The 57,145-nt window shown below is 66.7% G+C and carries 46 protein-coding genes and 6 pseudogenes (1 of these 52 cut by a window edge); 27 read left to right on the top strand and 25 right to left on the bottom strand.

The window, feature by feature from the left end; all coding sequences use genetic code 11:
- Both OR16_RS15335 and OR16_RS15330 read left to right on the top strand, forming a co-directional pair.
- Positions 1–349, top strand: partial view of a tripartite tricarboxylate transporter substrate binding protein gene (locus tag OR16_RS15335; protein ID WP_043419854.1) — the 3' portion only. The gene continues 650 nt to the left of window position 1, outside the view; only the last 349 of its 999 coding nucleotides appear in the window; its start codon lies beyond the left edge, outside the window; its stop codon occupies positions 347–349.
- Positions 350–422: 73 nt separating this feature from the next.
- Entirely contained in the window at positions 423–1,250 is an 828-nt protein-coding gene (locus OR16_RS15330) for an AraC family transcriptional regulator (protein WP_043419851.1), read from the top strand.
- A gap of 187 nt (positions 1,251–1,437) precedes the next feature.
- On the opposite strand, the gene OR16_RS15325 is transcribed toward OR16_RS15330, so the two are convergent.
- From OR16_RS15325 to OR16_RS15295, 7 genes are all read right to left on the bottom strand, one after another.
- Positions 1,438–2,466 carry a Bug family tripartite tricarboxylate transporter substrate binding protein gene (locus OR16_RS15325; protein WP_237717075.1) on the bottom strand — a complete coding sequence of 343 codons (1,029 nt, stop codon included), beginning with the start codon at positions 2,464–2,466 and terminating at the stop codon, positions 1,438–1,440.
- A 147-nt stretch (positions 2,467–2,613) separates the two neighbouring features.
- Positions 2,614–3,030 carry a MaoC family dehydratase gene (locus OR16_RS15320; RefSeq protein ID WP_006158863.1) on the bottom strand — a complete coding sequence of 139 codons (417 nt, stop codon included), beginning with the start codon at positions 3,028–3,030 and terminating at the stop codon, positions 2,614–2,616.
- A 16-nt stretch (positions 3,031–3,046) separates the two neighbouring features.
- Positions 3,047–3,487, bottom strand: coding sequence for a MaoC family dehydratase N-terminal domain-containing protein (locus tag OR16_RS15315; protein ID WP_006158862.1), 441 nt, complete (start codon positions 3,485–3,487; stop codon positions 3,047–3,049).
- 35 nt (positions 3,488–3,522) lie between these two features.
- Complete coding sequence (locus OR16_RS15310; RefSeq protein ID WP_006158861.1) at positions 3,523–4,707, bottom strand: lipid-transfer protein; 1,185 nt, start codon at positions 4,705–4,707, stop codon at positions 3,523–3,525.
- A 76-nt stretch (positions 4,708–4,783) separates the two neighbouring features.
- Positions 4,784–5,920, bottom strand: a complete 1,137-nt coding sequence (locus OR16_RS15305; protein WP_006158860.1) for an acyl-CoA dehydrogenase family protein — start codon at positions 5,918–5,920, stop codon at positions 4,784–4,786.
- Positions 5,921–6,016: 96 nt separating this feature from the next.
- A complete protein-coding gene (locus OR16_RS15300; protein WP_006158859.1) occupies positions 6,017–6,211 on the bottom strand; it encodes a hypothetical protein in 195 nt (64 codons plus the stop codon).
- 61 nt (positions 6,212–6,272) lie between these two features.
- On the bottom strand, positions 6,273–7,103 hold the full coding sequence (locus tag OR16_RS15295) for an SDR family NAD(P)-dependent oxidoreductase (RefSeq protein ID WP_006158858.1): 831 nt from the start codon (positions 7,101–7,103) through the stop codon (positions 6,273–6,275).
- 368 nt (positions 7,104–7,471) lie between these two features.
- Between OR16_RS15295 and OR16_RS15290 the strand changes: the two genes are divergently transcribed.
- The gene (locus OR16_RS15290; RefSeq protein ID WP_043419848.1) at positions 7,472–8,572 is read left to right on the top strand and encodes a CaiB/BaiF CoA transferase family protein; all 1,101 of its coding nucleotides are present in this window, start codon (positions 7,472–7,474) and stop codon (positions 8,570–8,572) included.
- Between the two features lie 66 nt (positions 8,573–8,638).
- Here the strand turns inward: OR16_RS15290 and OR16_RS15285 are convergent.
- Positions 8,639–9,815 (bottom strand): annotated as a pseudogene (locus OR16_RS15285) (CaiB/BaiF CoA transferase family protein).
- A gap of 130 nt (positions 9,816–9,945) precedes the next feature.
- Between OR16_RS15285 and OR16_RS15280 the strand changes: the two are divergent.
- The 4 genes from OR16_RS15280 to OR16_RS15265 all read left to right on the top strand — a co-directional run bounded on the left by OR16_RS15280 (position 9,946) and on the right by OR16_RS15265 (position 14,100).
- On the top strand, positions 9,946–10,779 hold the full coding sequence (locus OR16_RS15280) for an IclR family transcriptional regulator (RefSeq protein ID WP_006158854.1): 834 nt from the start codon (positions 9,946–9,948) through the stop codon (positions 10,777–10,779).
- Between the two features lie 61 nt (positions 10,780–10,840).
- Entirely contained in the window at positions 10,841–11,842 is a 1,002-nt protein-coding gene (locus OR16_RS15275; RefSeq protein WP_006158853.1) for a tripartite tricarboxylate transporter substrate binding protein, read from the top strand.
- A 24-nt stretch (positions 11,843–11,866) separates the two neighbouring features.
- The gene (locus tag OR16_RS15270; protein WP_006158852.1) at positions 11,867–13,048 is read left to right on the top strand and encodes an acyl-CoA dehydrogenase family protein; all 1,182 of its coding nucleotides are present in this window, start codon (positions 11,867–11,869) and stop codon (positions 13,046–13,048) included.
- The gene (locus tag OR16_RS15265) at positions 13,045–14,100 is read left to right on the top strand and encodes a CaiB/BaiF CoA transferase family protein (RefSeq protein WP_006158851.1); all 1,056 of its coding nucleotides are present in this window, start codon (positions 13,045–13,047) and stop codon (positions 14,098–14,100) included. The genes OR16_RS15270 and OR16_RS15265 overlap by 4 nt, the downstream gene beginning before the upstream one ends.
- 1 nt (position 14,101) lies before the next feature.
- Here OR16_RS15265 and OR16_RS15260 read toward each other — a convergent pair whose 3' ends face one another.
- From OR16_RS15260 to OR16_RS15245, 4 genes and pseudogenes are all read right to left on the bottom strand, one after another.
- A complete protein-coding gene (locus OR16_RS15260) occupies positions 14,102–14,932 on the bottom strand; it encodes an SDR family NAD(P)-dependent oxidoreductase (protein WP_006158850.1) in 831 nt (276 codons plus the stop codon).
- 67 nt (positions 14,933–14,999) lie between these two features.
- Positions 15,000–16,186, bottom strand: a pseudogene (locus OR16_RS15255) (lipid-transfer protein).
- A gap of 106 nt (positions 16,187–16,292) precedes the next feature.
- A complete protein-coding gene (locus tag OR16_RS15250; protein WP_006158849.1) occupies positions 16,293–17,432 on the bottom strand; it encodes an acyl-CoA dehydrogenase family protein in 1,140 nt (379 codons plus the stop codon).
- A gap of 198 nt (positions 17,433–17,630) precedes the next feature.
- The gene (locus tag OR16_RS15245) at positions 17,631–20,414 is read right to left on the bottom strand and encodes a LuxR C-terminal-related transcriptional regulator (RefSeq protein WP_050982986.1); all 2,784 of its coding nucleotides are present in this window, start codon (positions 20,412–20,414) and stop codon (positions 17,631–17,633) included.
- A gap of 265 nt (positions 20,415–20,679) precedes the next feature.
- Here OR16_RS15245 and OR16_RS15240 point away from each other — a divergent pair, with 265 nt between their 5' ends.
- The 6 genes and pseudogenes from OR16_RS15240 (at position 20,680) to OR16_RS48265 (ending at position 28,696) form a co-directional block, all read left to right on the top strand.
- Positions 20,680–21,885 carry a CaiB/BaiF CoA transferase family protein gene (locus tag OR16_RS15240; RefSeq protein ID WP_423739659.1) on the top strand — a complete coding sequence of 402 codons (1,206 nt, stop codon included), beginning with the start codon at positions 20,680–20,682 and terminating at the stop codon, positions 21,883–21,885.
- A gap of 9 nt (positions 21,886–21,894) precedes the next feature.
- A pseudogene (locus tag OR16_RS15235) lies at positions 21,895–22,512 on the top strand (acyl-CoA dehydrogenase family protein); the annotation flags it as partial.
- 514 nt (positions 22,513–23,026) lie between these two features.
- Positions 23,027–23,938: a translesion DNA synthesis-associated protein ImuA gene (imuA, locus tag OR16_RS15230; RefSeq protein ID WP_006158845.1), complete on the top strand. Its 912-nt coding sequence runs from the start codon at positions 23,027–23,029 to the stop codon at positions 23,936–23,938.
- Positions 23,871–25,448, top strand: coding sequence for a Y-family DNA polymerase (locus OR16_RS15225; protein WP_006158844.1), 1,578 nt, complete (start codon positions 23,871–23,873; stop codon positions 25,446–25,448). Before imuA ends, OR16_RS15225 begins: the two co-directional genes overlap by 68 nt.
- Positions 25,449–25,475: 27 nt before the next feature.
- A complete protein-coding gene (locus OR16_RS15220; RefSeq protein ID WP_423739658.1) occupies positions 25,476–27,890 on the top strand; it encodes a PHP domain-containing protein in 2,415 nt (804 codons plus the stop codon).
- Positions 27,815–28,696 (top strand): OB-fold nucleic acid binding domain-containing protein, encoded by an 882-nt coding sequence (locus tag OR16_RS48265; RefSeq protein ID WP_423739657.1) that lies wholly within the window; start codon positions 27,815–27,817, stop codon positions 28,694–28,696. The genes OR16_RS15220 and OR16_RS48265 overlap by 76 nt, the downstream gene beginning before the upstream one ends.
- A 40-nt stretch (positions 28,697–28,736) precedes the next feature.
- Here OR16_RS48265 and OR16_RS15215 read toward each other — a convergent pair whose 3' ends face one another.
- Positions 28,737–28,973, bottom strand: coding sequence for a hypothetical protein (locus OR16_RS15215; protein ID WP_006158843.1), 237 nt, complete (start codon positions 28,971–28,973; stop codon positions 28,737–28,739).
- 399 nt (positions 28,974–29,372) lie between these two features.
- On the opposite strand from OR16_RS15215, the pseudogene OR16_RS45810 reads away from it, so the two are divergent.
- Positions 29,373–31,122, top strand: a pseudogene (locus OR16_RS45810) (methyl-accepting chemotaxis protein).
- A gap of 16 nt (positions 31,123–31,138) precedes the next feature.
- Here the strand turns inward: OR16_RS45810 and OR16_RS15205 are convergent.
- Positions 31,139–32,047, bottom strand: a complete 909-nt coding sequence (locus tag OR16_RS15205) for a DMT family transporter (protein ID WP_006158840.1) — start codon at positions 32,045–32,047, stop codon at positions 31,139–31,141.
- 238 nt (positions 32,048–32,285) lie between these two features.
- Between OR16_RS15205 and OR16_RS15200 the strand changes: the two genes are divergently transcribed.
- From OR16_RS15200 to OR16_RS15190, 3 genes are all read left to right on the top strand, one after another.
- Positions 32,286–32,483, top strand: coding sequence for a hypothetical protein (locus OR16_RS15200; protein ID WP_006158839.1), 198 nt, complete (start codon positions 32,286–32,288; stop codon positions 32,481–32,483).
- 60 nt (positions 32,484–32,543) lie between these two features.
- On the top strand, positions 32,544–32,792 hold the full coding sequence (locus OR16_RS15195; protein ID WP_006158838.1) for a GlsB/YeaQ/YmgE family stress response membrane protein: 249 nt from the start codon (positions 32,544–32,546) through the stop codon (positions 32,790–32,792).
- A gap of 86 nt (positions 32,793–32,878) precedes the next feature.
- Positions 32,879–33,373: a hypothetical protein gene (locus tag OR16_RS15190; RefSeq protein ID WP_006158837.1), complete on the top strand. Its 495-nt coding sequence runs from the start codon at positions 32,879–32,881 to the stop codon at positions 33,371–33,373.
- A gap of 41 nt (positions 33,374–33,414) precedes the next feature.
- Here the strand turns inward: OR16_RS15190 and OR16_RS15185 are convergent, their stop codons facing one another.
- From OR16_RS15185 to OR16_RS15170, 4 genes and pseudogenes are all read right to left on the bottom strand, one after another.
- Positions 33,415–34,116, bottom strand: a complete 702-nt coding sequence (locus tag OR16_RS15185) for a DUF3053 domain-containing protein (RefSeq protein ID WP_006158836.1) — start codon at positions 34,114–34,116, stop codon at positions 33,415–33,417.
- A 108-nt stretch (positions 34,117–34,224) separates the two neighbouring features.
- Positions 34,225–35,367 (bottom strand): tetratricopeptide repeat protein, encoded by a 1,143-nt coding sequence (locus tag OR16_RS15180; protein WP_006158835.1) that lies wholly within the window; start codon positions 35,365–35,367, stop codon positions 34,225–34,227.
- A 56-nt stretch (positions 35,368–35,423) separates the two neighbouring features.
- Positions 35,424–35,624 (bottom strand): annotated as a pseudogene (locus OR16_RS15175) (site-2 protease family protein); the annotation flags it as partial.
- A 28-nt stretch (positions 35,625–35,652) separates the two neighbouring features.
- Entirely contained in the window at positions 35,653–36,522 is an 870-nt protein-coding gene (locus OR16_RS15170) for a DUF2167 domain-containing protein (RefSeq protein WP_237717074.1), read from the bottom strand.
- Between the two features lie 36 nt (positions 36,523–36,558).
- On the opposite strand from OR16_RS15170, the gene OR16_RS15165 reads away from it, so the two are divergent.
- On the top strand, positions 36,559–36,816 hold the full coding sequence (locus OR16_RS15165) for a hypothetical protein (RefSeq protein ID WP_043419842.1): 258 nt from the start codon (positions 36,559–36,561) through the stop codon (positions 36,814–36,816).
- A 362-nt stretch (positions 36,817–37,178) separates the two neighbouring features.
- On the opposite strand, the gene OR16_RS15160 is transcribed toward OR16_RS15165, so the two are convergent.
- Entirely contained in the window at positions 37,179–37,946 is a 768-nt protein-coding gene (locus OR16_RS15160) for a helix-turn-helix domain-containing protein (protein WP_050982984.1), read from the bottom strand.
- Between the two features lie 127 nt (positions 37,947–38,073).
- Between OR16_RS15160 and OR16_RS15155 the strand changes: the two genes are divergently transcribed.
- From OR16_RS15155 to OR16_RS15130, 6 genes are all read left to right on the top strand, one after another.
- Complete coding sequence (locus OR16_RS15155) at positions 38,074–39,693, top strand: acyl-CoA carboxylase subunit beta (protein WP_006158831.1); 1,620 nt, start codon at positions 38,074–38,076, stop codon at positions 39,691–39,693.
- A 46-nt stretch (positions 39,694–39,739) separates the two neighbouring features.
- Positions 39,740–40,900, top strand: a complete 1,161-nt coding sequence (locus OR16_RS15150; protein WP_006158830.1) for an acyl-CoA dehydrogenase family protein — start codon at positions 39,740–39,742, stop codon at positions 40,898–40,900.
- Positions 40,901–40,946: 46 nt separating this feature from the next.
- On the top strand, positions 40,947–41,822 hold the full coding sequence (locus OR16_RS15145) for an enoyl-CoA hydratase/isomerase family protein (RefSeq protein ID WP_006158829.1): 876 nt from the start codon (positions 40,947–40,949) through the stop codon (positions 41,820–41,822).
- Positions 41,823–41,866: 44 nt separating this feature from the next.
- Complete coding sequence (locus tag OR16_RS15140; protein ID WP_006158828.1) at positions 41,867–43,870, top strand: biotin carboxylase N-terminal domain-containing protein; 2,004 nt, start codon at positions 41,867–41,869, stop codon at positions 43,868–43,870.
- Entirely contained in the window at positions 43,867–45,561 is a 1,695-nt protein-coding gene (locus OR16_RS15135; protein ID WP_006158827.1) for an acyclic terpene utilization AtuA family protein, read from the top strand. Before OR16_RS15140 ends, OR16_RS15135 begins: the two co-directional genes overlap by 4 nt.
- Before the next feature lie 79 nt (positions 45,562–45,640).
- Positions 45,641–46,645 (top strand): Bug family tripartite tricarboxylate transporter substrate binding protein, encoded by a 1,005-nt coding sequence (locus OR16_RS15130; protein WP_006158826.1) that lies wholly within the window; start codon positions 45,641–45,643, stop codon positions 46,643–46,645.
- A gap of 45 nt (positions 46,646–46,690) precedes the next feature.
- Here OR16_RS15130 and OR16_RS15125 read toward each other — a convergent pair whose 3' ends face one another.
- The 3 genes from OR16_RS15125 to OR16_RS15115 form a co-directional block, all read right to left on the bottom strand.
- Positions 46,691–48,079 carry a tripartite tricarboxylate transporter permease gene (locus OR16_RS15125; RefSeq protein ID WP_006158825.1) on the bottom strand — a complete coding sequence of 463 codons (1,389 nt, stop codon included), beginning with the start codon at positions 48,077–48,079 and terminating at the stop codon, positions 46,691–46,693.
- Between the two features lie 39 nt (positions 48,080–48,118).
- Complete coding sequence (locus OR16_RS15120) at positions 48,119–48,637, bottom strand: hypothetical protein (RefSeq protein WP_006158824.1); 519 nt, start codon at positions 48,635–48,637, stop codon at positions 48,119–48,121.
- Positions 48,638–48,813: 176 nt separating this feature from the next.
- Positions 48,814–50,100 carry a hydroxymethylglutaryl-CoA reductase, degradative gene (locus tag OR16_RS15115; protein ID WP_006158823.1) on the bottom strand — a complete coding sequence of 429 codons (1,287 nt, stop codon included), beginning with the start codon at positions 50,098–50,100 and terminating at the stop codon, positions 48,814–48,816.
- 125 nt (positions 50,101–50,225) lie between these two features.
- On the opposite strand from OR16_RS15115, the pseudogene OR16_RS15110 reads away from it, so the two are divergent.
- Positions 50,226–51,513, top strand: a pseudogene (locus OR16_RS15110) (PLP-dependent aminotransferase family protein).
- A 243-nt stretch (positions 51,514–51,756) separates the two neighbouring features.
- Complete coding sequence (locus OR16_RS15105) at positions 51,757–52,410, top strand: peroxiredoxin (RefSeq protein WP_006158821.1); 654 nt, start codon at positions 51,757–51,759, stop codon at positions 52,408–52,410.
- 117 nt (positions 52,411–52,527) lie between these two features.
- On the opposite strand, the gene OR16_RS15100 is transcribed toward OR16_RS15105, so the two are convergent.
- From OR16_RS15100 to OR16_RS15090, 3 genes are all read right to left on the bottom strand, one after another.
- Positions 52,528–52,812, bottom strand: coding sequence for a hypothetical protein (locus tag OR16_RS15100; protein WP_006158820.1), 285 nt, complete (start codon positions 52,810–52,812; stop codon positions 52,528–52,530).
- Positions 52,813–52,957: 145 nt separating this feature from the next.
- Positions 52,958–54,175, bottom strand: coding sequence for a CaiB/BaiF CoA transferase family protein (locus OR16_RS15095; protein ID WP_043419878.1), 1,218 nt, complete (start codon positions 54,173–54,175; stop codon positions 52,958–52,960).
- A gap of 81 nt (positions 54,176–54,256) precedes the next feature.
- Positions 54,257–55,219 carry a patatin-like phospholipase family protein gene (locus tag OR16_RS15090; RefSeq protein WP_006158818.1) on the bottom strand — a complete coding sequence of 321 codons (963 nt, stop codon included), beginning with the start codon at positions 55,217–55,219 and terminating at the stop codon, positions 54,257–54,259.
- A 174-nt stretch (positions 55,220–55,393) separates the two neighbouring features.
- On the opposite strand from OR16_RS15090, the gene poxR reads away from it, so the two are divergent.
- Positions 55,394–57,088: a phenol degradation transcriptional regulator PoxR gene (gene poxR, locus OR16_RS15085; RefSeq protein ID WP_006158817.1), complete on the top strand. Its 1,695-nt coding sequence runs from the start codon at positions 55,394–55,396 to the stop codon at positions 57,086–57,088.
- Positions 57,089–57,145 lie beyond the last annotated feature (57 nt).

The raw sequence follows: 57,145 nt of genomic DNA, 5'->3' as shown, positions 1-57,145 counted from the left end.
GGCCCGCCAGCACGTGCGCACCGGCAAGCTGCGCCCGCTGGCGGTTGGCGGCATGAACCGTTCATCTTTGCTTCCGGATGTTCCCACCTTCCAGGAGGCGGGCTTTTCCGGGATGGCTCGGACCGGCTGGTTCGGGATATTCGCGCCGGCGGCCACGCCGCCGGCCCTTGTCCAGAAGATCTCGGCCGACGTCAACAAGGCGCTGGAGAGTCCGGCCCTGCGAGCGCGCATGCTGGAGGCAGGCATCCTGCTCAAGGGCAGCACACCGGCGGCGTTCTCCGAGGTGGTCCGGCGCGACCAGGTCTACTGGGGCGAACTGATCCGCTCAGCCGACGTCCGGCTCGACTAAGGACGCATGACTTGAAATTGAGAATGAAAAGGCAGTACATGGATTGGCAGATTGTTGGCCTGCAGCTTCGCGCATGCGGCAGCCGCGGGGCGGAGCCGCCGTCGTCATGGTAGTTGCGGAATTTGAGACGGCTGAGGAGCGCGCGCCAGTATCGGCGCGCAACGTCGGCTTCGCATCGTCGGCGGCGTCGATCATGTCCTCGGGATCAGGGTGCGCGCCATATGCCGGGCTTCATCTGCGCAACCTGCGGCTGCCGTTCCCAGTGGACATCGTCTGCCTGAGAGGCGAATTCCACATGGCCAGCGGCCGGCGCGCCGGCCTGTTGCCCGAAGGGGCAACCATTCGTGTTCCCGCCTATCAGCTATTCCATTGCGAAGGTGCCTCGGTCATCGATCTGCGGGGCGGCAAGGAACTGCATCTGGTGGTGCAAGACGAAGCGCATCAGCCGCCGCCACATGCCGAGCACACAGGCCGGATGGCGATGCCGGCTCCCTGGCAAAGCCACATTGCCGGGCCTTCGACTTTGCAACTGGCCAGGGCCGTATTCCAGGATCCGGGCGCCCCGTGGTCGGTCCGCTACGCGGCGGACGCCCTGAATTTGCCGGCGCGCGAATTCTGTCGCCATTTGTTCCGGGAAGGCTCGGCGCTGACCGATATCGTGCGCGAGCAGCGCTTGATGCGCGTGCTGCTGAAGCTCGCCGGCGGGCGCTTCTCGTCCCGGGAGATAGCGCTGGGGCATGGCTTTGCCTCGTTCGAACGCCTGGATGCGGCCTTCAGCGATCGATTCGGTTGCAGCGCCGAACGGGTTGCGCGGCTGGCGTGGCATGCCTCGCTGAGCTGGTCGCGCGCGTCCGCGGCGACCCCCGCCAGGACGACGGTACGAGTAGGCGCGGGGCTGTAGTGGCGGCAGTTCCCTGGGGCAGGAAGCGACGCGAAGGGGGCGGGGACGGAGGATAGCGCGATTGTCGCTGGTTCCGGCGACCGGGAAGCCGGTGAGGCGAAAGAGTCTGGCGCCCGAGCGGCGCGCCAGTGGACAAGAAGGAGGACGGGCCTGCCATGCCTTGCAGGCCCCGCTCCGCGCCAGGGCGTCAGTCCAGCTTTGCCCCGGTCAACTTGATCAGGCGTTCCTGGACCGGGTACAGCGCGTCATAGTTTTCACGCGCCCGCCTGGCGTCGGTGCCAAGCGGCTCCAGACCGTAGGTTTGCAAGCGTGCACGTACCGGCGGCGTATCGACCGCGGCGCGCGCTTCTTGCTCCAGCCTGGCCAGTATCGGCGCCGGCGTGGCGATGGGCGCCATCATTACGACTGACCCGTTTGGCTTGAATTCCAGGCCGTTGAGCCCGGCTTCAGCAAAGGTGGGCACATTCGGCAAGCCCTTCATGCGCTGTTCGCCCGAGACGGCGAGTGCCCGCAGCTTGCCCGCCGCGACGAACGGCCGCGTGCCCCCGATCGAGCCAAAGGCGAAGGTCAGCTGGCCACCGATGATGTCCTGGAGTTCCGGCGCTTCGCCCTTGTAGGGCACATGGGTCAGGTTCAGGTTACGGCTCTGCCCAAGAAAGCTGCCAGCCAGGTGGGCATAAGAACCGATGCCCCAAGAGCCATAAGTCCCCTTGTTCTGCGCGCAATACTCCAGCAGTTCCTTTACATTCTTCACCGGCAGGCTTTGATTGACCACCAGCACCACATTTCCGGTGAAGAGTTCCGAGATGAACGCCAGATCCTTGCGGGTGTCGTAGGGGAGTTTGCTGAACAGGAGCTGATTGTTCAGGATTGACTGGGTCAGCGTGACCAGGACGGTGTACCCGTCCGCAGGTGCCTTGGCCGCGTAGTTGGTACCGATCGCGCCGGCCGCGCCCGGCCGGTTTTCAACAATGACCGGCTGGCCAAGCTTCTTTCCCATCTCCTCGGCCATCGCGCGCGTGAGGCTGTCGGAGGCGCCTCCGGCCGGATAGGGCAGCACAAAGGTGATGGGCCTGGATGGATAGGGCAGGCCGGATGCGTTGACGCTCGCGGGGCCGGCGGCGATTGCGAGCGCAAGCGTGGTAGTCAAGGACTTCAGCATGGCAATGTCTCCTCGGCGGAGCCGTTTGGCTCTCGGTGTTGATTGCCGGGCCAATAGCGCGGCAGTGTGCCTTTACTGCTGCGCTGCATTGCTGTTACTACCCGGCTCCACCGCTATGCCGAAGTGGCGGCGGGGTGCGGTTCTCTTGCTGCGGGCCGCTCCTTGCCGTCGTGCGATCACGCGGCGCGAGCGGCCCTGGACTCACAGCGCCACGACGGCGTCGCCGAGAATCTTCACTTCGCCATACTGGTTGGCCGTCTGGATCTGCAACTTGACGCGGCGCTCGCCGCCGGCCTCGAACTTCTCGACAATCTTGCCGGAGCAGGTGATCCGGTGGCCGAGGTGGGTGATGCCGGCAAAGCGCGCATTGAACTCGCGCACCTGGGCCTGGCTGACCCACTGCGTCAACAGGCGTCCGAGATAGGCCATCGACAGCATGCCGTGCGCGAACACATCCGGCATGCGGCCCTTGCGGGCGAAGTCGATGTCGATATGCATCGGGTTATGGTCGTTGGAGGCGCCGGCAAACAGCGCCAGCGTGGTGCGGTCGATCGGCGGCAGTGCCAGGGGCGGCAGCACGTCGCCGACCTTGAGGGTGTCGAAGCTGGGCATGGTCATGGTTCAGTTCTCCCGATTATGCGTTGCGGTGTACCAGCACGTTGCGCACGTCGGCGATGTGTTCGCCGCGCTGGTTGGTGACGCGGCTCTCGCGCACCAGGAACGACAACGCACCGCCTTTCTTCTCATAGGCGTCGGTTATCTTGCTCTCGAAGGTGAGCGTGTCGCCGGCGTAGGCCATGCGGTGATAGGTGAACTGTTGCTCACCGTGCAGCACGCGTGCCAGTTCGATGCCGGCTTCCTCGCGCCAGTTGCTGGGCGGTCGCATCAGTTCCAGTGAAAACAGGAATGTGGGCGGCAGCGGCAGCGCGGGATGGCCGGCGTCATGCGCGGCGGCTTCGTCGAAGTAGATGGGGTTGGTTTCGCCGATGGCTTTCGCAAAGAAACGCAGCTGGCCGGCCTCCGCGGCGACGTGCAGCGGCGCGAAAGTCATGCCGATGATTTTCTTGTCAATCATGTCGATGTATCCGGTTCAATGAGGGCGTACGGAAATCAGTTCTTCTGGTAGACGGTCACCACGCAGGCGCCGCCCAGGCCGAGGTTGTGTTGCAGGGCCACGCGCGCGTTAGCGACCTGCCGGTCCCCGGCGGTGCCGCGCAACTGATGGACCAGCTCGAAGCACTGCGCCAGGCCGGTGGCACCAAGTGGATGCCCCTTGGAGAGCAGGCCACCCGAGGGGTTGGTGACGTAGCGACCGCCATAGGTGTTGTCCCCGTCGTTGACCATCTTCTCGCCTTCGCCCTCGCCGCACAGGCCGAGCGACTCGTAGGTCAGGAGTTCGTTCTGGGCGAAGCAGTCGTGCAGTTCGACCACATCTACATCCTGCGGGCCGATGCCGGCTTGTTCGTAGGCGATGCCGGCGGCCTTCCTGGCCATATCGAAGCCGACCAGGCGGATCATGTCATTGGCGTCGAAGGTGCTGGCCGGGTCGGTTGTCATGGCCTGACCCGCAACTCGCACGTCGGTGCGCAGGCCCTTGGCGCGCGCGAACTTCTCCGAGACGATCAGCGCGGCAGCGGCGCCGCAGGTCGGTGGGCATGCCATCAGGCGGGTCAGCACGCCGGGCCACATCACCTTGTCGGCCATCACGTCCTCGGTCGTGACGACGTTGCGGAACACCGCAAGCGGATTGCGCGCAGCGTGCTGGCTGGCCTTGGCGCGGATTCTGGCGAAGGTTTCCAGCTTGGTGCCGTACTTGCGCATATGGGCCTGGCCGGCGCCGCCGAACAGGCGCAGTGCGTTCGGCACTTCGATCTGGCCGAGCAGTGCATCGGCCTGCGTCTGGAAATGCTCCATCGCGCCGGGGCGGTCTGTCCAGGGCGACTTCAGCGCGCCCGGGTTCATCTGTTCGAAACCTACGGCCAGCGCGCAGTCCACCGCGCCGCTTTCCACCAGTTGGCGCGCAAGGAACAGCGCCGAGGAACCGGTCGAGCAGTTGTTATTGACGTTGACCACCGGGATGCCGGTCATGCCAACCCGGTACAACGCCTTCTGGCCACAGGTGGAATCGCCATATACATAGCCGGCGAAGGCCTGCTGCACTTCCTTATAGTCGATGCCGGCGTCTGCCAGGGCCATGTTGACCGCATCTCCGGCCATGACGTCATAGGGGGCACTGGCACCCGGTTTGGTGAAGGGCACCATGCCCACGCCGGCAACGTACACTTTATTGGTCACAGTCTCTCTCCTTGGATGTATCGATGATGGCGGGCGGGGCGCGGGCCCCGCTTCGCCGGATTGGCCGGATGCCGGCTCAGAGCTTGCGCGTGATGATGTCTCGCATGACTTCGTTGCTGCCGCCGTAGACGCGCGCTATACGCGTGTCGACGAAGGCGCGTGCGATCGGGTACTCGAGCATGTAGCCATAACCGCCATGCAGTTGCACCATGTCGTCGATGCACTTCCACATGGTCTCGGTAGAGTACAACTTGGCGATGGCGGCTTCCTCTCCGGTCAGCCGGCGGCGCATGTGCTCGCCGAGGTAGTAGTCGACCATGGTGCGCAGCGCCACCGACTGGGCCTTGATGTCGGCCAGCTTGAACTTGGTGTTCTGGAAGTCCCACACGGTCTGGCCGAAGGCCTTGCGGTCCTTGACATACTCGATGGTCTGCTCCAGCAGACGCTCGACCTTGGAGGCTGCGCTCACGGCGATGATGAAGCGCTCCTGGGCCAGGTCGTGCATCAGGTAGCCGAAGCCCTTGTTGGCCTCGCCCAGCAGGTTGCTTGCCGGTACGCGCACGTTGTCGAAGAAGAGCTCGGCGGTGTCCTGCGAGTGCATGCCCACCTTTTGCAGCTTACGGCCACGGCGGAAGCCCTCGCGGTTGGTCTCGACCATGATCAGGCTGACCCCCTTGGCGCCGGCGGTGGGGTCAGTCTTGCAGATCACCATCACCATGTCCGAGCAGAAGCCGTTGCTGATGAAGGTCTTGCTACCATTGATGACCCACTCGTCGCCGTCGCGCACGGCGGTGGTGCGGCAGGCCTTGACGTCCGAGCCGCCACCCGGCTCGGTGATGGCCACGGCGAGGATAGTCTCGCCGCTGCAGACCTTCGGCAGCCAGCGCTGCTTCTGCTCCTCGGTGCCGAGGCGAGCGATGTACGGGGCAACGATGTCCGAGTGCAGGCCGAACGATATGCTGACACCGGTGTAGGCCATTTCCTCGGCGATGACGGCCGCGTGGCCAAAGTCGCCGCCGCCGCCGCCGTATTCGGTCGGCAGCGCGGTGCAGAGCAGGCCTTCGCGCCCGGCCTTCAGCCAGGTCTCGCGGTCGACGATGCCCTCCGCGAGCCACCGCTCCTGGCGTGGTGCGCACTCACGCTCCAGGAAGCGGCGCACGGTAGTGCGGAACTGCTCGTGATCCTCACGATAAACACTGCGGTGGACTTCCATATTTGATTCCTGGAAAAAGACGTGTAGGTGTTGGGGGTCGCAGAGAGCCCGGATGGGCCTATACTGGTCGAAACCCTATTTCAATCCTTGAGCGGACTAGTTGTATCCCCGCACGGCAATGCCGTCGTACAACTCCTGCTCGGCAGGGTTGGCATGGCTTTCCTGGGCGAACTTTGCTGCTACGCTGCCGCTGGTCGGTGCGTGCGGCTTGCTACGCGAAGGTTTGCCGGCCGATATTGGATCGGGCGGCTCAAACAGACGCTTTCCGTCGGCATTCGACTTCTCATTCATCTCGTTCTCTCCTCATGCCCTGGCCGTACCCCGCGCGCGCACGGTACGGCACAGGTGCGCGTCAGACCGCGCCGTTGCCGCCACCGCAGATCAGTACCTGGCCGGAGACATAGTTGGACTCGGGGGTGCAGAACAGGTAAACGGCACCGGCCGCTTCCTCGACCGTGCCAGCACGGCCCAGCGGGATCCGCGTGGCGGCGCCGTCGAGCATGGCCTTCTGCACGCCGACCTTGATCTCGCGGCCCTCGATGTTCACCGTCTTGCTCTCGCTGCCGGCCAGCGCTTCGGTCAGGCGCGTTTCGATCAGGCCGAAGGCCACGGCATTGACGTTGACCTTCAGGCGGCCCCACTCCTTGGCGATGGTCTTGGTCATGCCCAGGATGCCGGCCTTGGCCGACGAATAGTTGATCTGCCCGGGGTTGCCGCCGGCAGCGCCCGAGGAGATATTGACGATCTTGCGAAACACTTCCTTGCCCTCGGCTGCCTCGGCCTTGGCGGCCGCACTGATCACCGGGTAAGCGGCGCGCAGGATGCGGAACGGCGCGGTCAGGTGGCAGTCCATGATGGCGTACCACTGCTCGTCGCTCATCTTCTGCACCACGTTGTCCCAGGTGTAGCCGGCATTGTTGACGATGATGTCGATGCCCTTGTAGTTCTCCACCGCGGTCTTGACGAAGCGCTCGGCGAAGTCGGATGCCGTGACGCTGCCGACGCAGGCCACCGCCTCGCCGCCGAGCTTGCGGATCTCTTCAACCACCGCGTGCGCCGGTTCGGCGTCCAGGTCATTGACCACCACGCGCGCGCCGTCGGCGGCGAGCTTCAGCGCTACGCCGCGGCCGATGCCGCGTCCCGAACCTGTTACCAGGGCAACCTTGCCATTGAGCTTCTTCATTGTTTCAGTTTCCGGTTTTTGCTTGATTGATAGGGCGTCGCGATGGGCCGGCGGTGTCTCTTTGGTCCTCCAGAGCCATCCGGCCGCCTTGTACGCTGTTGCCATGCCGGTGTGCAGCGCGGACAGATCTCAGCGTAGCGGCCTGACCGGCTTCGCAACCCTCTCGAATTGGGGGGGGCGGGTGAATCCCGCAGCGCAGGCCTGCAAGCGCAATCTCCGGGGTGCGCTTGGCGAGGCTTGGTGTTTCCGTCCCCGATGACCCTCCTCAATGCGGGTGGGGTCAGGAGCGCCGTGCCGTAGTAGCCTGTGTGTCGTGCTGGTGTCGTGACGGACTACCCGCCTGAATGAATCAACCAAGAGGAGACGCGATGTTGTCAGGTATCAGGATTGTGGAGATTTGCGGAATTGGTCCCGGGCCGTTTTGCGCCATGCATCTGGCCGACCTGGGGGCCGACGTGATCGCGGTAGAGCGCGAGGAAGCCGCCGGCTGGGCCGGTCCGAGCCTGCTCAATCGTGGCAAGCGCTCGGTGGTGGCGAACCTCAAGACGCCGGAAGGCCGTGAAACGGTGCTGCGCTTGATCGAGGGGGCCGACGCCTTGATCGAAGGCATGCGCCCCGGCGTGATGGAGCGCCTCGGCCTGGGGCCGGACGTTTGCCTGGCGCGCAACCCGAAGCTCGTCTACGGGCGCATGACGGGTTGGGGCCAGGACGGGCCGATGGCCCAGGCTGCCGGCCATGACAACAACTACATTTCGCTGTCGGGTGCGCTCTATTACAATGGCACGCCGAAAGAGCCGCCGTCGTCCGCCATCACCGTGATTGGCGACGTGGGTGGCGGCGCGCTCTACCTTGCCGTCGGTTTGCTATCTGGCATCCTGAAGGCCCGCGAGACGGGCAAGGGTAGCGTAGTGGACGCCGCGATCGTCGATGGATCGGCGCATATGCTGCAACTGCTGCTCGCTACCCGCACCAAGGGGCTGGTGACCGGCGCGCGCGGGGAGAACGTTCACGACAGCTCGCACTTCTACGGCACCTACCGCTGCGCGGACGGTGGCTTTGTCACGCTGGGCTCGCTGGAGCCGCAGTTCTATGCGTTGTTGCTGGAAAGGCTTGGGCTCAAGGACGATGCGCGCTTTACCCAGCAATGGGACCGTAAGCGCTGGCCGGAACTGCACCGGCACTTCACCGAGGTGTTCGGCAGCAAGACGCGCGACGAATGGTGCGCGCAGATGGAGAACACCGATGTTTGTTTCGGTCCGGTCCTTAGCCCGCAGGAGGCGGCGCAACATCCGCACAATGTGGCGCGTGGCATTTACTTCGAGCGTGAAGGCTTGCTGCAGTCATCGCCGGCGCCGCGTTTCGATGGCCAGGTACGTACGCCGGGGCCGATCCCGCGACGGGGGGAGCAGAGTGAGGAGATCCAGGCGGCATTGAACAGCGCCGAGCCGGGGAAGGTGTGGCGCGCGTAGGGCGTTGCCGGAAAACCGTTGAGGTTGGCGCTCTCCGGCTTTCAGGAGAGCGCCCGGAATGGCGTATCAGATGATCCTGGCCGCCTTCAGCGCTTCCAGTTGCGCCCCCGTGATGCCCAGCTCGCCGTAGATCGCCTCGTTGTCCTCACCGGTAGCGGGGCCGCTGCGAGGCGGCCGAGGCGCGTACCCGGAGAATCGTGGCACCACGCAAGGCGCGGGTATCGTGCCAAGGTCGCGGTCCTCCAGGCGGACAATCGCCTCACGGGCACGCAGGTGGGGATCGTTGACCACATCGGCGATGCTGAAGACCTTGCTGAACGGTACTTCCCGGGCTCGCAGCGCCGTAGCTACGTCTTCATAGGATTGCGCGGCAAACCACGCGCCGATCATTCCGTCCAGCGGCTCGATATTCCGGATCCGGTCGGGATTGCGCCTGTACGCGTCCGCTTCCGCCAGTTCCGGATGCCCCATCGCTTCGACGAGACGCAGGAACGTGGCATCCGACGAGGCCACCAGCGACACCCACACGTTGTCGGCGGTGCGGTACATATTCGACGGCGCAGTATAGGTGGCACGGTTGCCGGCGCGCTCGCGCACTTGTCCCAGTTGCTCGTATTCCACTGCAAGCGGCTCCAGGACACGCAGCAGCGCCTCGGTGGCCGAGAGATCGATCTCCCGGCCCGGCGTGTCCGGGGCCCTGCGCTTGTCGGCGATCGCGGTCGCAATGGAGAACGCGCCGAATAGTCCGGCCACCATGTCGCCGACCGGGTAGTTCATGTGCATTGGGCTGCCGCGCCGTTCGCCGCACAGGTTGCCCGAAACCGGTCAGGCGCATCACCGTCAGGCGCGGGTTGGCTGCGTGCAAGGTGGCGATATCCAGTCCCCATCGGTCCAGCGTCCCCGTACGGAAGTTCTCGACCAGCACGTCGAATTGCGGCAGCAGGCGCAGGAAGAGATCTCGGCCTTGCGGGGTTCTGACGTCGAGGGAGATGCCTTTTTTCCCGCGGTTGGTCACTTTCCAGTAGAGAGAAAGGTCGCCTTTGACCGGGGCCAGCCCGCGCAGGGGGTCACTGCCGTCCGGCAGTTCCAGCTTGACCACTTCCGCGCCCATGTCGCCGCACAGGGTGGCGGCGAAAGGACCCGCCACGACGGTGGCCATGTCAAGGATGCGCACGCCGCTTAGCGGGCCTGCCTGCGAGGCCTGCGGGATCTGCCGGGCGGCGGCGGAGTCAGTGTGTTTCATGTCGGGTTACCGGGTCTCTTGAAGTCGGGCAGGACCAGCGTGGACCAAGCGGATTAGGCATGCAAGGACGGTTCCGCACAGCGAAACCGTTTTGATCCATCATTGACTTGGCTACCCCACGGATACCACGATGGAACCCATCAAGAGCACACCTGCCATGGAACAGACCCTGATTTCCGGCCTCGCTTGCACAGAGGAACTCTCCAGCGACCGACAGTTCGCGACCAACCTGGCGCGCGGCGTGGAGGTCCTGCGGGCATTCACGCCAGTTCGGCCGATCCTGGGCAACCAGGACCTTGTGGTCAGCACCGGACTGCCGAAGGCCACGGTCTCGCGGTTGACCTACACGCTGTGTTTGCTGGGCTTTCTGAGCCGGGTCCCTGGCACGCAGAAGTACCGCCTGGGCGCGGGGGTACTGGCGCTGGCGTATCCGATGCTCGCCGGGCTGGCCATCCGGCAGGTCGCCAGGCCGTATATGGAGGCCATCGCCCGCGAAACCGGCTGCACCGTGAATCTCGGCATGCGGGACCGGCTTGCCGTGGTGTATGTGGACAGTTGCCGGCTGGACCCCACCAACGTGTATCAGCCGGATATCGGCAGTACACGCCCGGTACTGTCCAGCTCAATCGGGCGCGCGCTGCTATTGGGCAGCAGTGCGGAGGAACGTACCGCGGTCCTGAACCGCCTGCGCGTGGACGATCCCGAACGGTTCAAGCTGGAGAAGCCGATGTGGACGCGGGACCAGCAGCATTTCAACGCGCGCGGCTTTTGCGTCAGCCGCGGCGAGTGGCGGCCGGAGATCCATGCAATTGCCGCGCCGGTCCGGCAGAACGCGCAGCAGGAGCCGTTTGCACTGAACTGCACGGTAGCGGCGTTGCGGGACAAAGACGGATTCCTGGAGCGAGATGTCGCCCCGAAATTGCTGGAGGCCGTGCGGCAGATCGAGCTTGGCTTGATGCGGTAGGGCGCCACCACCCGATAGACGGCACGCAGAGGCCGCAGAAACCTTCCTGACGGAGACGACAATGAATGGAACGAACAATCCTGCCCGCCTGAAACGCGGCCTGCTCGCCTGCGCAATGCTGGCAAGCATCATGCCGATGGCCGCCACGGCGGCGGACGCGGCGCGCTATCCGGCTCGTCCGATCCGGATCATCGTGCCGTTCTCGGCCGGCGGCGTGGTCGATTCGGTAGCGCGGATCGTCGCGCAGAAAATGGCGGACTCCCTGGGCCAGGCCGTCATCGTCGAGAACAAGGCAGGCGCGGGCGGCGCGATCGGCACGGACACCGCGGCCAAGGCGGCGCCGGACGGCTACACCTTGCTCGCCGTCAGTCCAAGCCACGCGGTGGGGCCGTTGCTGAACGCCAGCATCACGTGGAACGCGGAACGCGACTTTCGGGCGATCGGCGGGTTCGGCATGATTCCCAACGTCATCGCCGTGCCGGCATCGTCCCGGCTGATGACGCTGAAGAGCCTGCTCGACGAGGCCCGGGCGCACCCCGATGCCCTGACATACGCCAGCGCTGGCATCGGCACCTCCAATCACCTGGCAGCCGCGCTGCTGGCGCAAAGCGCCGGGGTTCAAATTACCCATGTCCCCTATAAGGGGCAGCCCGAAGCGTTGAACGACTTGCTGGGCGGACGCGTCTCGATGATGGCCATTACGGTCGCGATCGCCCAGTCCCACGTCAAGGCCGGCAAGCTGCGAGCGCTCGCCGTGACTTCGTCCAGGCGCTATCCCGGGCTGCCTGATGTGCCCACGGTGGCGGAGGCGGCGGGCTTGCCCGGCTACGAGGCCGGCGCATGGTTTGGCCTCGTAGCACCGCGCAAGACGCCGGATGCCGTCGTACGGAAGCTGGCCGATGCCGTGGCACAGGCCGTCGCCTCGCCCGATGCCGCTGGCCACCTTGCGGAGCTTGGCATGGACGTGTCTGCGCAGACGGCATCCGCGTTCGACCAGTACGTTGGCGGCGAGTCGCGCAAATGGGCCAAGGTGCTCAAGGCATCCGGCATCACCGCGCAATAACCTTTCACCAGAGGTCCACACCCCATGATCACAGACCCCTCCGGCCTGCACGCCTTGTTGGCGAACATTCGCCGTTTTGTGCTTGAAACCTGTATTCCACTGGAAGCCGGGATCGACCAGAGCGACACGATTCCCGAGGCCGTGGTGCAGGAAATGCGCGCGCTGGGCCTGTTCGGCCACAGCATTCCGCAAGCCTATGGCGGCGCCGGTCTCACCGCCGAGGAACTGACGCTCGTCAATATCGAAGTGTCCCAGGCAGCGACCGTGTTCCGTGCGCGCTTTGGCGGCAATACCGGCATTGCATCCGAGTCCCTGGTAACCGATGGCACCGAGGCCCAGAAAGCACGGTACTTGCCCCGGCTGGCATCGGGTGAGATGACGGGCTGCTTTGCCCTGACCGAGACGGAATCCGGTTCCGACGCGACCTCCTTGCGTACGGAAGCCGTCCGGGACGGGGACCACTACGTCCTCAACGGATCGAAGTGCTTCATCACCAATGCGCCCCTGGCCGACCTGTTCACGGTGTTCGCCAGGACGGATCCCGACAAGCCGGGCGCGCACGGCATCAGCGCCTTCCTGATCGAGCGCGATACACCGGGGCTGAGTACCGGGCCCGCCGAGCGCAAGATGGGCCAGCACGGCTCGCCGGTGGGCGACGTCTACCTCAAGGACTGCCGTGTTCCTGCCTCGGCCATCGTGGGCGAGATGCCTGGCCAGGGCTTCAAGACAGCGATGAAGGCGCTCAACAAGCAGCGCATCAACCTGGCTGGCCTGTGCATTGGCCCGGCGATTCGGCTTGTCGACGAGATGGTCCGTTATGCCGGCACTCGCGAGCAGTTCGGCCATCCCATCGCCGATTATCAGTTGGTGCAGCAGATGATTGCCGACAGCAATACCGAAGTGCATGCGGCGCGTGCCCTGGTGCTGGAGACAGCGCGCAAGCGCGACAACGGCGGTGACGTGACCATGGAAGCGTCGATGTGCAAGATGTTCGCCTCCGAAATGGCGGGACGCGTGGCCGATAGGGCTGTGCAGGTCTTCGGCGGCAGCGGCTACATGGCGCGCACCGTGGCCGAGCGCTTTTTTCGGGATGTGCGCGTGTTCCGCCTGTACGAGGGCACCACGCAGATCCACCAGCTCAATATCGCCCGGCGCACCATGGCTGCGCGCGCCGGTGCGCTCGATATCGCGGAGTCCGGGCAATGAGCGCAGCCAACCGGCCGCTCGCCGGCATGCGCGTGGTGGAGTTCGCGACCGTCGGGGCGGTGCCGTTTGCCGCGCTGCTGCTGGTGCAGCATGGCGCCGAGGTGCTTCGGATCGCGCCGCCAACCCCGCGCGACCTCGGGGTTCCGGTCGCGGCGGCAGGCGACATTGCGACCTGGGATCGCGATTCCGTTCAGTTGGATCTGAAGACGGAAGCGGGAAGGGGCGAAGCACTGGATCTCGTGGCATCGGCCGACGTCCTCATCGAGGGTTTCCGTCCGGGGGTGATGGAACGCCTGGGCCTTGGGCCGCAGGCGTGCCACCGGCGCAATCACCGCTTGATCTATGGTCGCCTCACCGGTTGGGGACAAACCGGGCCATGGGCGAATGTGGCCGGACATGACATCAACTACATCGCCATGACTGGCGCGCTGGCAGCCATTGGCGAAGCCGGCGGACGCCCTGTTCCGCCACTCAACGTACTGGGCGATCTGGCCGGGGGCGCGCTCTACCTTGTGGTCGGGATACTCGCGGCGGGTTGGGACGAGTCGCGCAAACAGCAGGGTTGCGTCATCGATGCCGCGATGGTCGATGGCAGCTTGCATACGCTGAGCGCTGTCTTCGGCCGGCTGGCACAGGGTGCATGGCATTCCGAACGCGGTGGCAATGTCATTGATGGAGGTGTGCCCTGGTATCGGACGTACGAGACCGCCGACGGCAAGTTCATGGCCGTGGGCGCCATCGAACAACGCTTCTACGATGCATTCGTTGCCGGGCTGGGCTTCGCGGAGGTGGAGCTGCCGCCGCGAAGCGAGCGCCGCAACTGGGCCGAGCTGGAGCGCCGCTTCTCCGCGCGGTTCAAGATGGCTTCGCGCGAGCATTGGGAGCGCATTTTCGACGGCACCGATACTTGCGTGACACCGGTCCTCGATCTGACTGAAGCCTTATCTCACCGCATTCATCAGGCGCGTCGTGATGGCCAGCTTGCGGATGCGGCCGAGGCGCGCCCTCATGTTGCGCCACGGTTCAACTGGTGCTCCTTGCCGGTCCGGTAGCTTAGAAGCCGCCGCGGCCGCCTCCGCAGATCAGGGTCTGACCGGTCACGTAGTTCGACTCAGGGATGCAGAACATATACACCGCGCCGGCAGCTTCCTCGGCGGTGCCGGGGCGGCCGAACGCGATTTCCTTGCTGGCCTGCGCGATGCGGTCCGGATTGACGCCGACCTTGATATTGCGCCCTTCGATGCTGACCGTCTTTTCTTCGGTGGTCGCCTCGGTCAGTCGGGTGGGGATAAAACCGAAGGCGACGCAGTTCACGTTGACCTTCATGCGGCCCCACTCCTTGGCGAGGGACTTGGTCATGCCCATCACGCCGGCCTTGGCGGCCGAGTAGTTGACCTGGCCTGCGTTGCCCTGCGTGCCAGAGATCGACGAGATGTTCACCACCTTGCGGAAGACTTCCTTGCCGGCTTCGGCTTCGGCCTTGCTGAGTTCGCGCAACACCGGCTGGGCGGCGCGCAGCAGGTTGAACGGTGCCTTCAGGTGGCAGTCGACAATCGCGTCCCATTGTTCGTCGGACATCTTCTGGATCACGTTGTCCCAGGTGTAGCCGGCGTTGTTGACGAGGATGTCGAGGCTGCCGAACGCGTCCACCGCGGTCTTGACGATGCGGGTGCCGAAATCCGGCGCGACGATGTTGCCCGCAAAGGCCACGGCTTCGCCACCGGCGGCGCGGATCTCCGCCACGACTTCGTCGGCGGGCGCTTTGTCCAGATCGTTGACCACCACGCGAGCGCCCTGGCTGGCGAGCTTGAAAGCCACGGCGCGGCCAATGCCGCGGCCCGAGCCGGTAACGATGGCAACCTTGCCTTCAAGTGTCTTGCTCATGAATGACTCCTGGTACTGGATGAGATATAGATAGCCACACACTTGCCGAACGCGGCTTGTCCTGGATTCAATTCTTGCCGTAGAGGGTCACCACGCAGGCGCCGCCCAGGCCGAGGTTATGCTGCAGGGCGAGATTCACGCCCTCGACCTGGCGCTTGTCCGCGGTGCCGCGCAACTGGTTCGTCAATTCAAAGCACTGGGCCAGGCCGGTGGCGCCGAGCGGATGGCCCTTGGACAGCAGGCCGCCGGAGGGATTGGTCACGACCTGGCCGCCGTAGGTATTGCCGCCATCCATCACGAACTTCTCGGCCTCGCCGATGTTGCACAGGCCGAGCGCTTCGTAGCTCAGCAGTTCGTTGTGGGCGAAGCAGTCGTGCAGTTCGCAGACACGGATATCCTTGGGATCGACGCCGGCTTTCTCGTAGACCTTGTCCGCCGCGGCCTTGGCCATGTGAAAGCCCGCATAGCTGATCAGCGAGGGGGGTCGAAGGACTCGACCGGGTCGGTGGTCATCGACTGGGCCAGGATCTGCACGTCCGCGCGCAGGCCGTGCCTCTTCGCGAACTTTTCGGAGACGATGAGCGCAGCGGCGGCACCGCAGGTCGGCGGGCAGGCCATCAGGCGCGTCATCACGCCGGGCCACATCACCTTGTCGTTCATTACGTCTTCGGTGGTGAGGACGTTCTTGAAGAGCGCCAGCGGATTGTTGGCGGCGTGGCGGCTGGCCTTGGCGCGGATGGCGGCAAAGGTCTCCATCCTGGTGCCGTACCTCTGCATGTGCTCGCGGCCGGCGCCGCCGAAAGTGCGCAGGGCCTGCGGCAAATCGGACACGTCCGCGGTGAGCTCGCGCATGACGGGCTGGAAGCGCGCACGCGTGGCAGGGCGGTCGTCCCAGTGGGATTTCAGGGCGCCCGCCTGCATTTGTTCGAAGCCCAGCGCCAGCACGCAGTCGGCATCGCCGAGTGCCACCGCCTGGCGGGCCAGGTAGAGCGCGGTGGAGCCGGTCGAGCAGTTGTTGTTGACGTTGACGATGGGGATGCCGGTCAGGCCGACCTCGTACAGCGCGGTCTGGCCGCAGGTGGAGTCGCCGTACACGTAGCCGACGTAGGCCTGCTGCACCATCCGGTAGTCGATCCCGGCATCGGCCAGCGCGCGGCGCGCGGCGTCGGCACCCATTTCGGTATAGCTCGGGCTGGCGCCCGGTTTGCTGAACGGGATCATGCCTACGCCGCCAACCAGCACTTTTTCGCTCATGTCTGTCTCCAGTGTTTCGGTGGGGCCGCGGCCTTCGGCCACTGCCCGCCTTGTTTGCAATAACGGAATTGAAGGGGGAATCGGTGGCGGAGCTTCCAGGCCCTGCCTAGAGCTTGCGTGCAATCAGCTCGCGCATGACCTCGTTGGCGCCGCCGACCACGCGCGACACGCGGTAGTCGGTGAAGGCGCGCGCAATCGGGTACTCAAGCATGTAGCCGTAGCCGCCGTGCAGTTGCACCATGTCGTCGAGGCATTTCCACAGCGTTTCGGTGGCGTGAAGCTTGGCGATGGCGGCTTCGTGCACAGTGAGCTTGCGGCGCAGGTGTTCGCCCAGGTAGTAGTCGACCATGGTGCGCAGCGCCACCGCGTGGGCCTTGGCATCGGCCAGCTTGAACTTGGTGTTCTGGAAGTCCCAGACGGTTTGACCGAAGGCCCTGCGGTCCTTTACATACTCCAGCGTCACGCCGAGCAGGCGTTCGAGCGCGGTGGCGGCATACAGGGCGATGATCAGGCGCTCCTGCGCCAGCTCCTGCATCAGGTAGCCGAAGCCCTGGTTCACCTCGCCCAGCAGGTTGCCCACGGGCACGCGCACGTTGTCGAAGAACAGCTCGGCCGTATCCGCTGCCGGCTGGCCGACCTTCTGGAGCTTGCGGCCGCGGCGGAAGCCTTCGCGGTTGGTCTCGACCATGATCAGGCTGATGCCCTTGGCACCGGCTGCCGGGTCGGTCTTGCAGACCAGCATGATCATGTCGGCGCTCATGCCATTCGAGATGAAGGTCTTGCTGCCGTTGATGACGTATTCATCGCCATCGCGTACGGCGGTGGTGCGCGCGGCCTTGACATCGGAGCCGCCGCCAGGCTCGGTGATGCCGACTGCCAGGATGGTCTCCCCGGCGCAGATCGAGGGCAGCCACTTCTGTTTCTGCGCTTCAGTGCCCAGCCGGTTGATGTAAGGCGCGATGATGTCGGAATGCAGCGAGAAGCCTGCCCCGGAAATACCGGCACGGTGCATTTCCTCGAGAACGACCGCGGAATGCCCAAAGTCTCCGCCGCCGCCGCCGTACTCGGTGGGAATGGCGACGCACAGCAGGCCCTCGCGGCCAGCCTTGAGCCAGGTCTCGCGGTCTACGCGGCCGGCCAGGTCCCAAGCGGACTGGCGCGGTGCGCATTCCCTCTCGAAGAAGCGCCGCGCGCTGTCGCGCAGCATTTCGTGGTCCTCGCGAAAAACGGTACGGATGACGTCCACCGGATGCTCCCCTGATGTCTGGATGAAGGGCGGCGTTGTGCTGCTTTATGGCGCAGCACCGCCTTGCATTCATCTTCGTGGAGAGCGGGGCGAGCGGCACTCCCCGAGTCGGGGGGGGCTAGTGTGCTGCGGACCAGGCGCGACTGTCGCTAGGGCGCACGCCGATCAAACTGTGCAGCTTTGGGGGCCGCCGCGGTGCTAGCGGGGGCGGGCAGGCACCGGCGACTGGCTGGCCGCAAGATCCCGCAAGCGGCCCACAGCCTCATCTCGCCCGCCTACGTTGAGCTTGGCGTAGATGTTCTTCAGGTGCCATTTCACAGTCTCCGGCGTCACGTTGAGCACCTTCGCAATTCTCTTGTTGGCCATGGCCTGCGCGAGCAACTCCACCACTTCCGCTTCGCGCTCGGTGAGGTTAGGCATTGCGCCGGCCGGGCCGGCGGACGGGCGGGCCGCAGGCTCGCCCACGGTTTGGGCCGCCGCCGCCAGCAGGCGCTGGACGTAAAACGTGAGTACCGGGTCGAGCACTTTTTCCTGCAGTAGTGCGTCGAGGTGCTCTGGCACGCGCGACGAAACATCGAGCAGAGTGCGCACCAGCCCAAGCCGATGGCCCAGGCGCAGGGCCTGGAGAAGGTTCTCGCTTGCCGAGCGGGTGCGTCCGCAAGCCTGCTCCACCAGCGCGAGTTGCATGCGCAGGCTGGCTACGCGCCGCCAGCGGCCACTCGCTTCGGTCATCGAGATTAGCGGTACCAACTGGGCCAGCGCCGCTTCGAAATCCTTGCGATGCACGCACATGTCAATACGCGCGCGCCTGGCGCAGACAGTGATCTCCCATGCGGGGCTGCGGGTCGCGTCGGCGTGGCGCACGCCGAGCGTTTCAAGCCGTGCCAGGACCGCATCGGCCTGGTCCGGTTCGCCCTGCTGGAGGTGCCAGCGCAGGCGCGAGCCAAGTGCGTGGGCGAGGAGCCGGTCCAGGCAATGGGTGGTGGCGTATTCTTCGAGACGATCGAGATAGGCCCGCGCTTCCAGGTAGCCGCTCGCGCGCCAGTGGGCGGAGGCGAGCACCAGCAGCGCCCGGCACACGGTGTCGGGTATCGAGATGCGCTCCAGCACCTCGATGCGCGCCTCCAGCATCCGCCGCGCGGCGTCGACTTCGTTTAGCTCGTACATGGCATCGCCCAGCAGGCCCGCGGCCATGCAGGCGACGCCGATGAAGGCGGCGCCATACTTCTCCGCCTCCTGCAGCGCGTCGCGGAAGATGCGCTCGGCACGTACGATATCGCCTTCCAGCGCGTGGCTCATGCCGCCCAGGCAGCGCCCCACCAGGCTGGTGCGCGGCGCACCCTCGCGCCAGCCCTCGTCTTCCAGCACCTTGCGGGCCATTTCATACTCGCCGCGGTACATGTACATCCACGACAGGACATTGCTCCGCCCGGCGAGGGTGAGGTCGTCGGCGTCGGAGGGCACGCGCTGCAGCTCGGGGAGCAGGGCGACCACCGCGTCGGTGTCGTCGCGCTGCAGCGCCAGTCCGGCCCGCAGCAGGATGAGCGCATAACGCTGGCCGATATCGAGTTCGCCAAGCGTGGCCGGCGCCTCCAACTGATCGATGGTCCGCGCGACGGCGTCCAGGTCACGTGCGTACAGGCGCAGGTGCGCCAACAGCAAGCGCAGGCTGAAACGCGCCTCCACTTCGGCCGGTGGCAGCCGCCGCACCAGGGCGGCAACCTGGCTCAATTCGCCCTGCACATACAGCTCACGGGCGCAGGTCTCGACCAGATCGGCCGCGGCCTGCGGCTCGCCCGCCTGCACGGCATGACGAACCGCCTCATCGACATGGCCATTCTGCTCGAACCAGCGCCACGCTGCCGCATGCAAGGCGCGCTGCTCATCCTCGGACAAGACTGTCAGGCGGGCCTGCAACACCTCGCGCAAGAGAGGATGTATCCGGTACCAGGTCTCGCGGTCCCGGCTGCTGATTTGCGTAATGAAGAGGTTATCGCTGTCCAGGTGCGCGAGCCGCGCCATCATGCGCGCCACGGCGTGCGGCATACCCAGCAGGGTGGCGCACAACGGCGCGGAGAACCGGTTGCAGATCGAAATACGGGTAAGCAGTTCGAGGTCGTCCGGCGCCAGCCTCAGCAGCACCTCGCGCTCGAGGTAACTGGCGAAGGCACGCGCGTCGCGTACCTCCGTGCGCGCGTATTGCGGCGCGCCTTGCTTGGTCTTGAGGTCGAGGGCAAATAGCTGCAAGCCGGCGATCCAGCCATCGGTCAGCCCATGCAGCACCTCGGCATCGCGCTTTTCGATCTTGCCGAGCTGCTCGAGCAGGAAGCGTTCGGACTCTTCCGCGCTAAAACGCAGGTCGCGCAGGTCGAATTCGCTCAGCAAGCCCTGTGCGCGCAGGCGCGACAGCGACAGCGGCGGGGCGCTGCGGGAGCCTAGCACCAGGTGCAGTTGCGGGGGCGCGTAATCGATCAGGCATTGCAGGGCTTCGATGATGCGCGGATCGTCCACGTGCTGGAGGTCGTCGAGCATCAGCACCAGTTCGCGCGTCCGGTTTGCGATGCCGTTGACCAGCGTGATCACCCAATGCTCGATGGCCGAGTCTTCGCTGTCGCGCCCCATGAGCAAGGCAGCTTCGCGCACCATCCTGGCATCCACTTCGGCCAGGCTGGCCAGCAGGCAGTCGAAGAAGCGCGTGGGCTCGTTGTCCTCGGCGCCCAATGAAAGCCAGGCCACGTCGAAGTCGAGTGACAAAAGTGCCTGCCGCCATGCCACCATTGTGCTGGTCTTGCCACTGCCGGCCGGCCCCTGGACGACCACGCAGCGCTGGCGCCTCGCTTCGAGCAACCGTGCCAGCAGCGCTTCGCGCGGCATCAACCGGCGCGCGCCGCGCGGCGGAACCAGCTTGGTGCTGGCGATGGATTGAGCCGCGTGGCCGGTGGAGATGGTCGTTCCTTCGGACGGGATGCTGGAGGAAGGCATTGGCGCAGGCTTGTTGATCAACTTTAATGGTCAGCTGGCTTGCCGGCTCCGGTTGCAGCCGTGCAGCAGCTTCCGGAGGCGGAGCGAAGTCGCGGACACATTATAGTGCCGCGCTGGCGCGGCGCTGGCGACAGCGCGATACGTTTGGCGTATCGGCCGACACACTCTCGCTGCACCGGCTTCCGTAGCATGGCCTCGTTCTATTCGAGGAGGCATCCATGAGGCCCGATACTTTCCCGCCCACCTTGTGCTCAGGGAGCAAAGCGTGAGCGGCCCCCTTGCAGGCGTGCGTATCGTCGACATGACCACGGGGCTGATGGGGCCGTATGCGACCCAGATACTCGGCGAACTGGGCGCGGATGTCATTAATGGACCCCCGGAAGGGACACCGTCCGCAGCATCGGTCCCAGCTGCAACCCGGGCATGGGTGGCATTTTCCTGCACGCCAACCGCGGCAAGCGCAGCGTGGTGCTGGATCTCAAGCAGGCAGGCGGACGCGATGCGCCTGGCCGCCGATGCCGACGTGCTGATCTACAACGTGCGGCCGCAAGCCATGGCGAGGCTTGGCCTCGGCTATGAGGAGATCATTGGGGCTAACCCGAAAATCATCTATGTCGGCGTCGTCTATGGCTACGGGCAGCGCGGCGCCTATGCCGCCAAGCCTGCCTACGACGATCTGATCCAGGGCGCGGTCGCGATTCCGTCGCTAAGCACCCAGGCCGGCTCGGAAGTGCCGCGGTACGCACCCAATGCCATGGCAGACTGTATCGTCGGCATGAGCGCCGCCAATGCCGTGAGCGCGGCGCTCTACCACCGCGAGCGCACGGGAGAAGGGCAATCGATCGAAGTGCCGATGTTCGAGACCATGGCACAGTTCGTCCTTGGCGATCACATGTACGGGCACACCTTCGATCCGCCGGAAGGACCCGCCGGTTACGGGCGCTTGCTGAACGATCACCGCCGTCCGTACCGGACCCGGGACGGGCATCTTTGCGTGATGGTCTACAACGACAAGCAATGGAGGTCTTTCTTCGACCTGATCGGCAAGCCCGAGGTCATGGAAAGCGATCCACGCTTCGGCTCCATCGGCAAGCGTACCGAACACATTCACGAGCTTTACCGGATGCTGGCCGAGGTCATGGCAACGCGTACCTCGGCCGAATGGACCGCGGTGCTCGAAGCCGCCGACATTCCGGTGATGCCCATGCACACCATCGACTCGCTGATGGCGGACCCGCATCTCGATGCGGTGGGATTCTTCGGCATCGTCGAGCATCCCAGCGAAGGCCGCGTGCGTTCGATGGCAATCCCTTCGGCCTGGTCGAAGTCGCAGCCGCGCGTCGAGCGCCAGGCGCCGCGGCTGGGCGAGCACAGCGTCGAGGTGCTGGCGCAGGCCGGCTACAGCGCGGCGCAAATCCAGGCGCTGGCCGCGCAGGGCGCGACGTTTCTTCCCGAGCACAACAGCAAGTAACAACAGCACGGCTGGCTGGGCATCTGCATTCCCCAGGCCTATGGGGGTTCCGGGCTGGGCATTACCGAGGCCGCCATCATGATGCAGGCCATTTCCGAGTCGGGCGCGGGAATGAGTGGCGCGTCCGCCGTGCATATGAATATCTTCGGCCTCAATCCGGTGGTGATGTTCGGCAATGAGGAACAGAAGCAACGCATGCTGCCGCCGCTGATTGCCGGCAAGGAACGCGCATGCTTTGCGGTGACGGAGCCCAATACCGGCCTGAATACAACGCAACTGAAGACGCGCGCGGACCGGCAGGGCGATCACTATGTGCTCAACGGCGCCAAGACGTTTATCTCGACCGCCAGTTGCGTGGAAAAGATGCTGATCCTGGCGCGCACCACGCCGCTGGAGTCGGTCAAGAGCAAGTCGGACGGGTTGAGCCTGTTCTATACGACCATCGACCGCAATCATGTGGAAACCCGCGAGATCGACAAGATGGGCGATACCAACCAGGTCTTTATAGACGGCCTCAAGGTGGTGGTAGAAGACCGCATCGGTGACGAAGGCAAGGGCTTTCACTACATCCTGCACGGCATGAATGCCGAACGCATCCTGGTGGCGGCGGAAGCGGTGGGGCTGGGGGACACGCCGCGGCGCGCCGAGGTGAGCTCCAGTCCCGAGCCACGGGGCGCAATCAACATCCTCTTGGCCCCGTGATGGTGGTCGCGCCCAGCGTCTGCTTGATAGCGGAGATGGCGATGCCAACTTCCTTCCCGACTGAAGAGTGACAAACCCGATTGACCCCGGCTTGGCGTTGACGTTCCCGCGGTCGAGACCGGCACCCTCAACTGCTCGGTCTCACTCCTGATCTAGGCCGGTTTCAATTCCCGTGTGGCTGCCAGCAGGCCGTCATATATGCGTGCCGGCGCAGCTAACTTTGTAAGCCGTTAGTCTGGCCCGTCGGCGCAGCTAACAATGTCATTTTGGGTCCGGCGCAGCTAACTATGTCTCGGCACAACTAACTATTGTCATTCTCCACCCCATCGCCCCACCGCTTCACCCTTGCGCGCATCCGTGATACTGTATAAATATACAGTAATCGGAATCCCCCTCTCAGTTCCTGCTGACTTCCTGCTGGCTGAGCCGCAAGCATCACATGATCGCCCAACTCTTCCCCAACTCGCCCGGCACGTCGGGCGATTCGCCTTTGGCGCAGCCGCCCATGGCCGACCGGCAGGTTGCGCTGGGCGCACTGGAGCAACGCTATCCCGGCCTGTGGCGGGCGGGGCAGCTTGGCCATCTGGGCCGGGCGGGCAGCGTGCCGGCCTTGCCAACCGGCCATGCCGCGCTCTCGGCCGAGTTGCCGGGCGGCGGCTGGCCGGTGGGCGCGCTGACGGAGCTGCTGCTGGCCGACCCTGGGGTGGGCGAGTTGCGGCTGCTGCGCCCGGCGTTGCTGGCGTTGGCCGCCGATCAGCGCCGGGTGGCGCTGATCGGGCCGCCATACCTGCCCAATGCGTCGTGCCTGGCCGAGTGGGGGCTGCCCGCGCGTCAGTTGTACTGGGTGCGCCCGCCCGCTGGCGCGGGCCGGGCCGCGGCGCAGGCGGATGCGCTGTGGGCGGCGGAGCAGGTGCTGCGCAGCCAGGCCTTTGGCGGGGTGATGGTCTGGCTGCCCACGGCGCGGCCGGAGGCGCTGCGGCGCTTGCAGGTGCTGGCGCAGGCGGGAGACGCCGTGGTGTGGGCGTGCCGGCCGGCCAGCGTGCTGCGCGAGTCGTCGCCGGCGGTGCTGCGGCTGCTGTTGTCGCCGGCGCCGGGCAATGCCTTGTCGATCGGCTTTCACAAGCGGCGCGGCCCGGTGCGCGATGCGCCGCTGGTGCTGCCGCTGGGCGAGATGATGGCGGTGCCGGACAGCGCCTCTTCGTTGTCGCCAGCCCTCGTTGCGCCAGCGCCTTCCTATTCCCCGGTTTCCCGGACTTCCCACGCCATTGCGGGAGAGCAAGCCCATGTCGTACTGGATCGCGGTGCATCTGCCGCGCCTGCCGCTCGACGCGCTGCAGCCGAACTGGCCTGAGCCCGCCGGCGCTCCCCGCGCTTCCGATACCGCCACCGGCCTGCTGCACCACGGCGTCCCGGTGGCGGTGATGGAGCGCGAGCGGGTGGTGCTGGCCAATGGCCCGGCGGTGGCGCTGGGGGTGCAGGCGGGGATGCGGCGGGGCGGCGTGCAGGCGTTGTCGGCGCAGGTGGTGCAGCTGGAGCGCGAGCCGGCGGCCGAGGCGCAGGTCATGGCGGCATTAGCGCTGGCATTGCTGCATTTCACGCCGCACGTTACGGTGCATCCCGATCCCGGGGCAGCGACCGTGATGATCGATGCCGGGGCCAGCCTGCGGCTGTTTGGCGGGCACCTCGCGTTGTGCCGGGCGGTGTATGCGCGGGTGCGGCGCCTCGGCGTGTTCCTGCAACTGGGCTGCGGGCCCACCGCCTTCGGGGCGGCGTGGCTGGCGGCGCAGCCGCTGCGGCGGGATCGCCGTGGCGCGCTGGTGCGCCCGGCGCGCCGCGCCGTGCAGCCGCGGCGCATGGCGCGGCTGCTGGACCGGCTGCCGGTGGGCATGTTGCAGGGGCTGGCGGATGATGGCTGGCTCGATGGCATCGGCTGCCGGACCGTGGGCGAGGTGCGGGGCCTGCCGCGTGCCGGCCTGCGGCGCCGGCTGGGTCCGGACCTGCTGGCGCGGCTGGACCAGGCCTATGGCGAGGTGCCGGTGCGCTTTACGTGGTTCAGCGCGCCGGCCACGTTCTCGCAACGCATGGAGCTGCCTGGCCGGACCGAATCCGTGCAGGGCGTGATGGCGGGCGCGCAGCGTCTGCTGCTGGCGCTGGCCGGCTGGCTGGCCGTGCGGCAGGCAGGTGTCACGTATCTTGTGCTGCGGCTGGAGCATGAGCGCTACCGGCTTGGCACCGAGACCCCGGCGACGCCGGTGACGATCAGCCTGGCGCAGCCTAGCCGCGATCCGGCGCATTTGTCCAAGCTGCTGCAGGAGCGGCTGGACCAGGTGCGGTTCACGGTGCCGGCGGTGAGCCTGTTGCTGGTGGTGGAGTCGGTCGAGACCTGCCTGCCGCAGAGCGATGCGCTGTTTCCCGAGCCGGGTGGCACGCCGGCGGAGCTGGGCCGCGTGCTCGATACGCTGATGGCTCGGCTGGGCCGGGAGAACGTGCTGCAACCGCAGCCGCTGGCCGACCACCGGCCCGAGCGCGCCAACCGCTGGTGCCCGGTGGATGAGATGCCGGCGCGCGCGCCGCGCGAGCCGGAGCGTGCCGCGGCGGGCATGCCGGAGCGTCCGCTGTGGCTGATGGCGCAACCCGTGGCGCTGACCGTGCAACGCCATCGGCCTTGTCACGGTGGCCCGCTGACCTTGCTCTCGCGGCCGGAACGCATCGAATCCGGCTGGTGGGATGGGGCGCTGGCCACGCGCGATTACTTCATCGCGGAGCGCCCGGATGGGCTGCGCTGCTGGGTCTATCGCCAGCGCCCCGGGCGCGAGGAAAGCGGCGAATACCGCTGGTTCCTGCATGGCTTGTTTGCCTGAGCGTCAGCGATGCCGAGCCAGCCAGCCATGCCTTCATTTTCTGCGTTGCCGCCGGCGCTTTCCGCGTTGCTGCCGGCGTTGCCCGACTATGCCGAGCTGCATTGCATCTCCAATTTCACGTTCCTGGACGGGGCTTCGCATCCGGTCGAGCTGATCGAGCGCGCATTTGCGCTGGGCTACCGCGGCCTGGCGCTGACCGACGAATGCTCGGTGGCGGGCACGGCACGCGCGCACCACGCGCTGAAGGACCTGCGCGAACGCACTCGCGATGCGGCCGAGCGCAGCGCGGCGCGGCTGGCCGCCGGGCTGGATGAAGATGAGGAGGCGCCAGCGGACGAGCCGCAGGAGGAGGGCGACCAGGAAGGCGGCGAGGGCGAATTCGCCACCGCGCAGGATGCCCGCGCTGCCGCAAGCCCTGACGAAGCCTTGCAGGCCCGCCTGCGCCGCCATGAACGCCTGCTTGCCCTGGCCCGCGCAGCGCAGGATTTCCGCCTGCTGATTGGCAGCCGCTTCACGCTCACCGATCACGCGGGCCAGCCCGTGCTGCGGCTGGTGCTGCTGGCGCAGGACCGGGAAGGCTTCGGCAACCTCAGCGAGCTGATCACGCTTGGCCGCACGCGCGCGCAAAAGGGCGCCTACGCGCTGCATCCCGACGACATCGCCGCGCCGCAGCCGGACCAGGCCCACCTGCGCGGCATGCCCGATTGCCTGGCGCTGCTGCTGCCTTCGTATTGCCCTGACCCCGGCGAGCTGCTGCGGCAAGCCCAGTGGATGCAGCAGACGTTTGCCGGGCGCGGCTGGATCGCGCTCGAACAATTGCAGGGCCATGCCGATGCCATGCACCGGCTGCGGCTGGAGGAGGCCGCAGCGCTGACCGGCGTGCCGCTGGTGGCATCCGGGGCGGTGACCATGCACGTGCGCTCGCGCAAGCCACTGTCGGACGTGCTGAGCGCGATCCGCGTGGGCCAGCCGCTGGCCGAATGCGGCATGGCGCTGGCGCCCAATGCCGAGCAGCACCTGCGCATGCGCCAGCGCTTGTCGCGCTTGTACCCGCGCGAGGCGCTGGCGCAGACGTTGCGGGTTGCCGCAATGTGCGACTTCTCGCTGCAGTCGCTGCGCTACGAGTATCCGGAGGAACTGGTGCCCCTGGGCGAGACGCCGTTCAGCTACCTGCGCCGCGAGACCATGAAAGGCGTGCTGCGGCGCTTCCCCGCAGGTCTCCGGCCCAAATGGCGCAAGCAACTGAAGGAGGAGCTCGCGCTGATCCGCGAGAAGCAGTACGAGCCGTTCTTCCTCACCGTGCACGACATCGTGCGCTTTGCCCGCGGCCGCGGCATCCTGTGCCAGGGCCGCGGCTCGGCAGCCAATTCGCTGGTCTGCTATTGCCTGTTCATCACCGAGGTCGGTCCCAGGGATGCCAACCTGCTGTTCGGCCGCTTTCTCTCGAGCGAGCGCGACGAGCCGCCGGATATTGACGTGGACTTCGAGCACCAGCGGCGCGAAGAGGTCATCCAGTACATCTACGAGAAATACGGCCGCCACCGCGCCGCGCTGGCGGCGTCGCTGATCACCTATCGCTCGCGCAGCGCGCTGCGCGACGTGGGCCGGGCGCTGGGCATCGATGCCAGCGTGATCGAGCAGGTGGTCAAGGGGCAGGCGTGGTGGGATGGCGGCAAGACCTTCCTGGAGCGCATTTCGCAGTACGGGCTGGACCCGGACGCGCCGGCAGTACGGCAGTGGGCCAGCCTGACCGCGCAGCTGCGCGGCTTTCCACGCCACCTGTCGCAGCACGTGGGTGGCTTTGTGATTGCGCGGCACAAGCTGTCGCGGCTGGTGCCGATCGAGAACGCTGCCATGGAAAACCGCAGCGTGATCCAGTGGGACAAGGACGACCTGGAATCGCTGGGCCTCCTGAAGGTGGACGTGCTGGCGCTCGGCATGCTCTCGGCCATCCGGCGTGCGCTCACGATGATCCCCACGCGCTCGGGCGCGCCGTACCGGATGGAAGACGTGCCCAAGAAGGATCCGCAAACCTACGACATGATCTGCGCCGCCGACACCATCGGCGTGTTCCAGGTGGAGTCGCGCGCGCAGCAGTCGATGCTGCCGCGCCTCATGCCGCGCAAGTATTACGACCTGGTGGTGGAAGTGGCCATCGTGCGGCCCGGCCCGATCCAGGGCGGCATGGCCGCAACAAGTACCCCGAGGCTTTTGCGCTGGCCCTGTGCAAGCAGATCGAAGGGTTTGGCGAATACGGCTTCCCGGAAAGCCATGCCGCCAGCTTCGCCAAGCTGGTCTATATCAGCGCGTGGATCAAGTGCCACCATCCGGCGGCCTTCCTGTGCGCGCTGCTCAACAGCCAGCCGATGGGATTCTACTCGGCGTCGCAACTCGTGCAGGATGCGCGCCGGCACCACGTGCGCACGTATCCGGTGGATGTGACGGTGAGCGGCTGGGAAAGCGCGCTGGAGCATGAGGCCAGCGGCGCGGTGGCGAGTGCGCGCCAGCGTCAGCGCCAGCGCCAGCGCGTCCACCCGGCGGTGCGGCTTGGCCTGAACCGCGTGAACGGCATGCGCGAGGCGGCGGCTGGGCGGATCGAGCAGGCCCGCGCGCAGGCGCCTTTCGCCAGCGTGGAAGACCTGGTGCTGCGCGCGCGCCTGGACCGGCACGACATCGACGCGCTGGCCGCCGCAGATGCGCTGGCCAGCCTCGCCGGGCATCGCCGCCAGGCGCGCTGGCAGGCGCGCGCCGCGGCGCTGCAGGCCGCGCACCACGACCTGCTCTATGAGGCGCCGCCGGCCGAGAGCGCGCTATCGCTGCCGGCGCCGCGCCTGGGCGAGGATGTGGCGGCCGATTACGCCAGCACGGGCCTGTCGCTCAAATCGCATCCGCTCGCGCTGCTGCGGCCCAGGCTGGCCGCGATGCAATACGCGACGGCGCAGGAACTATCCCGCTGCGGCAACAACCGGCAGGTGCGTGCCTGCGGCATCGTCACGGTGCGGCAGCGGCCATCCACGGCCGGCGGCACCATCTTTACGTCGATCGAGGACGAAACCGGTGCCATCAACGTGATCCTGTGGCCGGACCTGATCGAGCGCCAGCGCAAGGAGGTGCTGGGCGCGAAACTGCTGGGGGTGATCGGCACGTGGCAGCGCCAGGGCGAGGTCAGGCATCTGGTGGCACAGGAACTGGTGGACCTGAGCCCGCTGCTGGGCCGCCTGATGGTACCCAGCCGCGATTTTCACTGACGCCAGGCGATGCTACCGCGGACGTGATTGCGCGGGCGCCTCATGCCCGCGTGGTTTCGCCGCGCCGTGCCCGGTTCATCTCCCCCTGCCAGCCGACCGCGCGGAGCAGCGCGTAGCCGTGCTCCGTGATGCGCGGGCACCAGAGGTCGGCTCCGCATTCCGCCAGCGACACGAGGCCGCGTTCGAGTAGTGCCTCCAGGTCCACGGGATCGAGTTCCAGTCGATCCTGCACATCGTGGACCAGCAGCAAGGTGGCAAATTCGTGGGGGCTTAACATCGCCATCTCCTGGGTTGAAAATCCTGATCGCGCGGCCCGCGCATGGCGCAGAACCGCCTACGGAAAGACAGCACTCAACGGCATTGGTTCAGGCGTTTCCCACATCTTTACAAGCCAGCGCGCTGATTTCGCGATCCCTTGGTTGTACGCTCGTTGTACGTCGGTTATGCGTCTGTTTTGTGTCAGCCTGATCTCCGCTTATTGCCTATACGCGGCCGGCTTCTCGCTAGCCACGCTCCCGTCTTGTGCCCGTCCTTGCCCGTTTAGCGGGAATCCTGCACCCGCCTTGTGCCGTTCTGGCCCCGCTCTTGTGCATGCGGAAAAAGCCGCGAAAACGCGCTTCAGTAAGGGTTGAGCCGGCCGTTACAAGACCCATGCAAGCGATTATTCGGGGCTCCCATGGCTACCTTTCTCTCCCCCGCCGTGCGCCTGATGGCGCGCCTCACCATCACCCGCAAGCTGCTGTTGCTTGCCATCCTGTTCCTGATCCCGCTCAGCGGCGCGCTCTATGCGGTGCTGAGCCTGTCGGTGCAATCGATCCGCGCTTCGCAGGACGAACTGCGCGGCCTGGCCATCGTCGAGCGTGCCCTCGATTTCATGCGCGAGACGCAGGTCCGGCGCGGCGCGGCCAATGCCGTGCTTGCCGGCAACGCGGCATTTCGCGCCACCTTTGACGGCGCGGATGCGAAGGCCGCGGCACACCTTGGCGCGCTGATGCAGCAAGCGGGCGAGGCGGCCCGCTTCGATGTCATGCCGGAAGCAAGAATGCTCGAACAGTCGTGGCAACGCATGCATGAAACGGGCCTGAAGGCCACCGCCGGCCCGCTGTTCGAGACGCACAGCGCGCTGGTCAAGCAGACGCGGCTGTTTATCGGCGATGTGGCGGACCGCTCTTCGCTCGCGCTCGACCCCGACAGCGGCTCGTACTACCTGGTGACGCTGATGGTCGGGCAGATGCCCAAGCTGGCCGAGTTGAGTGCGCTGGCGCGTGGCAGGGGCGCGGCCATCATCAGCCAGGGTGGATACTCTGATGCGGCGCAGCAAGCCGAGCTGGCCGCGCTGGGCGAGCAGATCCAGGACGGCCTGGAATCCGTGCGGCGCGATATCGACCGCGTGAGGCGCGGGGCCCCGGCGTATCGCCCGCGGGTGGAAGGCGCGCTCGCGCAACTGGCCGCCATGGACGCCTTCTACCGCACGCTGAAGGAAAAGATGCTGGGCAGCGGCGGCATCGCCATCGAGGCCAAGCCCTATTTTGACGAAGCGACGGCAGCCATCAATGCGGTCTCCTCGGTCAACAAGGCGTTTTCCGGGATCGCCCGCGACATGCTGGCGCAGCGCATTGATGCCGAGATGCTGCAGCTCGAGGTGCTGGCCGGGGTAGCCCTGCTGGCCGTGGGCGCGGCGTTCTACCTGTTCGCCGGCTTCAGCCACGGCATGCGCGAGGACGTGCGGCAGGTGGCCAGCATGGTGGAGCGCATCAACGCCGGCGACCTGGCCATTACGCTGGCGGTGCGCGGCAGCGACGAGCTCAGCCATGTGAAGCGGCACCTGCTGTCGCTGGTGCGCGGGCGAGGCGTCCGACATCGCCGTGGCTGGCGGGACCTCGGTGGGCCGCGTGCTGCGGACCATGGGCGAGATCGAGGCCGATTCGAAGCGCATTGTCGACATCATCGCGGTGATCGACGGCATCGCGTTCCAGACCAACATCCTGGCGCTCAACGCGGCGGTGGAAGCGGCGCGCGCCGGTGAGTACGGGCGCGGCTTTGCCGTGGTGGCCACCGAGGTGCGCAGCCTGGCGCAGCGCGCCGGCAGCTCCGCCAAGGAGATCCGCATGCTGATTTCCCAATCGGTGCAGCGGGTGGAGGCCGGCTCGGCGCTGGCCGGGGACGCGGCCGCCACCATGGACAGCATTGTCGCGGCGGTCAAGCGCGTGACCGTCATGATGGAGGAGATCAGCCGCGCCTCCCAGGAGCAGAGCAGCGGTATTGTCCAGGTGAACCAGGCCGTGACGCAGATGGATCAGGTGACGCAGCAGAACGCGGCGCTGGTCGAGCAGGCCGCCGCCGCGGCCGATGCGCTCAAGGAGCAAGCCCAGCGCATGGAGCGCTCGGTCGCCGTGTTCCGGCTGGATCCGGCGATCGCGGGCTAGGCGGCCTAGCCCGCATTCAGCGCCGGTTGGCGATCCAGATGCCGGCCACGATGGCGCCCAGGCCGGCCGCGTGATACCAGCGCGGCCAGTCGCCCAGCAGCGCCGAAGACATCAGCGCGGCAAAGACCGGCGTGAGCGTGAAGAAGAACACCGGCAGCTGCGCCCCGGCACGGGCAATGGCACGGTCCCAGGCAAAGTAGGCCAGCAGCGAGGGGATCGTTGCCACATAGACCAGGATGCCGAGCGCCTTGCCGTTCCAGTGAATCGGCGCGCTCCCTGACAGTAGTTCCCACGCGACGAACGGCACGCAGGCCAGCACGCCCGCCACGATCTGCGCAAACAGCAGCACCGCCAGCGGCAGGTCCGGGCGCTTCTTGCGCAGCAGCCAGGTGTAAGCGCTCCAGGTGATGGTGCCGGCCAGCATGAACAAATCGCCGGCCACGAAATCCAGCTGGGCCAGCCGCCCGGGATCCCCGCGCAGCATCACCACGCCCACGCCGGCAAGGCACAGCAGGGCGCCCGCCACATGCCAGCCGCGCACCCGCTCGCGGAAGAACAGCGCGCCGATGATCAACAGGAAGATCGGCGCCGAAGCGCTGATCAGCGTGACATTGATCGGCGACGAGGTGGTCAGCGCCAGGTACTGCATGGCGTTGTAGACCGAGACGGAGAGCATGCCCATGGCGGCAATCACACCGGCGTGCCGGCGCAGCGTGGCGGCATGCTCGCGCACGCCACGCCAGACATAGGGCGCGAGCAGCAGCCCGGCCAGCGCCCAGCGGGCAAAGTTCAGCGTGATCGGGGGGATGGCGCCGGCGGCGTAGTGGCCGACGATGGCGTTGCCGGCCCAGCTCAGCGGCGGGAATGTCAGCAGGCCAAGCGTGGTCCAGTCGAGCCGGGCGCGGCCGGTGGCGGAAGCGGTCATCGGAGGGTTGTCGTCCTGTTCGTATTCTTGTTGTTCTGTTTGCCGCCGGCATCATGCCGCTGGCGCGGATTGCAAAAGATTGTGACCGGCATGCTGCTGGCCGATGCGTTGCGCTAGTCTTCCCATCAGCCGGATACGAACTGTTACATAGCGCTGTGCATTCGCTGTCAACAGGCACTCGCATCGGGCCGTTTTTACAGGCAACGCGCAAGCTGCGCGCCTCAACCTGGAGATAGACATGAAGAAGGCACTCGCCATCCTGACCCTCGGACTCTTCGCTGCCGGCGCTTTCGCCCAGGCCCCGGCTCCGGCCCCGGCCGCCGACGCCCCCAAGGCGCCTGCCAAGGTCGAAAAGAGCGCGCACAAGAGCAACAAGACACACGGCACCTCCAAGCATACCAAGACGGCAACGCCGGCCAAGTCCGCCGCGCAGTAATGCGCGGGTTCAGGGTGCGCTCCGCTGGGGGCGCACCCTCTTTTCTTTTCCCCTGACGCCATGCACCTGATCTGGACCATTCTTATCGGCTTCGTCGCTGGGCTCGTAGCGCGTGCCATTACCCCGGGCAGCGGCCCTAGCGGGTTCTTCCTGACGGCTGCGCTGGGCATCGGCGGCGCGTTGGCGGCCACCTTTCTCGGGCAGGCCCTGCACTGGTATCGCCCAGGGCAATCGGCAGGCTTTATCGGCGCCGTGGTGGGCGCGGTGATCCTGCTGCTGGCCTATCACCTGATCAGCAAGAAGAGCTAGGCCCCGTGCCGTTGATGGCTATGCGCCAACACCAAGCACCAAGCACCAAGCAGCAGCACCCGCAACGCAGAGCACGGAACCCGATCATGAGCCTGATGGACTTTTTGCAGAACGCAGCTTCCGCCCTTGGCGGCAATCCCGAGCAGCAGGTGGACCACATTGCGCAGAACGCGCCGGAGGGCGCGCTTGGCCAGTTGCTGGCCGGCGCTTTCCACTCGGATCAGACGCCGGCCTTCGGCAATATGGTGGGGGAGTTGTTCGGCCAATCCAACGGTGCGCAGCAGGCGGGCATGCTTAACCAGCTGCTGGCAACGCTTGGGCCCGCGGTGTTGTCCGGCGCGGCGGGCGGCGCACTGGGCAATCTGCTGCAGCCCGGCGCGACCCAGGTCACGCCCGAGCAGGCCAGCCAGCTGAGTCCGGCGCAGGTGCAGGAGATCGCCACCCATGCCGAGCAGGCCCATCCGGGCATCGTCGACCAGATTGCCGGCTTCTACGCGCAGCACCCCGCGTTGGTCAAGACCATCGGGAGCGCCGCGCTGGCCATCGCGCTGGCCAAGTTCAAGGAACACCAGCAGGGCTGAGCGCCCGGGCTGGCATGGCTTGCATCACTGCTCGCTGAAGCTCAGTTGCCCAGCATCACGGCCCGCAAGCGGGTCTGCGCCAGCTTCACTTCCTTGGCCTGGTTGTTCAGGCCTTGCAGCAGCTTGTTCAGTTCTGCTTGCACGGCCGGGCTTTGCACTTTCACGACGGACCCGCTGACCTCGATCTGGCCCTTGTTCTTCTCCACGAAGTCGGCCACCTGCAGGCCGCTCGCAAAGGCGGCGTCCACCTGCGGGAACACCGCCTTGAACGTGTTGGCGGGCACGGTCACGGTCTTCTCGAAGGCCTTGTCGTAGACCACCTTCAAGTCATCCGCTTGCTTGAGCTGCGCGTGGGCGGCATCGGCCTTGGCCTGCTCGGTGTCGAGTGCGCCGCGCATGCCGGCCAGCATCTCGCGCGCAGCCTTGACCTCGTCGCGGCGCGCCACGATGTCGCTCAATGAACGCATGGCACCCTTTTGCATGACATCGCCGAGCGGCTTGACCGAGCTGCTCATGCCCGTGTTGAAATCGGTGATCACCGCATACTGCGCGGCGTAGTCGCCAAACGATTCCTTCTCCGCCGCGCTGAGTTGCGGCACGCGCACGCCGGGCTTGTCGACGATCCGGGTTTGCAGGAACTGCGTGAAAGCGGCGCGCTGCTCGGGCTCCTTGTTGCCGCAGGCGGCGAGCACCAGCGGCAGTGCGGCGATGAGCAAGGTGAGCGAACGGGTGTTGAACTTCATGGGAATTTCCAGGTAGGTGCTGTTGGTGCTGTTGGTACTGTTGGTACTGTCTGTACCGTTGGTGATGTTGTTTGAAGCGCCCCGCGATCTTGGCGCGGGGCGGTATGCCTAGGGCAGCTCCACCTGCAGCCGCGCCAGGGTGCGCAGCAGCGTTTCGTCATCGGGCGACAAATGGGTTGCCATCGCAAACGCGGCGCGCGCCTCGTCTTTGCGATTCAGCTGCCACAGTGCTTCGCCCTTGTGCACCAGGCCTTCCACGCGCGCGCCCAGGTTGGCTTCGGTGCCCTCGCCAAACGCGGCCAGCGATTGCTCCATGTAGCCGAGCGCCTGCTCGGGCTGGCCCAGGCGGAACAGGGCCCAGCCTTTGCTGTCGAGGATAAAAGGGTTGTCTGGCGAGTGCGCCAGCGCCTCGTCGATCAGGGCCATGCCGCGCCCGACCATCCAGTTCGCGTCGACCAGCGCATAGCCGACCTCGTTCAGGCGCTCCTTCGTGAGCGGCGCCAGGCCAAGCGCGATATCCAGCTGCTTGTCGTCCCGGCCGGCAATGGCCAGATCGATCAGCTTGCGCCGCACGCGCGCCTGGAAGCCCGCGCCGATTTCGCCCTTGCCGGCCTCGTAGCTGGCCAGCATCTGCCGGAACGCGGCCGCGGGCCCGGCGTTGGTGGGCAGGGCGGCGATGGTATCGGACTGGCGCTTGCACCAGGCATATTCGGCCGGTTCCAGGCCGCCAAACTCATAGTCCAGGCTGATCGTCTGTGCCTTGTAGCTTTGTGCATAGTAGGTATAGCCGCGGCTATCCGTCCGGTTGCAGAACAGGAAACCGTCCTTGAGGTCGAGCACATAGGCCAGGCCAGCCATGGGATGGTTGCTGGTCTCGCCGCGCATCGAGAACGCCTCCCCGAAATCCCCTTCGCCGACGATCGGGTTGAGGATCCACTTGTCCCTTGGATAGCGCTTGGGCAGCCGCACCGACACGGTATTGCCGTGCTTGTCGGTCACCCCGAAGATCACGCTGTCCTGCTCGTTCGGCTTAGGGGTGATGCCGGCGATCCGCTGGCCCGGCAGGAACAAGCGGTAACGGGCCTCGGGCAGGGGCCGGTCGGTGGCCGGATCGCGCAGCACGAATCGGTGCAGTTGCGAGCCTTCGCCGAGCGTGCCGGGTGGTCGGTAGTCGCGCGCCAGGGTCATGGCGGGAATGGTTGCCACAGCCAACAGGACTGCGCCCTTCAGGTAAAGCGTTTTGCTTCTCATTGCCTTGGTATTCAGGTTGAATTGGATTCGGGCGGCTTCGGGCGGCTTCTGCGGCGTCAGCTGGCCATGCCGCCGGCGCGCAGGCTGTCCAGCATGCCGTGCGGGTCATGGGTCATGACCGCCAGGAACGCCAGGAACACCACCAGCCCGAGGTAGTACAGCGTATAGGTCAGTCGCATTGCCGCGCTGATGGTGCAATAGGCGCGGTTCTCCGGGGCCCGCGGATCGTAGCGCCAGGCCTTGAGCATCGGCACAACGCCGTCGCCGGCGGGCAGGAATGGGCCTTCACTTCGGCTCTGCGGAACCGGACGGCTTGCGCCTGAACCACTTGGTGGCGGAATAGCCGATGCCCGCCACTGCCAACGCGATCACCTTGGCGAACTTGGCGAAGAACGCAGCCAGGATGGCCAGCAGGCCCAGCTTCTTTGCCGCTACCCCGCCGATCAGCGCGGCCAGCCCGTATTCCGCCACCTTGTCCGTGCTGGCATTGAAATCCGCATAGGCCTTGCCCTCGGTGAAGTCGAGGTTGGACAGCAACGTGCGCACCACGGGTTTGTTGGCGTCGACCTGGTCGCGCGCGGTGATCAGGTTCAGGCTGACGTAGCCTTCCCGCCCGAGCGCATAGGTGTTGTAGTTGACGGATTGCGGGGCATCGGCCGGCTGGCCTTTCTCGCGTGCCGACATCGACCAGACCAGGCGGTGGCTGGCCGCCTCATAGTGGGGACGCTCCACCCAGCCGACGATCTCCAGCCCGCTGATACCGCGCTTCTCGCGTTCCTCGTTGGCGGCTTCTGTGCCTTCCTTGAGCGATTTGAAGAGATCGTCGACATTCCAGTCCTTGGCCTCGTCGTCGCGGATGTAGCCCGAGGGCTCGTACTTGGCCACCACCATCCAGTCGTCGTCGCCGGTGGGCAGCACCAGGCCAAGCAGGCGTTCGTCGTCGAGGTTACCCATGGCGTGCATGAGCTTGCCGGCGGCCGGCTGGGGAATGAAGACCTCCTTGGCCGGCAGCTTCAGCGTGGCCTGTTCGCCCAGTTTTACCGTGGCCGGCCCTGCCTGGGCGCTGGACTGCGCAGCCTGCCAGGCCGCCTCCATCTCCTTTTCCTTGCTCTCGCTGCCTTGCGCCAGCAGGCTGCCGGAAGCAAGGAGGCTCATCCCGCCTGCCAGGCCGGCCAACATGCTGCGCAATTCATGACCCATCATTCCCACAATGACCTCTCCCTTCGCTTGTTTGTCTTTTTTGCGGCACTGCCGGTGACGGCCGGGATATGCATCCAGTGGCATCGCATGCAGTGCAATCACCTGATATTTCGGCAATTGGTGATTTTAGCGTTTTTTTTATTTACGACAATAAAAGACGACAAAATCCGAGTGGCCGCCACCAATGTGAGTGAGCCCTACCAGGGCGCCCACCGCCAGAGACAAAACCACGAAACCAGCCACACCTGAAACGGCGCAGCAGCCAGCGCCGCGAACGGCAGCTGTGAGAATGGTCACCGCATACGAGGTCAGGGGCCGCGCCACGAAACCCATGGGTCATGCCATCGCGATGCCTCTAAAACCGGTAGAACATGCCAGCCAACACCCAGGGCCGTACGACGCAACCACCGAGGGATGTCGTACGCTCTTGGGTGCAAAAACCATCGCCGATCAATCAAACAGCGATCAACCCCGCAGGGCGATGTCGTACGGCTCTTGGGCGCAACAGCCAACACCGAAAAACCAAAGCCCAATCAAGCAACAAGAGCCCAATGTGCTGCCCTTGGGCCCCAAAACCAACTCCATGCGCAAAAACCTCAAAACGCCAAAACCTACCCAAACACCCCCCTGATCATCCCCCCAATCTCATGCCGACGAGCCACCGGCATCCGCGAAGCCGTAGACACGATACTGATGGCAGCTTCCCCGGCAAAAGGCAACGCAAACGCATACCCCACCCCCGCCACGCCCCCAGCGCCAGCCAGCGCATACCCCAGCTTGCGACTGCGCTCCACACCGCGCTGCAGCTTGAGCAAGCTAAGCCCGCTTCCCTCGTACTCAGCCCGATGCCGCTCATAGTGCGCAACGATCTCCTCATCCTCCAGCTTGGCCAGCAGCGCCATGCTGGCCGTCCCCTGGCCCAGCAGCCGGGTGCTCCCGTTGAGCAGATGGAAATGCTGCACGCGGTGGCTGCCTTCCTCGGCATGCATGCAGTAACCATGGTCGCCAATCCGCACGATCAGGAACACCGTATCGCCGGTCTTGCGCGCCAGCGCCTTCATGCGTGTGGCGCACGCGCTGGCCAGTGGCGAGCGGTTCATGGTGCGCAGGCCCAGCGCCATGGCCGCCATGCCTAGCCGGAAGCGCTTGCCTTGCTCGTCCTGCACGGCAAAGCCGGCATGGGTGAGGTAGCGCAGCATGCGGTGCGCCGTGGTGCGGTCGATGCCGGTCTGCGCCACCAGTTGTGCCAGGGTCAGGCCTGACTCGTGGTGTTCGGCCAGCAGGCAGAGCAGGGTAAACGCGCGGTCCAGGCTCTGGACACCGGGGATGGCGGGGGACGGCGGGGAAGGGGAGGCGGGCAGGGCAGGCACGGGTGGCATCCAGAGGCGCTAGGGAGGTGCAGCAAAGACGAGTTTGTGCACATTATGCACAAATCATCATGTTGCGCTTGTCGCGTCACCGCGGCTGGTTTGCAATAGGTGCATTCCTTGTCCAATGCCGAGCGCCATGCTTCCCATCGAGTCCCGGATCGATCCCGCCAGTCCCACCTTTGCCAGCCAGCGCACCGGCATGCAAGCCCTGATCGAGCAGCTGCGCGCGCTGGAGCAGCGCGCCGTTGCCGCTTCCGAGCGTGCCCGCCTGTCCTTCGCCAAGCGCGGTGCGCTGCTGCCGCGCGAGCGCCTGGCGCGCTTGCTGGATCCCGCTACCGCCTTCCTGCCGATCGCCAACCTGGCGGGTTATGGCATGGATGATACCGATCACGACACCTCCATTCCCGGCGGCTCGCTGGTGGCCGGCATCGGCTTTGTCCGCGGCGTGCGCGCGATGGTGGTGGCGACCGATTCCGGCATCGATGCCGGCGCCATGACCGAGGGCGGCAACCTCAAGCTGATGCGCTGCCAGGAGATCGCCCTGGAAAACCGCCTGCCGTTCATCCACCTGGTGGAGTCGGCCGGCGCCAACCTGCGCAAGTACCGCGTGGACAAGTTCGTGCGCGGCGGCGGCATCTTCTACAACCTGGCGCGCCTGTCCGCTGCCGGGCTGCCGGTGATCACGGTGGTGCACGGGTCGTCGACCGCGGGTGGCGCCTATATGCCGGGCCTGTCCGACTACGTGGTGATGGTGCGCGGCCGCGCCCGTGCCTTCCTGGCCGGGCCGCCGCTGCTCAAGGCTGCCACCGGCGAGATCGCCACCGATGAGGAGTTGGGCGGCGCCGACCTGCATGCCACCGTCAGCGGCCTGGCGGAATTCCTGGCCGAGGACGACGAGCATGCCATCGCGCTGGCGCGCGACGTGGTGGCCAGCCTGGACTGGCCGGCCGTGGCGCCGCGCCTGCCCCAGCCGGCGCAGCCGCCGCGCCTGGACGCGGGCGAGCTCGATGGCGTGATGACGCTGGATGTGAAGAAGCCCGTGGACATGCTGGAGATCATCGGCCGCCTCACCGACGATTCCGCGTGGCTTGCGTTCAAGCCGGACTATGGCACGGCCACCGTCTGCGGCCGTGGCCGCATCGAGGGCCATGCGGTGGGCTTTATCAGCAATAACGGCCCGATCGACCCGGCGGGTGCGACCAAGGCCGCGCAGTTTATCCAGGCCTGCAACCAGAGCGGCACGCCCATTGTGTTCCTGCAAAACACCACCGGCTTTATCGTTGGCCGCGCGTCGGAAGAAGCCGGCATGATCAAGCACGGCGCCAAGATGATCCAGGCGCTGTCCAACTCCACCGTGCCGCAGGTCACGATCTATTGCGGCGCATCGTTTGGCGCGGGCAATTTTGGCATGTGCGGCCGGGGCTTCCGCCCGCGCTTTTGCTTCTCGTGGCCCAACGCGCGCACCGCGGTGATGGGCGGCGAGCAGGCCGCCATGACGCTGGAGATCGTCGCGCGCCAGCAGGCCGAGCGCAAGTGCGTTGCGGTGGACGAAGCGCGCCTGGCGCAGCAGACCGGCGAGATCGTCGCCAACTTCGAGCGCCAGGCCAGCGCCTTCATCACCAGCGGCCTGTTGCTGGACGACGGCGTGATCGACCCGCGCGACACCCGCGCCGTGCTGGCCTTCGTGCTGGCTACCGCCCGCGAGGCCGAAGCGCGCACGCCGCGCGCGATGCAATTTGGCGTGGCGCGGTTCTGATCGGCGCGCCGCGAACACACCAACAAGAGAATCGGAGACCACCAACATGCTCTACACCGAAGACCATCGCAACATCATGGACAGCATCCGCCGCTTCGTGTCGGCCGAGATCGATCCGCATGTCGACGAGTGGGAAGCCGCGGAGATTTTCCCCGCGCATGCATTGTTCAAGCAGATGGGCGAGCTCGGCTTCCTTGGCATCACCAAGCCGGTGGAATATGGCGGCCTCGGCCTCGACTTCTCCTACGCGGTGGCGGCCGCCGAGGCCCTGGGCTATGTGCGCGCGCAAGGCATCGGCATGGCGGTGGGCGTGCAGACCGACATGGCCACGCCGGCCCTGACGGCCTTCGGCTCCGATGCGCTCAAGCGCGAGTTCCTGGCCCCGGCCATCGCCGGCGAGGCGGTCGCGGCGATCGGCGTGTCGGAGGCCGGCGCCGGCTCCGATGTGGCCTCGCTCAAGACGCGTGCGCGCCGCGATGGCGACGACTACGTGATCAGCGGCTCCAAGATGTGGATCACCAACGGCACCCAGGCCGACTGGATCTGCCTGCTGTGCAATACCTCCGATGGCCCGGTGCACAAGAACAAGTCGCTGATCATCGTGCCGCTCAAGCAAGGCGGCAAGCGCACGCCAGGCGTCGAGGTGCAGAAGATCAAGAAGTTCGGCATGTGGTGCTCGGACACTGCGCAGATCTTCTTTGACGAAGTGCGGGTGCCGGCGCGCAACCGCATCGGCGAAGAGGGCATGGGCTTCATCTACCAGATGAAGCAGTTCCAGGAAGAACGCCTGAACGGCGCGGCGCGCCGGCTCGCCTGCAACGCGCTGATCGAGGAAACCGCCGACTACCTGCGCCAGCGCATCGCCTTTGGCAAGCCCTTGCTGGACAACCAGTTCATCCAGTTCAAGCTGGCCGAGCTCAAGACCGAGATGGAGGCCCTGCGCGCGCTGGTCTACATGGCGACCAGAACCTATATCGATGGCGGCGACGTGGTGGAGCTGGCGTCCATGGCCAAGCTCAAGGCCGGGCGGCTGTCGCGCGAGGTGGCCGACTGGTGCATGCAGTTCCAGGGCGGCATGGGCTACACGTGGGACAACCATGCCTCGCGCGCGTATCGCGATTTCCGGCTCGGCTTCATCGGCGGCGGTGCCGACGAGGTGATGCTGACGGTGATCGCCAAGCAGATGGGGCTGATGGCAAAGGGCTGAATGCCCGCCATCGCCCGCCGTCCCACGTTCTTCAATCTCTCCAGCCATGATCAACGCAGTCAATACAGATGCCGCCAATGCCGCCAATGCCGCCCACGCCGTGATCGTGCGTGAGGTCCAGGGCGTGCTGTTCGTCACCCTCAACGTGCCCGCCACGCGCAATGCGCTCGCGCCCGAAGTGGTCGCCGCGCTGGCGCGCGCCGTGGAGCGCGCCGAGACCGACATCACCGTGCGCGCGCTGGTGCTGCGCGGCGCGGGCGGCTTCTTCTGCGCGGGCGGCAACGTCGGCAATTTCAAGGCGAGGCTGGAGGCGGGCAACGCGCCTGAGGATCCGTTGGCAAGCCGTAACCGCGAATTCGGCTACTTCATGCAGCGCCTGGCCGCGCTCCCGGTGCCCGTGGTGGCGGCGGTGGAGGGCGCGGCCATGGGTGGCGGCATGGGCCTGAGCTGCGCCGCCGATATCGTGCTGGCCACGCGCGACGCGCGCTTTGCCTTGTCGGAGACGTCGCTGGGCATCATTGCCGCGCAGATCGCGCCCTTCGTGGTGGCGCGCATCGGCGCGGCGGCCACGCGGCGCCTCGGCTTGTCCGGCGAGCGCGTCAGCGGCGACACGGCGGTGGCGCTGGGGCTGGCCGATGCGCTGGCCGAGGACAGCGCTGCCCTCGATGCGTTGCTGGCCGAGTGGCTGACGCGCATTTGCCGCTGCGGGCCGCAAGCCAACCGCGCCTTCAAGCCGCTGGTGGCGCGCACCGGGCAGGTCGCGCAGGGCGCCGTGCTGGACGAAGCCGCGCACCTGTTCGCCCAATGCATGCGCAGCGAAGGCGCCGAAGGCATCCAGGCCTTTCGCGACAAGCGCGATGCCGCGTGGGTGGTACGCCTTGACGCCGCCACCGTGCGCGCGGCGCAGGCCACGCAAGGCTGAATCCACACAACCGTATCCAGATACTCCGCATCCCGAGACGCCCCATGTCCGCTAGCAGACCCTTCCACACCCTGCTCGTCGCCAATCGCGGCGAGATCGCCATGCGCATCATGCGCACGGCGCGCCGCCTTGGCCTTGCCACCGTGGCGGTCTACTCCGAGGCCGATCGCCATGGCCCGCATGTGGCGTATGCCGACCGGGCGGTGCGCATCGGCGACGCCGCGCCGCGCGCGTCCTACCTGAACATCGCCGCCATCGTCGAGGCGGCGCGCAGCAGCGGCGCGGATGCCGTGCATCCCGGCTACGGCTTCCTGGCGGAGAACGCGGCGTTCGCCGACGCGGTGGCGCAGGCGGGCCTGGTCTTCGTCGGCCCGCCGGCCACCGCCATCCGCACCATGGGCAACAAGGCCGAAGCCAAGCGCCTGATGCTGGCCGCGGACATGCCCTGCATCCCCGGCTACCAGGGCGAGGCGCAGGACGATGCCGCGCTGCTGCAAGCCGCCGCGCCGATCGGCTTTCCACTGATGGTGAAGGCCGCGGCCGGCGGCGGCGGACGCGGCATGCGCCTGGTGCACGATGCCCATGCCTTGCCCGGCGCGCTGGCCAGCGCCCGCTCCGAGGCCACGGCCGCCTTCGGCTCCGGCCAACTGATCCTGGAGCGCGCGGTGATCGCGCCGCGCCATGTGGAGATCCAGGTCTTCGCCGACACCCAGGGCCATGTGATCCACCTGGGCGAGCGCGACTGCTCGGTGCAGCGCCGCCACCAGAAGGTGGTCGAGGAGGCGCCGTCCCCGGCGGTATCGCCCGCGCTGCGCGCCCGCATGGGCTGCGCGGCGGTGCGCGCCGCGCAGGCCATCGGCTACGTGGGTGCCGGCACCATGGAGTTCCTGCTCGATGGCGACGGCAATTTCTACTTCATGGAGATGAACACGCGCCTGCAGGTGGAGCACGCCGTGACCGAAGCCATCACCGGCTTTGACCTGGTCGAATGGCAGCTGCGCGTGGCGGCCGGCGAGCCATTGCCGGTCACGCAAGACCAGGTAGCGCTGCGCGGCCACGCCATCGAGGTGCGGTTGACCGCCGAGGACGTCGCCGCCGGCTTCCTGCCGCAAGGCGGCCCCGTGCTGCGCTGGCGCGCGCCCGGCGCGGAGCACGATGTGCGCCTGGATCACGCGCTGCAGGAGGGCGGCGAGATTCCCGTTCACTACGATTCGATGGTGGCCAAGCTGGTGGCCCATGGCGCCACCCGCGAGGAAGCACGCCGCAAGCTGCTGCGCGCGGTGGAGCAGACGGTGCTGCTGGGCGTGGCCAGCAACCAGGGCTTCCTTGCCGATTGCCTGGCGCATGAAGCCTTTGCGGCCAATCAGGTGCATACGGGTTTTGTCGACGCGCATATGCAGGCGGCGCTGCGGGCGCCTCAGCCTGCCGTGGCGCAGGTGGCCTGCGCGGCGCTGGCCGGGACCGGGCTGCTGGTGGCATCGGCACGCCCGGCACTGCTGGCGCCCGGCTGCAGCCTTGGCTTGCAGGCTGGAGAGCAGCGGTGGCGCGTAGACCTGCGGGCGGTCGCGCAAGGCTGGGAGGTGGTGGTGCGCGAGGGTGGGGACGAGGGTGAGGGCCCGTCCGCCGAGGTGGTCCGCGTGCGCGTGCTGCGCGCCGACGCGGAACAAGGCAGTGCGCTGGTGGAGTGCAACGGCATGGCGTTGCCACTGGTGTTCGCCACCGAGGGCGATGCCGTGCACCTGTTCAGCGCGGGCCGCGCATGGCGCTTCGCACGCCTGGACCCGCGCCAGAAAATGCGCAAGCCCGGCGACGCCGGGAGCGCTGGCGAGCTGCTGGCGCCGCTGACGGCACGCATCGTGGCCGTCAAGGCGGCAGCCGGCGAGCCGGTGCAGGCGGGCCAGGTGCTGGTGGTGCTGGAGGCCATGAAGATGGAGCACGCCATCGTCGCGCCATTCGACGGCGTGATCGCGGAGCTGCATGCCCGGGAGGGCGGGCAGGCGCGCTCGGGTAGTTTGCTGGTGAAGGTGGACGGAGCCGCGCAAGCATGAACACCACCAGCATGCACACCACCAGCGCCACCCCCAATCCTGCACGCACCGTGCGCATAGGCGGCGCCTCCGGCTTCTGGGGCGATTCCGCCATCGCCACGCCGCAACTGCTGGAGGTTCCCGGCCTGCAATACCTGGTCTACGACTACCTGGCCGAGACCACTATGTCGATCCTGGCGCGGGCCCGCGCCAAGGACCCCGCGCTGGGCTACGCCACGGACTTCGTGCAGGCCGCGATGGCGCCGCACCTCGGCCAGATCCTGGCGCGCGGCATCCGCGTGATTGCCAATGCCGGCGGCCTCAATCCGCAGGCCTGCCGCGACGCGGTGATGGCCGCCGCCGCGCGGCAAGGGCTGGCGCCCAAGGTGGCGGTGGTCAGCGGCGACGACGTATTGCCCGCCTTCGAGGGCTGGCGCGCCGCGGGCCTTACCGATCTCTACACCGGCGCCACGCCGCCCGCGGAGCTGATGTCGGCCAACGCCTATACCGGCGCGCAAGGCATCGCCCGCGCGCTGGCGCTGGGCGCCGATATCGTCATCACGGGCCGCTGCGTGGACAGCGCCGGGGTGGTTGGCGCGCTGGCCCACGAGTTTGGCTGGCAATGGCACGATTGGGACCGGCTTGCCGCCGGCACGCTGGCCGGGCACGTGATCGAGTGCGGCGCGCAGGCCACCGGTGGCCTCTTTACCGACTGGCAGCGCGTGCCGGACTGGGACCGCATCGGCTACCCGGTGATCGACTGCGCGGAGGATGGCAGCTTCGTGCTCTCCAAGCCCGCGGGTACCGGCGGCCTGGTCGATCCCGCCGCCGTGGCGGAGCAGGTCTTGTACGAGGTGGGCGACCCCGGCAACTACCTGATGCCTGGCTACCAGCTCAGCCTGATGATGGCGATCCGCGGCATCGACGCGCCCGCCAAGGCCCGCCGCACCGCCGACGCGCTACTGGCGCGCACTCGCGCCATGCTGGCCGCCAACGGCTTGGCGGACTACAGCGGCACCGTGGTGGAACTGCTCGGCTGCGAGTCGCAATATGGCCCGCATGCCCGCGCGTTGCCCACCCGCGAGGTGGTGCTGCGCCTTGGCGCGCGCCATGCGCAGGCCAAGGCGCTGCGCTTCCTGCAGCGCGAAGGCTCATCGGCGGGCACCTCGATGGCCGCCGGCACGCGCTCATCCTTTGCCGGCCGCGTGGATATCCAGCCGGTGGTCAAGGTGTTCTCTTTCCTGGTGCCGAAGGCGGAAGTCCGGATGCAGGTCGCGCTGGACGGCCAGACGGCGGCGCTTGCCTGCGCCGCCGTCGCGGGCGAGCTGACGGCGCCGGCCGCGCTGGCGGCAGCGCCGCCGCCTGGCATTCCCGGCGGGCCGCGCGTAACCGTGCCGCTGATCGCGCTGGCCTACGCGCGCAGCGGCGACAAGGGCGACGACGAGAACATCGGCGTGATCGCCCGCCAGCCGTCATACCTGCCGCTGCTGCGTGAGCAGCTCACCCCGGCCGCGGTGCGCGGGTATTTCGCGCATCTGGTCCAGGGCGAGGTGGAATGCTTCGAGGTGCCGGGCTTGCACGCCCTTAACTTCCTGCTGCACCGCGCGCTGGGCGGCGGGGGCGTGGCCAGCCTGCGCTCCGACCCGCTCGGCAAGAGCTACGCGCAAATGCTGCTCGATTTTCCGCTCACGGTGCCGCAAGACTGGGCGTAGGCCAGCAGCTGCCATTCCATGGCATCGGCTGCCAGACAACCACGGCGGACCGAAGCCATCCCCACCTGATGGAGGAGACATGAACAAAACCAAGCAACCGAAGCGCCCCCGTGGCCTGTGGATGAACGCATGCCTGCTGGCTACCGCGCTGGCTTGCGGCCTGGGCGCCACGGCTCGCGCCCAGGCGCCGTTTCCGTCAAAGCCCGTGCGCGTGGTGGTGCCCTACACCCCGGGCGGCGTGTCCGACGCCGTGACGCGGCTGGTCATGCAAAAGCTGGCCGAGCGCCTGGGCCAGCCGGTGGTGGTGGAGAACCGTCCCGGCGCCAACGGCATGATCGGCTCCGACAACGTGGCCAAGTCCGCGCCCGACGGCTACTCGCTGCTGGTGGTGGTGGCCGCGCATGCCATCAACCCCAGCCTCTACCCCAAGATGAGCTACGACCCGGTCAGGGACCTGACGGGCGTCAGCCAGATCGGGCGCATCCCGCTGCTGCTGGTGTCCAGCGCCCAGTTGCCGCCCGGCAGCGTGAAGGAGCTGGTGGCCTGGGGCAAGGCCAATCCCGACAAGATGACCTACGCCTCTAGCGGCAACGGCTCCGGCGCGCATCTGGCCGGCGAGCTGTTCTCGCAAGCGGTTGGCATCAAGATGACCCACGTGCCGTACAAGGGCGTGTCGCCGGCACTGCCGGACCTGTTCTCCGGGCAGGTGGCGATGATCTTCGATTCCGTGCAAACCATGATGCCGCAGGTGAAAGCCGGCAAGCTCAAGGCGCTGGCGATCACCAGCCCCACGCGCTGGCCGGCCGCGCCCGACGTGCCGACCATGGCCGAGGCGGGCTATCCGGCGGTGACGGCCAGCAGCTGGATCGGCCTGATCGCGCCCGCCAGGACGCCCAAGCCGGTGCTGGCGAAGCTCTCGGCCGAGATGGATGCGGTGCTGCACCAGCCGGATGTGAGGGCGCGCCTGATCGAGTACGGGATCGATCCGGTCGGCGGGACGCCCGACCAGTTCCAGGCCTCCATCAAGGAAGAGGCCGGGCGGTGGGGCGCGGTGGTGAACAAGGGCGGCATCCACGTCGAATGAAGGGGGGCAACCGTCGTCACGGCGCGCGGACTTGGCCCTTCACGGCTAGCCAATCAGCTTGAGCAGCGCGGGCACCGTCAGCACGGCGGTGTAGTAGCCCATGAACTGCACACCGGTGTTGAACCCGATCGCTCTGGAGAGCAGCCCGCCCAGCAAGCCCATGGTCAGGATGACCAGCAGGCCAAGGAACTGGCCCTCCCAGACGCTGATGACCAGGATCAGGCCGACGAAGGTGGCGATGATGGCCTCATGCGACACCTTGCGCGACACGAACAGGGCGGCGCTGCGCGCGTAGTTCATGGCGAACGGATAGGACACCAGCGCGGCTAGCAGCACGGCCAGCAGCCCATAGCCCAGGAACTCCCAGTGGTTGAGCAGGTTGTGCAGGTTGTGGGTCTGGCCGGCGCCGGCGTCCACGGTGTAGACGGGCGGCGCATTGAACAGCGGCGCGGCGGGGCCGGCCGCAACCGGGCTGAGCGGCAAGCCGAAGGCGATGAGCGGGATCAGGGCCTCGGCAATGTAAGTGGCTTCGGTGATGCCGTTGCGCGCACTGAGCACGGTGGTGAGGCGGTGATAAGCGTGCTTGACCCGTGCCCCCACGATCTCGCCGAGGACCACGGTCATGGCGACCGGGCTGAACACGAACGTCGCGCTCGACACGGTGGCGGTGGCCACGGTCCATTTCACCTGGCTGCGATCCAGCACCTTGAACGGGTTGGGGAAGTACCCCGACCAGCCTTTGACGTCAGGTGCCAGCGCGAACGTCCGCACGCGGTCCCGCTGCATGCGCGCGCGATCCACGGGCGAGATGGACGAGAAGAGATCGGCAATGAGCGGGCCGATGGCGATGCCCAGGAAATAGCTGATGCTCAGCTTGACGCCGAACTTCGCCGTCAGCGTCTGCAACGCCACGATGACCACCACGAAGGGCACCAGGGTGGCCACCGAAGCCCACCTGCCGGCCGAACTGTAGGCGATGAGCACGGCGGCCGCGACGAAGATCCACGGCGCGGCCTTGGTGATCGCCGCGCCGAACGGCGCGAGCAGGACGGCGAAGAGCACCGCCAGCGGCACGGCGATGAACGCCGCGATGAGGGCGCCGGAGATCATCTTGCGCAGCGCGATATGCGGCACGCCCAGGTTGCGCAGGTGGTTGGCGTCCTGCAGCAGCGGCGTGGCCATCGTGTCGCCGGGGATGCCGAGCAGCGCGGTCGGGATGGCGTGGGTCATGTGCTTGGCGACGGCGCCGGCGAGGAAGAACGTGAACACCCCCTCGGGTGGCACGCCCAGCAACACCACCAGCAGCGTCAGCGGCGCCAGCGTGGTGGTTTCATCGGTGCCCGAGATCAGGCCGATCGCCGCAAAGACGACGGCGCCGGCCAGCCCCATGCCGGCGGCAATGAGGATGTGGGTAAGCAGTGCAGATTCGATCATGATGAGCCTTCGATATCCTGGATATCCGTGGGCAGGCGTTCAAGCCAGGTTGGACCGGGGACTGACGGGCGTGCTAGACGTGGTAAGCGTGGCGGGCGCGGACAGCGCCATGTCCTCCGCCGGCTGCGGCGCGCCGTTGCGGCGCTCGCGCGCTGCGAAGAGCGCGAAGAGTTGCAACTCCTTGAGCTCCCGCACCACGGACGGGGGAAGGTCCGCGATGGCGCCGAGTCCGCCGGCTTCCTCGGCGAGCTTGTCCAGTACTTCCTTGCGCCAGGCCGGGTCGCCGGACTCGCCCTCGATCACTTCCCGTTTAGGCTTGAACAGGCAGGCGCAGATGACGCCCGCAAGCAGGCAGCCCGCCAGGCCGGCCAGCATGGCGTAGGCACGCGCCAGCTCTGGTGTCTTGACCAGCCCGTTGAGCACGCGGCTGGCGATCAGGAATCCCGTCAGGCTGACCACGGCCCCGATGGCGATGGACCACGCCAGGTGCCGGGTATCGGCGGTATCTCCCCAAACCTCGACGAGGCGCCGCGCCGATGGCGCTTGCTGTGTTTTCATTTGCATGTCTCCGGATATGGCTGGCATCCAGGTGCTTGTGGGCTTGCGGGCTTGCCCGCGTCGATGCCAGCTCTAGTTCTTGTTCTTGTTCTTGTTCTTGTCCTTCGGTTCTTGTTCTTGTCCTTCGCCGCGGCCGTGCCGCGCGTTGCCGCTTACCTGCTTATCTGCTTACCTGCCTAGCGGCTCCTGAGCGCCGTCAGCAACGCCACGGCCCGGTCGGTGCGCACGTCTTTCTCCTCGGCCATGCGTTTCGCGATGCTGTCGACCTCGTCGCCGGTGGCGCCGGCCACCAGCGCGATGTTGCGCGCATGCAGCGCCATGTGGCCGCGCTGGATGCCCTCGGTAGCCAGCGCCCGCAGCGCGCCAAGATTCTGCGCCAGGCCCACGGCGACCGCAGTCTCGCCGAGCTCTTGGGCAGATTTGACGTCGAGGATCTTCAGCGCCAGCCGCGCCAGCGGATGCGTCTTGGTGGCGCCCCCGACCAGGCCCACCGGCATCGGCATTTCGATGGTGCCAACCAGGGCGCCGCTGGTGTCTTTCTCCCAGTGCGTCAGGGACGTATAGCGGCCGCCGCGGCAGGCATAGGCATGGGCGCCGGCCTCGACCGCGCGCCAGTCATTGCCGGTCGCCACGATCACGGGGTCGATGCCATTCATGATGCCCTTGTTGTGCGTGGCGGCCCGGTAGGGGTCGATGGCGGCGAAGGCATAGGCGTCGATCACGCCCTCGATGATCTCGGCGCCGCTACGCTCCTTGGTGGCGAGCACCGCCGGCGTCAGCCGCACGCGGGCACGTGCCAGCCGCAGGTCGGCCAGGTTGGAGAGGATGCGCAGCCGCACGGCGCCGCCGGTGATTTTTTCGACAAGCGGCGAAACGGCTTCGGCCATGGTGTTTACCGTGTTGGCGCCCATGGCATCGCGCACATCCACGATCAGGTGGATCACGACCATGGCCCCGCGCGGTGTATCGGGGAAGACGTGGACCTCGATGTCCTTGCAGCCGCCGCCAAGGCCGATCAGCACCTTGTCGCGGCCGTTTGCCACGTCCAGGATCGCCTCGCGCTGCTTCAGCAAGGCCTGGCGGGCGCCATAAGGGTCCGTGACGCTCAGGACCTGCACCTGCGCCCGCATCAGCGGGCCTGTGCTGGAAGTCTCGAAGCCGCCGCATTCGCGCGCCAGCTTGGCCATGAACGAGGCCGCGGCCACCACCGACGGCTCTTCCACCACCATCGGTACCAGCACGTCCCGGCCATTGACCTGGAAGTTGCCCGCGACGCCAAATGGCAGCTCAAACGTGCCGATCACATTCTCGATCATGCCGTTGGCGAGTTCGACGCTCAGGGCGCCGGGCTCGGCCACGAGCCGGATATCTTGCGCCGACAAGGCGGCGGCGTCGCCCAGGTAGGCCAGGCGCTGGGCGGGCGTCATGGCGCGGAAGTTGGGCAGGCGCGAATCGGTCACCATCGGTGTCTCCGTGAATGGGTTTGGAATGGAGACAGTCTAGGTACACTGTACCAGTATAAAAAGGTACAGTTGGGCGGGACAGTTTGATCCAGCCTTCCGGAGCACTAGCCGATGACGAACCCCAGATCCCCCTCCCCAGATCCCCCTCGATTGCCACTGCGCTGGCCGATTCCATCGAGCGGCAGATTGTCGAAGGCGCCTACCGCACCGGCGACAAGCTCGCCGCGTTCGAGATCCTGGTGGCGCGCGCGCTGGTGGAACCCCGGCGTGGCTCCGGCTACTTCGTGCTCGAGCGGCCGGCCAAAGCGCCGCGGGACGAAGATGCCGGCTCGCTGCGGCGCGCCATGGACATCGTCTGGCTGATGCGCGAGCAACTGAAGAGCAGCCCGGACGTGCTGGCGGTGGGCGATGGGTTTCCGCCGGTGGCGTGGCTATCGGAGGCGCGCCTGGACAAGTACCACCACAAGGTGGTGCGCACCGGCCTGGGTGCCTTGTTCCGCTACGGCAATCGCTTCGGCTACGGCCCCCTGCGTGACCACCTGGTGCGCAAGCTGGGCGACCTTGGCATCGGCGCCGATCCCCGGCAGATCGTGCTGACACACGGCGCCAACGATGCCATCGACCTGGTGATACGGTATTTCCTGCCGGCTGGCGCGACGGTCCTGGTCGACGATCCCGGCTACTACCCGCTGTTCGGCAAGCTCAAGCTGGCTGGCGTCAGGATCGTCGGTGTGCCGCGCCTTGCCGATGGGCCTGACCTGGAGGCGCTGGAGCAGTTGCTGATCCAGGAGCGGCCGCGCCTGTTCTTCACCCAGTCCGTCGCGCACAATCCCACAGAAGTTCGACCTGCTGCTGGTGGAAAACGATGCGCTGGCGGATTTCAAGCCCACCACGCTGCCCCGGCTCGCGGCGCTGGACCAGCTCGAGCGGACCCTCTATATCGGCAGCTTCTCCAAATCCTTCTCCGCGGCGTTGCGGGTGGGATTCATTGCCTGCGGCGCCGACCTGGCAAGCGATCTCGCCGATCTCAAGGCGCTGATCCACGTGAGCAGCTCGGAGTACTGCGAGCGCACCGTCGACGTGATCCTGAGCGAAGGGCACTACCAGCGCTACATCACAAAGCTGCGCTCCCGCCTGGCGGAGGCCACCGGCAAGGCCCTGGCGCTGTTCGACCGGCTGGATGCACGCGTCTTCGCGCGGACCGAGCAGAGCTTGTACCTGTGGGGCGCGCTGCCGAACGTGGACGACTCGCTGGTGCTGGCGCAGAAGCTGCTGCCGCGGAAAGTCGTGATCGCCCCGGGGCGCGTCTTCCGCGTGGACTCCGAGGCAACATCGCCGTGGTCGCGCTTCAATGTGGGCGCGGTGCTGGATCCCAGGTTCGAGGCGGCTGTGCGCGGCGCGCTGGATCGTTAGCGCCATGCCGCAACGGAATATCCAGCTGGCGCAGGTGATTCGCGAAGTACGCGAGAGCCGTTGCCGTGCGTGCGGCGCACGGTACTGGGGGCGCGCTTGCATTACCTCCCGTCTCCACCTTTGCGCAGCGTCACAGCCCACTATACTGAGCCTAGCGCGCCGAAAGTCACGGCAGCGTCGGGACGACAGCCGCTACCATGCCGGTCATTGTCTCGCCCCCACTTAAACCCATGGAGGTTGAACATGTCGATTCGCATCGGTGACGAAGCGCCCGATTTCACTGCTGATACCACGGAAGGGAAAATCAGTTTCCACGAGTGGATTGGGGACAAATGGGCGATCCTGTTCTCCCATCCAAAGGACTTCACCCCGGTCTGTACCACTGAGTTGGGCTATATGGCCCGGCTCAAGCCGGAATTCGACCGGCGCAACACCAAGATCATCGGCCTGAGCGTGGACCCGGTCGCCGACCACCAGAAGTGGGTCAAGGACATCGAGGAAACGCAGGGCCACGCCGTCAACTATCCAATGATCGGCGACGTCGACCTCACGGTCGCAAAGCTCTATGACATGATCCATCCGAACGCGAGTGGCGGGCCGCGCACTGCCGTGGACAATGCCACCGTGCGCTCGGTGTTCCTGATCGGGCCGGACAAGAAAGTCAAGGCGATGCTGGTTTATCCGATGAGCGCCGGCCGCAATTTCGACGAAGTGCTGCGGCTGCTGGATTCGCTGCAACTGAACGCAAAACACACGGTTGCCACGCCGGTGAACTGGAAACCGGGCGAAGACGTGATCATCCCCACCTCGGTCTCCGACGACGACGCCAAGAAGAAATACCCACAGGGTTTCAAGACGCTCAAGCCGTACCTGCGGGTGGTATCACAGCCGAAGTAAGGTACGCGCCGGACGTTCTCGTGACGCGATGGTGGCGAGGCAGTGGCGAGGCAGTGGCGAGGCAGTGGCGCCGATCCTCCGGGGCGGCGCCTTCCCATGCCGCGAGCGCGATGGCCGTCAGCCTGCACCCGCCAGCGAAGCCCTCAGCTCATCGCGCTGCGTGAAACTCGGCGTGGCCAGCCAGCCGATGAAGTCGTCGTGCCAGTTTTCCCAGGCGTTTTCGTCGAAGTCGAAGGCTTCGTCCAGGTGCCCGCCGTCGCGCAGGTAGGTGCCGACGATCCGCGTGCCGTCCCAATACGCCGCCACGGCCACGTCGCTGAGGTCCGCCGTGGTCCCGACCGGAAGGTCGCGCAGCAACATGGACAAGTGTGCCTTGAACGATGCGAATTCGTTAGAGGTCATGGCTTGCTCCGCTGATGGGAAGAGTATGTCCAGAGGATGTACCCGTTCCCCGGGCGCGTCAATTCCGAGCGTTGCGCGCCGCACGCAAGGCAGCCAGCAGAGCGGTCAACCGTGCGGTCAACCGGGCGGTCAACCGAATGGCCAGCTACAGGATTCCCCGCTCCCGCAAGCCCGCGACATCCCCATCACTCAAGCCCAGTTCCGCCCGCAGGGCGGTATCCGTATGCTCGCCCAGCATCGGCGGGCAGCGCATCACCACGGGTGTGGCAGAGAACCGCATCGGGCTGCGCAGGCTCGGCGCATCCACGCCGCGCCCGTGCGGCAGTTGCACCAGCAAGCCCCGATGCTTCACCTGCGCATCCTCGAACACTTCGTCGAGCTCGTTGATCGGGCCGCCGGGCACGCCGGCGCGTTCCAGCGATGCCAGCAAGTCCGCCGCACTCCAGGTCGCCACGCGCTCGGCAATCGTCTCGCGCAGCGTATCGCGGTTGGCAACCCGGTTGGCGTTCTGCACGTAACGCGGGTCGGCGGCGAGCTCGGGGATGCCGAGCAGCTTGCATAGCGCGGCGAACTGGCCGTTGTTGCCGGAAGCAATGATCAGGTGGCCGTCGCGGCAGGCAAAGACTTCGGATGGCGCGGCGACCGGGTTGCTGTTGCCGGCGCGCCGCGGCAGCTTGCCCGTCATCTGGTAGCCCAGCGCCAGGTGGCCGTTGACGGCGACCGAGGCATCGAGCATGGCGGCGTCGATGTACTGGCCTTCCCCGGTGGCCTGGCGGTGGTAGAGCGCGCCGAGCAGGGAGACGGTGGCGTACAGGCCGGTGAGGATGTCGGTGATGGGGATGGCGGTGCGCATCGGCTCGCCGCCTGGGCTGCCGTCCGGCTGGCCGCAGGTGCTCATCAGGCCGGCCATGCCTTGCAGGATGAAGTCGTAGGCCGGGCGGGCCGCGTAGGGGCCATCGGGGCCGAAGCCGGTGACCGAGCAATAGATCACATCGGGGCGCACCGCGCGGATGGATTCGTAGTCGAGGCCGTATTTCTTCAGGCTGCCGGCCTTGTAGTTCTCCACCACCACGTCGCAGCGGGCGGCCAGCTGGCGCACCAGCTCGGCGCCCTCGGGCTGGGAGATATCGATGGTGAGCGACTGCTTGCCGCGGTTGCAGGCGAGGTAGAAGGCGGAGTCGTTGGTGACTGCGCCCTGCGCGTCAGTGAGGAACGGGCCCATCTTGCGGGTGTCGTCGCCATCACCGGGCTTCTCGATCTTGTAGACGGTGGCACCCATGTCGGCCAGGTTCTGCGTGGCCCATGGGCCGGCTACCACCCGCGTCAGGTCGAGTACCTTGATGCCGTCGAGAATTGCGCTCATGTGCTTGCCATCCTGAGAGAGGTTGTCCCGCATCATTCGCTGGATCGGCCGGCCACGCAATTCGCCAATGCCGAAGCCGGCTTACGGCGGGACGGAAGCGTGCGTGTGGCCGGCGTGGGGTTGATGCGTGTTGTCGGATCCGTGCGCGGGGTGTGCCTGGTGCGGGTCGTAGTCGCAGCTCGGGTTGGCTTCGTCGTGCGAATGCGGGGATAGCGCGCCGGGGATGTGCCGGCTGTCGAGTCCGCCGGCGTTGAGCCAGGCCAGCGTGGCCGCGGCGGCACGGTCGATCAGCGTGCCGCACTGGGTGTAGTCGTAGGGGGAGACGTCGAGCGGGCACAGCGGCGGGACGACCGAGATGTGCGCGTGATCGGCCCAGCGCTCCAGGTCCTGCACCAGCTGGCGCGCCACCAGCAGCGACAGCGCGTTGAAGGCATGGTCGATGGGCCCGCGCGGCTCGCGCCGCCGGGCGCAGGCAAAGCCTGCCGGCAGCACCACCACGCGCGTGGCGCCCAGGCGGATGGCGGTGGACACCGGCGTGTTGTTGGCCACGCCGCCATCGATCAGCTGCCGCCCGCCCAGTGCCACCGGCGGAAACACGCCCGGGATGGCTGCGCTGGCCAGCACCGACTGGACCAGGCTGCCGGAGGACAACACCACCTCCGCGCCGGTTGCCATATCGGTGGCCACCACGTACAGCGGCAATTCGGCGCGTTCCAGCGCCATATCGCCGAAATGGCGCGAAAGCAGGCGCTGCAGCGCGGCGGAGTCGACCAGGTGGGCGCGCTGTCCGCGCAGCATGCCAAACAAGCTGCGCCACGACCACGGCATCACCTCGGCCCGGCGCAAGCCGCGCCAAAGCGTCTCCAGCTGGTTGGTGCCAGCCACATGCGGGTTGCAGGCGTAATAGGCGCCGTTGATGGCGCCGGCCGAGGCGCCGATTACCATGTCGGGCTTGATACCCCACGCCACCAGCTCGCGCAGCATGCCAGCCTCGATGGCGCCGAGGCTGCCGCCCCCTGCAAAGACAAAGGCAATTTTTTCCATAGTTTGTGGTGCGGTGCAATAGCCCCGGGGATCCCTGTCAAGGAAAGCATAGGCGACATTGCGCCGGCATGACAGGCGCAATGTCGCCGCAGGGCGTGGATGGCACATAATGTGCATGCAGTGCCAGGAAAAGCACGCGCGCCGAGGATTTCCTGGCCGCCAAGAGAGGAGACAATGAGTAGTTCAACCGACAAGTTTTCGGCCACCATGCGCGACGGCCTGGCGCATCTCGCGCGGCGCCTGCGCTTTGCCATGGAGGAGGGTTCGATCTGGCTGGACGAGCAGCGCATGATCCTGCTCCATACCGCCGCGCTCGGGGCCTTGCGCAAGGAGTTGGTGGATACCCTAGGCATGGAGCGCGCGCGGGGCCTGTTCATGCGCATGGGCTTTCATTCGGGCATGCGCGACGCGGAGCTGGCCAAGAAGCTGCGCCCGGGCGACAGCGACTTCGGCCTGCTCGAGATCGGGCCTTGCCTGCACACCATCGAAGGCGTGGTGCGGGTGACGCCGGTCAAGGTGGATATCGATATCGCCGCCGGCATCTACGATGGCGAATTCCTGTGGGAAGACTCCTTCGAGGGGGATGTGCACAGGCAGTTGTTCGGCATCGTCGACGCGCCTGCCTGCTGGATGCAGATCGGCTACGCCACCGGCTACACCTCGGCCCTGATGGGCCGCACCATCCTTTATCGCGAGGTTGAGTGCATTGCCTGCGGCTTTGACCACTGCCGCATCGTCGGCAAGCCGCTAGAGGCGTGGGAAGACGGCGCCGAGGTGCTGGCGCTCTACCAGCCTGACCCGGTGATCGAGACCATCCTGGAATTGCAAAGCGAGGTCGAGCACCTGCGCGCCCTGCAGCGCAGCACCGACAAGCCAGCCGACCTGGTGGGCTGCTCGCCCGAGTTCCGCGCCGCCTGGGGCCTGCTGCAGCGCGCCGCCGGGAGCAGTGTCACGGTGCTGCTGCTGGGGGAGACCGGCGTTGGCAAGGAGCGCTTTGCGCAAGCGTTGCATGGCGTGAGCGCCAGGGCCGACAAGCCGTTCATCGCGGTCAATTGCGCCGCGATTCCCGATGAACTGATCGAGGCCGAGCTGTTCGGCGTGGAGAAGGGTGCCTTCACGGGCGCGCACCAGTCGCGTCAGGGCCGCTTCGAGCGGGCGCACGGCGGCACCCTGTTCCTGGATGAGCTGGGCGAGCTGTCGGCGTCGGCGCAGTCCAAGCTCCTGCGCGTGCTGCAGGAGGGCGAGGTGGAGCGCGTGGGCGGCACCGAGCCGCGCAAGGTGGACGTGCGGCTGGTGGCGGCCACCAACGTGGACCTGGCCGAGGCCGTGAAGCAAGGCACCTTCCGCAAGGACTTGTATTACCGGCTCAACGTCTACCCCGTCACCATCCCGCCGCTGCGCGAGCGGCTCGACGATATCCGCCTGCTGGCGGAACGCTTCGTGGCCCGCTACGGCGCGCGCCACGGCAAGAAGATCGTCGGCATCACCGACCGCGCGCTAGCCGAGCTGCGCCGCTACGACTGGCCGGGCAATGTGCGTGAGCTGGAGAACGTGATCGAGCGTGGCGTGATCCTGGCCAGCAACGGGGGGCCGGACCACCTGTTCCTGCCGACCAGCGCGCCGCCTGCCATGGACACCGCGCCGCGGCTGGGGGTCAGGGGTACCTTGCCTGAGCTGCGGGAGGCCGCCGTGCATGGCTTGCTCGATCATATGGCTGAGCAGCAGCTTGCGCTGGGCGATGTGGAGACGGTGCTGATGGAGGCAGCCATGCAGCGCGCCAACGGGAATATGAGCCAGGCGGCGAGGTTGTTGGGGATTACGCGGCCGCAGTTGGCGTATCGGTGGAAGATGCGGGGGATTAGGGGGTAGGGGGGTGATTTGTTGGCGGTGGTCGTCTTTGTAGGGCGTTGGCATCTTGCACCCAAG

It is taken from the genome of Cupriavidus basilensis OR16 (assembly GCF_000243095.1).
Classification (GTDB): Bacteria; Pseudomonadota; Gammaproteobacteria; order Burkholderiales; family Burkholderiaceae; genus Cupriavidus; species Cupriavidus basilensis_D.
The sequence above is the reverse complement of the archived record's forward strand: the minus strand, read 5'-3'. Positions and strand labels throughout refer to the sequence as shown.

Bases quoted from the DNA above. Each gene is read 5' to 3' on its own strand.
- OR16_RS15330 (WP_043419851.1), top strand. From the start codon at position 423: ATGCGGCAGCCGCGGGGCGGAGCCGCCGTCGTCATGGTAGTTGCGGAA.
- OR16_RS15320 (WP_006158863.1), bottom strand. From the start codon at position 3,030: ATGACCATGCCCAGCTTCGACACCCTCAAGGTCGGCGACGTGCTGCCG.
- OR16_RS15315 (WP_006158862.1), bottom strand. From the start codon at position 3,487: ATGATTGACAAGAAAATCATCGGCATGACTTTCGCGCCGCTGCACGTC.
- OR16_RS15305 (WP_006158860.1), bottom strand. From the start codon at position 5,920: ATGGAAGTCCACCGCAGTGTTTATCGTGAGGATCACGAGCAGTTCCGC.
- OR16_RS15300 (WP_006158859.1), bottom strand. From the start codon at position 6,211: ATGAATGAGAAGTCGAATGCCGACGGAAAGCGTCTGTTTGAGCCGCCC.
- OR16_RS15295 (WP_006158858.1), bottom strand. From the start codon at position 7,103: ATGAAGAAGCTCAATGGCAAGGTTGCCCTGGTAACAGGTTCGGGACGC.
- OR16_RS15290 (WP_043419848.1), top strand. From the start codon at position 7,472: ATGTTGTCAGGTATCAGGATTGTGGAGATTTGCGGAATTGGTCCCGGG.
- OR16_RS15280 (WP_006158854.1), top strand. From the start codon at position 9,946: ATGGAACCCATCAAGAGCACACCTGCCATGGAACAGACCCTGATTTCC.
- OR16_RS15275 (WP_006158853.1), top strand. From the start codon at position 10,841: ATGAATGGAACGAACAATCCTGCCCGCCTGAAACGCGGCCTGCTCGCC.
- OR16_RS15270 (WP_006158852.1), top strand. From the start codon at position 11,867: ATGATCACAGACCCCTCCGGCCTGCACGCCTTGTTGGCGAACATTCGC.
- OR16_RS15265 (WP_006158851.1), top strand. From the start codon at position 13,045: ATGAGCGCAGCCAACCGGCCGCTCGCCGGCATGCGCGTGGTGGAGTTC.
- OR16_RS15260 (WP_006158850.1), bottom strand. From the start codon at position 14,932: ATGAGCAAGACACTTGAAGGCAAGGTTGCCATCGTTACCGGCTCGGGC.
- OR16_RS15245 (WP_050982986.1), bottom strand. From the start codon at position 20,414: ATGCCTTCCTCCAGCATCCCGTCCGAAGGAACGACCATCTCCACCGGC.
- imuA (WP_006158845.1), top strand. From the start codon at position 23,027: ATGATCGCCCAACTCTTCCCCAACTCGCCCGGCACGTCGGGCGATTCG.
- OR16_RS15225 (WP_006158844.1), top strand. From the start codon at position 23,871: ATGTCGTACTGGATCGCGGTGCATCTGCCGCGCCTGCCGCTCGACGCG.
- OR16_RS15220 (WP_423739658.1), top strand. From the start codon at position 25,476: ATGCCTTCATTTTCTGCGTTGCCGCCGGCGCTTTCCGCGTTGCTGCCG.
- OR16_RS48265 (WP_423739657.1), top strand. From the start codon at position 27,815: ATGGGATTCTACTCGGCGTCGCAACTCGTGCAGGATGCGCGCCGGCAC.
- OR16_RS15215 (WP_006158843.1), bottom strand. From the start codon at position 28,973: ATGTTAAGCCCCCACGAATTTGCCACCTTGCTGCTGGTCCACGATGTG.
- OR16_RS15205 (WP_006158840.1), bottom strand. From the start codon at position 32,047: ATGACCGCTTCCGCCACCGGCCGCGCCCGGCTCGACTGGACCACGCTT.
- OR16_RS15200 (WP_006158839.1), top strand. From the start codon at position 32,286: ATGAAGAAGGCACTCGCCATCCTGACCCTCGGACTCTTCGCTGCCGGC.
- OR16_RS15195 (WP_006158838.1), top strand. From the start codon at position 32,544: ATGCACCTGATCTGGACCATTCTTATCGGCTTCGTCGCTGGGCTCGTA.
- OR16_RS15190 (WP_006158837.1), top strand. From the start codon at position 32,879: ATGAGCCTGATGGACTTTTTGCAGAACGCAGCTTCCGCCCTTGGCGGC.
- OR16_RS15185 (WP_006158836.1), bottom strand. From the start codon at position 34,116: ATGAAGTTCAACACCCGTTCGCTCACCTTGCTCATCGCCGCACTGCCG.
- OR16_RS15180 (WP_006158835.1), bottom strand. From the start codon at position 35,367: ATGAGAAGCAAAACGCTTTACCTGAAGGGCGCAGTCCTGTTGGCTGTG.
- OR16_RS15170 (WP_237717074.1), bottom strand. From the start codon at position 36,522: ATGAGCCTCCTTGCTTCCGGCAGCCTGCTGGCGCAAGGCAGCGAGAGC.
- OR16_RS15165 (WP_043419842.1), top strand. From the start codon at position 36,559: ATGACCCATCATTCCCACAATGACCTCTCCCTTCGCTTGTTTGTCTTT.
- OR16_RS15160 (WP_050982984.1), bottom strand. From the start codon at position 37,946: ATGCCACCCGTGCCTGCCCTGCCCGCCTCCCCTTCCCCGCCGTCCCCC.
- OR16_RS15155 (WP_006158831.1), top strand. From the start codon at position 38,074: ATGCTTCCCATCGAGTCCCGGATCGATCCCGCCAGTCCCACCTTTGCC.
- OR16_RS15150 (WP_006158830.1), top strand. From the start codon at position 39,740: ATGCTCTACACCGAAGACCATCGCAACATCATGGACAGCATCCGCCGC.
- OR16_RS15145 (WP_006158829.1), top strand. From the start codon at position 40,947: ATGATCAACGCAGTCAATACAGATGCCGCCAATGCCGCCAATGCCGCC.
- OR16_RS15140 (WP_006158828.1), top strand. From the start codon at position 41,867: ATGTCCGCTAGCAGACCCTTCCACACCCTGCTCGTCGCCAATCGCGGC.
- OR16_RS15135 (WP_006158827.1), top strand. From the start codon at position 43,867: ATGAACACCACCAGCATGCACACCACCAGCGCCACCCCCAATCCTGCA.
- OR16_RS15130 (WP_006158826.1), top strand. From the start codon at position 45,641: ATGAACAAAACCAAGCAACCGAAGCGCCCCCGTGGCCTGTGGATGAAC.
- OR16_RS15125 (WP_006158825.1), bottom strand. From the start codon at position 48,079: ATGATCGAATCTGCACTGCTTACCCACATCCTCATTGCCGCCGGCATG.
- OR16_RS15120 (WP_006158824.1), bottom strand. From the start codon at position 48,637: ATGAAAACACAGCAAGCGCCATCGGCGCGGCGCCTCGTCGAGGTTTGG.
- OR16_RS15115 (WP_006158823.1), bottom strand. From the start codon at position 50,100: ATGGTGACCGATTCGCGCCTGCCCAACTTCCGCGCCATGACGCCCGCC.
- OR16_RS15105 (WP_006158821.1), top strand. From the start codon at position 51,757: ATGTCGATTCGCATCGGTGACGAAGCGCCCGATTTCACTGCTGATACC.
- OR16_RS15100 (WP_006158820.1), bottom strand. From the start codon at position 52,812: ATGACCTCTAACGAATTCGCATCGTTCAAGGCACACTTGTCCATGTTG.
- OR16_RS15095 (WP_043419878.1), bottom strand. From the start codon at position 54,175: ATGAGCGCAATTCTCGACGGCATCAAGGTACTCGACCTGACGCGGGTG.
- OR16_RS15090 (WP_006158818.1), bottom strand. From the start codon at position 55,219: ATGGAAAAAATTGCCTTTGTCTTTGCAGGGGGCGGCAGCCTCGGCGCC.
- poxR (WP_006158817.1), top strand. From the start codon at position 55,394: ATGAGTAGTTCAACCGACAAGTTTTCGGCCACCATGCGCGACGGCCTG.